Annotated in this window: 57 protein-coding genes; 19 read left to right on the forward strand and 38 right to left on the reverse strand. The window is 59.5% G+C overall.

Going from position 1 to position 56,599, the window contains the following annotated elements; translation table 11 throughout:
* From QRN31_RS31540 to QRN31_RS07205, 4 genes are all read right to left on the reverse strand, one after another.
* Nucleotides 1-118, reverse strand: a 118-nt coding sequence (locus QRN31_RS31540; RefSeq protein WP_502942459.1) for a hypothetical protein, incomplete at its 3' end; no start/stop codon positions are given.
* 10 nt (nt 119-128) lie between these two features.
* The gene (gene gcvH, locus QRN31_RS07195; RefSeq protein ID WP_285431060.1) at nt 129-506 is read right to left on the reverse strand and encodes a glycine cleavage system protein GcvH; all 378 of its coding nucleotides are present in this window, start codon (nt 504-506) and stop codon (nt 129-131) included.
* Nucleotides 507-927: 421 nt separating this feature from the next.
* On the reverse strand, nt 928-2,436 hold the full coding sequence (gene gcsR / locus QRN31_RS07200; RefSeq protein WP_285431061.1) for a transcriptional regulator GcsR: 1,509 nt from the start codon (nt 2,434-2,436) through the stop codon (nt 928-930).
* Nucleotides 2,437-2,492: 56 nt separating this feature from the next.
* The gene (locus QRN31_RS07205; protein ID WP_285431062.1) at nt 2,493-3,407 is read right to left on the reverse strand and encodes a LysR family transcriptional regulator; all 915 of its coding nucleotides are present in this window, start codon (nt 3,405-3,407) and stop codon (nt 2,493-2,495) included.
* Between the two features lie 151 nt (nt 3,408-3,558).
* Between QRN31_RS07205 and speB the strand changes: the two genes are divergently transcribed.
* The 4 genes from speB (at nt 3,559) to betA (ending at nt 9,464) form a co-directional block, all read left to right on the forward strand.
* On the forward strand, nt 3,559-4,563 hold the full coding sequence (speB, locus tag QRN31_RS07210) for an agmatinase (protein WP_285431322.1): 1,005 nt from the start codon (nt 3,559-3,561) through the stop codon (nt 4,561-4,563).
* A gap of 27 nt (nt 4,564-4,590) precedes the next feature.
* Nucleotides 4,591-6,099 (forward strand): aldehyde dehydrogenase family protein, encoded by a 1,509-nt coding sequence (locus QRN31_RS07215; protein ID WP_285431064.1) that lies wholly within the window; start codon nt 4,591-4,593, stop codon nt 6,097-6,099.
* Nucleotides 6,100-6,204: 105 nt separating this feature from the next.
* Nucleotides 6,205-7,773 (forward strand): purine-cytosine permease family protein, encoded by a 1,569-nt coding sequence (locus QRN31_RS07220; RefSeq protein ID WP_285431066.1) that lies wholly within the window; start codon nt 6,205-6,207, stop codon nt 7,771-7,773.
* Between the two features lie 2 nt (nt 7,774-7,775).
* Nucleotides 7,776-9,464 carry a choline dehydrogenase gene (gene betA / locus QRN31_RS07225; RefSeq protein ID WP_285431067.1) on the forward strand — a complete coding sequence of 563 codons (1,689 nt, stop codon included), beginning with the start codon at nt 7,776-7,778 and terminating at the stop codon, nt 9,462-9,464.
* Here the strand turns inward: betA and QRN31_RS07230 are convergent.
* From QRN31_RS07230 to QRN31_RS07310, 17 genes are all read right to left on the reverse strand, one after another.
* The gene (locus QRN31_RS07230; RefSeq protein ID WP_285431068.1) at nt 9,432-10,112 is read right to left on the reverse strand and encodes a helix-turn-helix transcriptional regulator; all 681 of its coding nucleotides are present in this window, start codon (nt 10,110-10,112) and stop codon (nt 9,432-9,434) included. The two genes, betA and QRN31_RS07230, sit on opposite strands and share 33 nt — an antisense overlap.
* A 19-nt stretch (nt 10,113-10,131) precedes the next feature.
* The gene (locus tag QRN31_RS07235) at nt 10,132-10,761 is read right to left on the reverse strand and encodes a hypothetical protein (protein ID WP_285431069.1); all 630 of its coding nucleotides are present in this window, start codon (nt 10,759-10,761) and stop codon (nt 10,132-10,134) included.
* A 104-nt stretch (nt 10,762-10,865) separates the two neighbouring features.
* A complete protein-coding gene (locus QRN31_RS07240; RefSeq protein ID WP_285431070.1) occupies nt 10,866-12,344 on the reverse strand; it encodes a family 16 glycosylhydrolase in 1,479 nt (492 codons plus the stop codon).
* Nucleotides 12,344-13,399, reverse strand: a complete 1,056-nt coding sequence (gene galE / locus QRN31_RS07245) for a UDP-glucose 4-epimerase GalE (RefSeq protein ID WP_285431071.1) — start codon at nt 13,397-13,399, stop codon at nt 12,344-12,346. Before galE ends, QRN31_RS07240 begins: the two co-directional genes overlap by 1 nt.
* 29 nt (nt 13,400-13,428) lie before the next feature.
* Nucleotides 13,429-14,847, reverse strand: a complete 1,419-nt coding sequence (locus QRN31_RS07250) for an oligosaccharide flippase family protein (protein ID WP_285431073.1) — start codon at nt 14,845-14,847, stop codon at nt 13,429-13,431.
* A 32-nt stretch (nt 14,848-14,879) separates the two neighbouring features.
* The gene (locus QRN31_RS07255; RefSeq protein ID WP_285431075.1) at nt 14,880-15,815 is read right to left on the reverse strand and encodes a glycosyltransferase family 2 protein; all 936 of its coding nucleotides are present in this window, start codon (nt 15,813-15,815) and stop codon (nt 14,880-14,882) included.
* The gene (locus tag QRN31_RS07260) at nt 15,809-17,140 is read right to left on the reverse strand and encodes an O-antigen ligase family protein (protein ID WP_285431076.1); all 1,332 of its coding nucleotides are present in this window, start codon (nt 17,138-17,140) and stop codon (nt 15,809-15,811) included. The genes QRN31_RS07255 and QRN31_RS07260 overlap by 7 nt, the downstream gene beginning before the upstream one ends.
* Complete coding sequence (locus QRN31_RS07265; RefSeq protein ID WP_285431077.1) at nt 17,137-18,249, reverse strand: glycosyltransferase; 1,113 nt, start codon at nt 18,247-18,249, stop codon at nt 17,137-17,139. The genes QRN31_RS07260 and QRN31_RS07265 overlap by 4 nt, the downstream gene beginning before the upstream one ends.
* A complete protein-coding gene (locus QRN31_RS07270; RefSeq protein WP_285431079.1) occupies nt 18,246-19,316 on the reverse strand; it encodes a glycosyltransferase in 1,071 nt (356 codons plus the stop codon). Before QRN31_RS07270 ends, QRN31_RS07265 begins: the two co-directional genes overlap by 4 nt.
* 2 nt (nt 19,317-19,318) lie before the next feature.
* A complete protein-coding gene (locus QRN31_RS07275) occupies nt 19,319-20,023 on the reverse strand; it encodes a WecB/TagA/CpsF family glycosyltransferase (RefSeq protein ID WP_285431080.1) in 705 nt (234 codons plus the stop codon).
* A gap of 58 nt (nt 20,024-20,081) precedes the next feature.
* Nucleotides 20,082-21,473 (reverse strand): undecaprenyl-phosphate glucose phosphotransferase, encoded by a 1,392-nt coding sequence (locus tag QRN31_RS07280; protein WP_285431081.1) that lies wholly within the window; start codon nt 21,471-21,473, stop codon nt 20,082-20,084.
* A 143-nt stretch (nt 21,474-21,616) separates the two neighbouring features.
* On the reverse strand, nt 21,617-23,932 hold the full coding sequence (locus tag QRN31_RS07285) for a GumC family protein (RefSeq protein WP_285431083.1): 2,316 nt from the start codon (nt 23,930-23,932) through the stop codon (nt 21,617-21,619).
* A gap of 2 nt (nt 23,933-23,934) precedes the next feature.
* On the reverse strand, nt 23,935-24,468 hold the full coding sequence (locus QRN31_RS07290; protein ID WP_285431084.1) for a polysaccharide biosynthesis/export family protein: 534 nt from the start codon (nt 24,466-24,468) through the stop codon (nt 23,935-23,937).
* Between the two features lie 12 nt (nt 24,469-24,480).
* Nucleotides 24,481-25,641, reverse strand: coding sequence for an outer membrane beta-barrel protein (locus QRN31_RS07295; protein ID WP_285431085.1), 1,161 nt, complete (start codon nt 25,639-25,641; stop codon nt 24,481-24,483).
* 27 nt (nt 25,642-25,668) lie between these two features.
* Complete coding sequence (rfaH, locus tag QRN31_RS07300) at nt 25,669-26,205, reverse strand: transcription/translation regulatory transformer protein RfaH (protein WP_285431087.1); 537 nt, start codon at nt 26,203-26,205, stop codon at nt 25,669-25,671.
* 680 nt (nt 26,206-26,885) lie between these two features.
* Nucleotides 26,886-27,785 carry a bestrophin family protein gene (locus tag QRN31_RS07305; RefSeq protein WP_285431089.1) on the reverse strand — a complete coding sequence of 300 codons (900 nt, stop codon included), beginning with the start codon at nt 27,783-27,785 and terminating at the stop codon, nt 26,886-26,888.
* A gap of 139 nt (nt 27,786-27,924) precedes the next feature.
* Complete coding sequence (locus tag QRN31_RS07310) at nt 27,925-28,713, reverse strand: alpha/beta hydrolase (protein ID WP_285431091.1); 789 nt, start codon at nt 28,711-28,713, stop codon at nt 27,925-27,927.
* A 74-nt stretch (nt 28,714-28,787) separates the two neighbouring features.
* On the opposite strand from QRN31_RS07310, the gene QRN31_RS07315 reads away from it, so the two are divergent.
* The gene (locus QRN31_RS07315) at nt 28,788-29,732 is read left to right on the forward strand and encodes an aldo/keto reductase (RefSeq protein WP_285431093.1); all 945 of its coding nucleotides are present in this window, start codon (nt 28,788-28,790) and stop codon (nt 29,730-29,732) included.
* A 5-nt stretch (nt 29,733-29,737) separates the two neighbouring features.
* Here QRN31_RS07315 and QRN31_RS07320 read toward each other — a convergent pair whose 3' ends face one another.
* A complete protein-coding gene (locus tag QRN31_RS07320) occupies nt 29,738-30,400 on the reverse strand; it encodes a glutathione S-transferase family protein (protein WP_285431095.1) in 663 nt (220 codons plus the stop codon).
* Nucleotides 30,401-30,511: 111 nt separating this feature from the next.
* On the opposite strand from QRN31_RS07320, the gene QRN31_RS07325 reads away from it, so the two are divergent.
* Entirely contained in the window at nt 30,512-30,883 is a 372-nt protein-coding gene (locus QRN31_RS07325; protein ID WP_285431097.1) for a nuclear transport factor 2 family protein, read from the forward strand.
* A gap of 47 nt (nt 30,884-30,930) precedes the next feature.
* On the opposite strand, the gene QRN31_RS07330 is transcribed toward QRN31_RS07325, so the two are convergent.
* On the reverse strand, nt 30,931-32,322 hold the full coding sequence (locus QRN31_RS07330) for an aldehyde dehydrogenase family protein (protein WP_285431099.1): 1,392 nt from the start codon (nt 32,320-32,322) through the stop codon (nt 30,931-30,933).
* A gap of 100 nt (nt 32,323-32,422) precedes the next feature.
* Between QRN31_RS07330 and ptrR the strand changes: the two genes are divergently transcribed.
* Nucleotides 32,423-33,313 carry a putrescine utilization regulator PtrR gene (ptrR, locus tag QRN31_RS07335; protein WP_285431101.1) on the forward strand — a complete coding sequence of 297 codons (891 nt, stop codon included), beginning with the start codon at nt 32,423-32,425 and terminating at the stop codon, nt 33,311-33,313.
* A gap of 119 nt (nt 33,314-33,432) precedes the next feature.
* Here ptrR and QRN31_RS07340 read toward each other — a convergent pair whose 3' ends face one another.
* Entirely contained in the window at nt 33,433-34,329 is an 897-nt protein-coding gene (locus QRN31_RS07340; RefSeq protein WP_285431102.1) for a LysR family transcriptional regulator, read from the reverse strand.
* A gap of 148 nt (nt 34,330-34,477) precedes the next feature.
* Between QRN31_RS07340 and QRN31_RS07345 the strand changes: the two genes are divergently transcribed.
* Nucleotides 34,478-35,779 carry an NAD(P)/FAD-dependent oxidoreductase gene (locus QRN31_RS07345; protein WP_285431103.1) on the forward strand — a complete coding sequence of 434 codons (1,302 nt, stop codon included), beginning with the start codon at nt 34,478-34,480 and terminating at the stop codon, nt 35,777-35,779.
* Between the two features lie 39 nt (nt 35,780-35,818).
* The gene (locus QRN31_RS07350) at nt 35,819-36,907 is read left to right on the forward strand and encodes a polyamine ABC transporter substrate-binding protein (protein ID WP_285431105.1); all 1,089 of its coding nucleotides are present in this window, start codon (nt 35,819-35,821) and stop codon (nt 36,905-36,907) included.
* 52 nt (nt 36,908-36,959) lie between these two features.
* Here QRN31_RS07350 and msrA read toward each other — a convergent pair whose 3' ends face one another.
* The 5 genes from msrA to QRN31_RS07375 form a co-directional block, all read right to left on the reverse strand.
* Entirely contained in the window at nt 36,960-37,466 is a 507-nt protein-coding gene (gene msrA / locus QRN31_RS07355) for a peptide-methionine (S)-S-oxide reductase MsrA (protein WP_285431107.1), read from the reverse strand.
* 3 nt (nt 37,467-37,469) lie between these two features.
* Nucleotides 37,470-37,931: a MarR family winged helix-turn-helix transcriptional regulator gene (locus QRN31_RS07360; RefSeq protein WP_222587218.1), complete on the reverse strand. Its 462-nt coding sequence runs from the start codon at nt 37,929-37,931 to the stop codon at nt 37,470-37,472.
* 144 nt (nt 37,932-38,075) lie between these two features.
* Nucleotides 38,076-38,528, reverse strand: coding sequence for an Ohr family peroxiredoxin (locus QRN31_RS07365; RefSeq protein WP_285431108.1), 453 nt, complete (start codon nt 38,526-38,528; stop codon nt 38,076-38,078).
* A 94-nt stretch (nt 38,529-38,622) separates the two neighbouring features.
* Nucleotides 38,623-39,075, reverse strand: a complete 453-nt coding sequence (locus QRN31_RS07370; RefSeq protein WP_285431109.1) for an Ohr family peroxiredoxin — start codon at nt 39,073-39,075, stop codon at nt 38,623-38,625.
* 568 nt (nt 39,076-39,643) lie between these two features.
* On the reverse strand, nt 39,644-40,426 hold the full coding sequence (locus QRN31_RS07375) for an SDR family NAD(P)-dependent oxidoreductase (protein ID WP_285431111.1): 783 nt from the start codon (nt 40,424-40,426) through the stop codon (nt 39,644-39,646).
* A gap of 212 nt (nt 40,427-40,638) precedes the next feature.
* On the opposite strand from QRN31_RS07375, the gene QRN31_RS07380 reads away from it, so the two are divergent.
* Nucleotides 40,639-41,088 carry a winged helix-turn-helix transcriptional regulator gene (locus tag QRN31_RS07380; protein ID WP_285431323.1) on the forward strand — a complete coding sequence of 150 codons (450 nt, stop codon included), beginning with the start codon at nt 40,639-40,641 and terminating at the stop codon, nt 41,086-41,088.
* A gap of 151 nt (nt 41,089-41,239) precedes the next feature.
* Nucleotides 41,240-41,704: a cupin domain-containing protein gene (locus QRN31_RS07385; protein ID WP_285431113.1), complete on the forward strand. Its 465-nt coding sequence runs from the start codon at nt 41,240-41,242 to the stop codon at nt 41,702-41,704.
* A 50-nt stretch (nt 41,705-41,754) separates the two neighbouring features.
* Here QRN31_RS07385 and QRN31_RS07390 read toward each other — a convergent pair whose 3' ends face one another.
* Nucleotides 41,755-42,885 (reverse strand): DmpA family aminopeptidase, encoded by a 1,131-nt coding sequence (locus QRN31_RS07390; RefSeq protein ID WP_285431114.1) that lies wholly within the window; start codon nt 42,883-42,885, stop codon nt 41,755-41,757.
* 56 nt (nt 42,886-42,941) lie between these two features.
* Nucleotides 42,942-44,045 carry an extracellular solute-binding protein gene (locus QRN31_RS07395; RefSeq protein WP_285431116.1) on the reverse strand — a complete coding sequence of 368 codons (1,104 nt, stop codon included), beginning with the start codon at nt 44,043-44,045 and terminating at the stop codon, nt 42,942-42,944.
* 111 nt (nt 44,046-44,156) lie between these two features.
* Here QRN31_RS07395 and QRN31_RS07400 point away from each other — a divergent pair, with 111 nt between their 5' ends.
* The gene (locus tag QRN31_RS07400) at nt 44,157-44,930 is read left to right on the forward strand and encodes a helix-turn-helix transcriptional regulator (protein WP_285431117.1); all 774 of its coding nucleotides are present in this window, start codon (nt 44,157-44,159) and stop codon (nt 44,928-44,930) included.
* 24 nt (nt 44,931-44,954) lie between these two features.
* Here QRN31_RS07400 and QRN31_RS07405 read toward each other — a convergent pair whose 3' ends face one another.
* On the reverse strand, nt 44,955-45,896 hold the full coding sequence (locus QRN31_RS07405) for a class I SAM-dependent methyltransferase (RefSeq protein WP_285431119.1): 942 nt from the start codon (nt 45,894-45,896) through the stop codon (nt 44,955-44,957).
* 172 nt (nt 45,897-46,068) lie between these two features.
* Here QRN31_RS07405 and QRN31_RS07410 point away from each other — a divergent pair, with 172 nt between their 5' ends.
* The 5 genes from QRN31_RS07410 (at nt 46,069) to QRN31_RS07430 (ending at nt 49,167) form a co-directional block, all read left to right on the forward strand.
* Nucleotides 46,069-46,689 carry a cytochrome b/b6 domain-containing protein gene (locus QRN31_RS07410; RefSeq protein ID WP_285431120.1) on the forward strand — a complete coding sequence of 207 codons (621 nt, stop codon included), beginning with the start codon at nt 46,069-46,071 and terminating at the stop codon, nt 46,687-46,689.
* Nucleotides 46,686-47,471, forward strand: coding sequence for a molybdopterin-dependent oxidoreductase (locus QRN31_RS07415; RefSeq protein ID WP_285431122.1), 786 nt, complete (start codon nt 46,686-46,688; stop codon nt 47,469-47,471). The genes QRN31_RS07410 and QRN31_RS07415 overlap by 4 nt, the downstream gene beginning before the upstream one ends.
* 68 nt (nt 47,472-47,539) lie before the next feature.
* Nucleotides 47,540-47,836: a pentapeptide MXKDX repeat protein gene (locus QRN31_RS07420; protein WP_285431123.1), complete on the forward strand. Its 297-nt coding sequence runs from the start codon at nt 47,540-47,542 to the stop codon at nt 47,834-47,836.
* 180 nt (nt 47,837-48,016) lie between these two features.
* Entirely contained in the window at nt 48,017-48,424 is a 408-nt protein-coding gene (locus QRN31_RS07425; protein ID WP_285431124.1) for a response regulator, read from the forward strand.
* A gap of 74 nt (nt 48,425-48,498) precedes the next feature.
* Complete coding sequence (locus QRN31_RS07430) at nt 48,499-49,167, forward strand: HAD-IA family hydrolase (RefSeq protein ID WP_285431126.1); 669 nt, start codon at nt 48,499-48,501, stop codon at nt 49,165-49,167.
* Nucleotides 49,168-49,181: 14 nt separating this feature from the next.
* Here the strand turns inward: QRN31_RS07430 and QRN31_RS07435 are convergent, their stop codons facing one another.
* Nucleotides 49,182-49,841, reverse strand: coding sequence for a methyltransferase family protein (locus tag QRN31_RS07435; protein ID WP_285431127.1), 660 nt, complete (start codon nt 49,839-49,841; stop codon nt 49,182-49,184).
* Nucleotides 49,842-49,921: 80 nt separating this feature from the next.
* Nucleotides 49,922-50,869: a GlxA family transcriptional regulator gene (locus QRN31_RS07440; protein ID WP_285431128.1), complete on the reverse strand. Its 948-nt coding sequence runs from the start codon at nt 50,867-50,869 to the stop codon at nt 49,922-49,924.
* Nucleotides 50,870-50,994: 125 nt separating this feature from the next.
* Here QRN31_RS07440 and QRN31_RS07445 point away from each other — a divergent pair, with 125 nt between their 5' ends.
* Nucleotides 50,995-51,786, forward strand: coding sequence for an SDR family NAD(P)-dependent oxidoreductase (locus QRN31_RS07445; RefSeq protein ID WP_285431130.1), 792 nt, complete (start codon nt 50,995-50,997; stop codon nt 51,784-51,786).
* A gap of 101 nt (nt 51,787-51,887) precedes the next feature.
* A complete protein-coding gene (locus QRN31_RS07450; protein ID WP_285431132.1) occupies nt 51,888-52,808 on the forward strand; it encodes a pyridoxal-phosphate dependent enzyme in 921 nt (306 codons plus the stop codon).
* A 59-nt stretch (nt 52,809-52,867) separates the two neighbouring features.
* Here QRN31_RS07450 and QRN31_RS07455 read toward each other — a convergent pair whose 3' ends face one another.
* The 4 genes from QRN31_RS07455 to QRN31_RS07470 all read right to left on the reverse strand — a co-directional run bounded on the left by QRN31_RS07455 (nt 52,868) and on the right by QRN31_RS07470 (nt 56,347).
* Nucleotides 52,868-53,182, reverse strand: coding sequence for a DUF2388 domain-containing protein (locus QRN31_RS07455; RefSeq protein ID WP_285431134.1), 315 nt, complete (start codon nt 53,180-53,182; stop codon nt 52,868-52,870).
* Between the two features lie 117 nt (nt 53,183-53,299).
* Nucleotides 53,300-53,650 (reverse strand): RidA family protein, encoded by a 351-nt coding sequence (locus tag QRN31_RS07460; RefSeq protein WP_285431136.1) that lies wholly within the window; start codon nt 53,648-53,650, stop codon nt 53,300-53,302.
* A gap of 28 nt (nt 53,651-53,678) precedes the next feature.
* Nucleotides 53,679-54,923 (reverse strand): NAD(P)/FAD-dependent oxidoreductase, encoded by a 1,245-nt coding sequence (locus tag QRN31_RS07465; protein WP_285431138.1) that lies wholly within the window; start codon nt 54,921-54,923, stop codon nt 53,679-53,681.
* 5 nt (nt 54,924-54,928) lie between these two features.
* A complete protein-coding gene (locus QRN31_RS07470; protein WP_285431140.1) occupies nt 54,929-56,347 on the reverse strand; it encodes an aminotransferase-like domain-containing protein in 1,419 nt (472 codons plus the stop codon).
* Between the last annotated feature and the right edge of the window lie 252 nt (nt 56,348-56,599).

A 56,599-nucleotide genomic window follows, 5' to 3' on the forward strand; every position in this document is an offset into this window, starting at 1 on the left:
CGCTCAGGGCTTCCAGGGAGTCGAAACCGAGGCTGTTGAGCATGGCTTGCTCGTCCCCGGCGCGTGGGCCGATGTGGCGGACGATGAATTCGTTACGGGTGTCGAGGAGGAGGGTCATACGGAAGTCCTCACGCGTCGTCGTGGGTCAGGCGCTCGTAAGCGGCCTGGTCGAGGAGGGTGTCCAAAGCCCCCACGTCGCTGGGGCGCATACGGAAAAACCAGCCTTCACCCAGGGCGTCTTCGTTGATCAATTCGGGGGAGCTTTCCAGCGTCGAATTGACCTCGACCACTTCACCGTCCAACGGCATGTACACGCTGCTCGCGGCTTTCACCGATTCCAGCACGGCCACTTCATCGCCGGCACCGAAGGTGCGCAATTCGGGCACCTGAACGAACACCACATCCCCCAGGGCCTGTTGGGCATAAGCGGTGATGCCCACGGTGATCAGGCCATCGTGCTCAAGGCGCAGCCATTCGTGATCGACGGTAAAACGCAATTCGCTCATATCAACTCCTCATTGTTCAGACTCATCCGCTACTGATGGCGGATAGCGATGGAAAGGCTCGTGCCGGGGCAGCGAGCGTGGCTTGAGGGTTGATAGCAAGGGTGGTGCCAATCTTGTTTTATCTATTTAAATCAATAGCTTGGTATGAAGCCGGGTGATTCGAGGCAATGGGTTTGTATTGAAATCAATACAGGCAGTCGTGGAGGAGGGGGTGAACCCCGGGCCAGACAGGTTGCAAGGGTTTTGTCTTGATTTCGATACACTGTATCGATTGATAGACACGCAGTCCCGGTGGGAGCGAGCCTGCTCGCGATGAGGGCGTGGCAGGCGAAATTTACGTTGAATGACACACCGCAATCGCGAGCAGGCTCACTCCCACAGGGGCAAGTGTCAGGCGAGGGATTGTGTTGTGGTTAAGCGATCAGGTCTTGCAGGGAATGCCGTACTTGCGCAGTCGAATGGCAATCGCGCTGTGTGAAGTCTGCAGGCGGGCAGCCAGCAAACGGCTGGAGGGATAACTTTGGTAAAGCTGCCCCAACAGGTTCTTTTCAAACCCTTCGATGGCCTGCTCCAGACTACCGACCTCGCCATCGTTCTGGCGCTCCATGGCGGTTCTGGCGATGTCCAGGTCGTCGATGTCCACCAGCGGATTTTCGCAAATCGCGGCAGCACGAAAGATCACGTTTTGCAGTTGCCGCACATTGCCCGGCCAGCGGTTGCCCAGCAGCGCCGCGAAGGCCCCGGGGGCCAGTCGACAGACCGGGCGCTGGATCTGCGCGCAGGCCTGCTGCATGAAGTGATTGGCCATCAACAGGATGTCGTGGCCGCGTTCACGCAGCGGCGGTACTTGCAGGTTCAGTACGTTGAGGCGGTAGAACAGGTCCTCACGAAAGCTGCCTTCGCTGACCATTTTTTCCAGGTCACGGTGGGTCGCGCTGAGCACCCGTACATTGACCCGAACCTCACGATCCCCACCGACTCGCCGGAAGCAGCCATCACTGAGGAAGCGCAGTAACTTGGCTTGCAAGTAGGGCGACATCTCGCCGACTTCATCGAGGAACACCGTGCCCTGGTCCGCCAGTTCCAGCAAGCCGAGTTTGCCGCCCCGTTGCGCGCCGGTGAAAGCGCCGGCGGCATAGCCGAACAGCTCGCTTTCGGCCAGGCTTTCCGGCAGTGCCGCGCAGTTCAGCGCCAGAAAGGGGGCGTCACGTCGCGTGCTGATGGCGTGGCAGGCGCGGGCCACCAGCTCTTTGCCGGTGCCGGTTTCGCCCTGAATCAACAAAGGCGCATCGAGCGTTGCCACGCGTTGGGCACGGGCCTTGAGGGTGCGGATCGCCGGCGATTCACCGAGCAGCGCATCAAAGCCTTCGGCATGGTCGTGGTGCAGTGCGGAGAGGCGTTCACCAATGCGGTTCGGTTGATACAAGGTCAGCAGGGCGCCTGCGTCGGTAATCGGCATGGCGTCCAACAGCAACGTTCGGCCACCCAGGCTGACCTCATGCATGGGCAGACGGAAACCGTGCTCGATCAGGGTGTTTTGCAAGGCAGGATCATCAAACAGCGCCGTCAGCGGTTCACCGGCCGGCTCCCGTCCGCACAGTGCAATCAGCGCCGGATTGGCCAGCAGCACATGGCCCCGTGTATCCACCGCCAGCACAGGATCGACGCTGGCCGCGAGCAAGGCATCCAGTTGCAGGCGTCGGCGTTGCCCCGGGAGGATGTCGACCATCGTCACCGCTTGCACGCCCTTCACATCAAGCAAGGCGCCGCGCAATTCTTCCAGGACATCGGCACCGAGCGTCGGGGCGTCGATGTAGACATTCGGTGGCACCATTTCGACGGCGTCCAGATTGAAACTGCGCCCACCGAGCAGGGCCAGCACTTCCTGGGTGATGCCGACGCGGTCGATGAAAGTGACATGGATGCGCATGGGTGACCTGCAAGTTGGCGGATGAAAATGAGTATGACCGGCCTGTGCCGAGTCTGTCAGGTGTTGCCGACGCTGCGCGAACACGCGGCCAAATCCTCAAGAAACGCCTGGAGGATCGGCGGCGGTGCAGTGCCTCGGCGAGTGATCACGTCGAACGGTGACATCAGTTGCAGGCTGGTGGGGGCCAGTTGGTGCATCTCGCCGGTCTTGATCCACTGGGCGGCGAAGTGCATCGGCAGAAATCCCAGGTAGGCGCCGGAAATCAACAGAATCGCCAGCGCTTCGATGTTGTCCACGGTGGCCGCGGCCTTGCTCACGCCCAGGTGTTCCAGGTCGTATTGCTGCATGTAGCCCCGGACGACGATCCGGCTTGCGGCAATTTCTTCGAGCAGTTCATCACCCTCGGCCTTGCTGCCATACAACGGGTGCCGTCGCCCGCAATACAACCCCAGGGCCTCTTGATACAGCGGCGAGTGCAACAGGCCCGGCACGTAGATCGGGAAGTGCCCGATGGCCAGGTGCAGTCGGCCGTCGAGTACGCGTTCTTCCAGTTCCGCCGGGGTGCCGACGTACACGTTCAGGTGCACGTCATGCCCCCTCGACACGAAGCGCTGGGTGGTGCGCGGCAGCGGTGAATCGGGATCGGTGATGGTGGTGTCGATGATCCCCAGATTCAGCTTGCCGCTGATGTGCTGTTTGAGCACGTCGGCATCCATGCAGAAGTTTTCTACCGCCGACAGCAGGCGTTGAGTCGCCTCATGAATCGCCACGCCTTGCTCGGTCAGGCGAAAGCCGCTGCGCCCGCGTTGGCAGAGTTTGACCCCAAGCCTTGTTTCCAGGTGGGTCATCTGTTCGCTGATGGTCGACTGGCCGGCATTCAACGCCGCCTGGGCTGCGGAAAACCCTCCGCACCTGACAATCGTGGCAAACACCCTGAGCAGTTTCAGATCGACATCGTGCAGCTGGATCACCTTGAACCTCCCGCGTGTGGATGCATCGGTAATGCCGATATGAGTATCTGATGTTTAGCATTTTTTCCACGAAAACCTGCGCCCATAGTCATTCCAACAGCAGTCGCCTTCCACGACTGCTTGCTGATAACAAGAATTGGAGATGCCTGAAATGTCGAAGAACGGTTATGAATCCGGTCGCCTGAACCTGCCTTTCGTGGGCCACTGCACCTTTGCCAAATCCCCGGTGTGCACCGATTGGGATGCGCTCGACGCCGACGTCGCGATCCTCGGCGCACCGAACGACATGGGCACCCAGTGGCGCTCCGGCGCACGTTTTGGACCACGCGGCATTCGCGAGGCATCGACCCTGTTTTCGTTCGGCCATGCCGGCGCTTATGACCACGAAGATGACGTCATGTACCTGACCGCCTCGGACGTGCGCATGGTCGACGTCGGTGATGCCGACATCGTGCACACCGACATGGTCACCAGTAACGAGAATACCGAGTACGCCGTGCGCAAGATTCTCGATGCCGGTGTCATGCCCGTGGTGCTGGGGGGCGACCACTCGATTCACGCCCCGGTGATCAAGGCCTTCGAGGGCCGCGGCCCGATTCACATCATCCACTTCGATGCGCATCTGGATTTCGTCGACGAACGCCACGGCGTCCGCTACGGCCATGGCAACCCACTGCGCCGCGCCTCCGAAATGAACCACATTGTCGGCATGACCCAGATGGGCATCCGCAACGTGTCTTCGTCCAATCGCGATGACTACGAAGCGGCTCACGCGGCCGGCTCGAAAATTCTCTCGGTGCGCGATGTGCGCCGTCTCGGCGTGGACGGTGTCTTGGCGTTGATCCCGCAGAACATCAACTACTACATCACCATCGACATCGACGGTTTCGACCCGTCCATCGCTCCCGGCACGGGCACGCCCAGCCATGGCGGCTTCCTCTACTACGAAGTGCTGGAAATCATTCAGGCCCTGGCCAAACGCAGCCAAGGAAACATCGTCGGGATGGATCTGGTGGAGGTCGCACCGGTTTATGACCCTACCGGCATGACCTCGATTCTGGCGGCGCAACTGCTGCTCAACAGCATTGGTTTCATCTTCCACGAACGGGCTCAGGCGCGACACGTCATGAGCGAAACCACCACGGCCTCGGCGTGACCAGACCGCCTGACAGAGAGAACAAAAATGGACGCGATCGTTAAACAGTATTTGCAGAAATTCGGTGTATCCGAAGCCACCCAGACGTTCCTGAGCAAAGTGCAGAAGATGTTCATCGGCGGTGCCTTCGTCGAAGCCAGTGACGGGCAGACGTCCGATGTCATCGAGCCGTCAACCGAGGGCCTGATCACTCGGATTCCGATGGGCACGACAGAGGATCTGGATCGCGCCGTGCAAGCCGCTCGCGCCCAGTTTGACGGCGGTGCCTGGCGTCAGGCCAAACCGGCGGAACGTGAGCGGATGATGCAGCGCCTGGCTGACCTGATTGAACAAAACGCCGCTGAACTGGCGGAAATCGAATCGATCGACATGGGCAAGTCCGCAGCGTTCGCCAAGGATGTTGACATCCAGGGCACAGTCGACACCCTGCGCTATTTCGCCGGCTGGGCGACCAAGCTTCACGGGCGCACCGTCGAGCCCTCGCTGCCGGGCAATTACCTGGCCTATACACGCAAGGAAGCGGTAGGGGTGGTCGGCGCCATCGTGCCGTGGAACTTCCCGCTGCAAACCATGGCCTGGAAGCTGGGTGCCGCGCTGGCCACCGGTTGCACCGTGGTGGTCAAACCGGCCGAACTGACTTCGCTGTCGGCCTTGCGCTTTGCCGAACTGGTGAAGGAAGCCGGCATCCCGGACGGGGTGATCAACATCGTCACCGGGTGCGGTGGCGTGGTCGGTGCCGCGATGGCCACACACCCTGGCATCGACAAACTGACCTTCACCGGCTCGACACCGGTCGGTCGCACCGTCGGGCGCGCCGCGCTGGACGAAATGAAGCGACTCACCCTCGAACTCGGAGGAAAATCACCGGTAATCGTATTGGCCGATGCCGATCTGAAAGCCGCCGCCCAAGCCATCGCCAACGGCGTGTTTTTCAACTCGGGCCAAGTGTGTGACGCCGGCACACGCGCCTATATTCATAGCAGCGTCTACGACGAGTTCCTGCGCGAGTTGATCGCCTACACACGGACGTTGAAGATTGCGCCGGGCCTGGATCCGGACTGCTTTATCAGCCCGTTGGTCTCGGCGTTGCAAAAGGCGCGAGTGACCGATTACATCGAAACCGGCAAGCAAGAGGGCGCCCAGTTGGTCTATGGCGGCCAGCCTGTCGAGGGCCCTGGCTTCTTCGTCGAACCGACGATTTTTGCCCATTGCCGCAACGACATGCGCATCGTCCAGGAAGAGATCTTCGGCCCGGTGCTGGTGACCGCACCGTTCGACGATGAAGAAGAGGCGCTGGCCCTGGCCAATGACTCACCCTACGGCCTGGCGGCTGCGCTGTATTCCAATGACCTTGGAAAGGTGCACCGCCTGATCCCGCAACTGAAAGCGGGTTCGGTCTACGTCAACGCCCATGGCACCCTCGACCCGTCGATGCCGTTCGGTGGCTACAAACAGTCCGGTTTCGGCAAGGACCTGGGTGCGGAGCAGCTCGATTACCTGCTCGAAACCAAAGCGGTCTGGATCACGCTCCCCTGAGTCATGGCTGACTCAACCCCTGTGGGAGCGCGCTCCCACAGGTGCGTCGTTTACTCAAAAGAATGCAGTTATCTCGTCATGATCTTCCAAAAATAAGAGTACATCATGAACATTGACGCCAAAGCCGCCCCAAACATGTCGCTCCTCGACGACAAACCTATCGTCGAAGCGCATTCGATCGACTTCATACCGGAGGACGAGCGCACCGACAAACTGTCGAGCCAGGGCCCGTTCTGGTTCCTCGGCAATTTCACGTTCTTCACCATGACCATCGGCTTCGTCGGTCCAAGCGTCGGCCTGACCGCGCTCTGGACCACGCTCGCCGGCACGCTGGGCATTATGTTCGGCACGCTGTTCATGGCTTTTCATGGCTCGCAAGGCCCGCACCTTGGCCTGCCGCAAATGATCCAGTCTCGTGCGCAGTTTGGTTACCGGGGTGTGATTCTGGTGTTGCTGGCGACATTGTTCGTGTTCGCCGGTTTCAACATCGTCAACCTGGTGTTGATGATGCAGGGCCTGCACACGCTTTTCGGCTTCAACCCCGTTGTGGTGGCGGTGGCCGTGACAGTGCCGGCGGCAATACTGGCAATCCTCGGTCATGACTGGATGCACCGCAGCTTCAAATGGGCGTTGTTTCTGTCGCTCCCTCTGTATGGCCTTGTGACGTTGGCGGTGTTGATGGGCTGGGTGCCTGACGCCTTGGCGCCGGTGCTCGCGACCGGTGAAGTGGCGCCCGCGCCGTTGGGCTTCAACTGGACCGGTTTCATCGCCCAGTTCGCGGCCGCAGCCAGTTACAACATCGCATACGCCCCGTACGTGTCCGACTATTCGCGTTACCTGCCCAAGAACACCTCCAGCGGAAAACTGATCGCCGTGGTGTTTCTCGGCGCCTCGTTGTCCGGTGCGTGGATGATTTCCGTGGGTGGCTGGCTGGCCGACCACCTGCACTCCACTGATGTGCTGGTAGCCCTTGGGCAAGTCGGCAACACGGTTTCGCCACTGATGGGCACCGCCGTGGTGGTCGTCACGATCCTGGCCTTCTTGCCGGTGATCGCGATGAACATCTACAGCGCGAAACTGACCACCCTGACCTGCGTCGATTCGATCAAGCACATCAAGCCGACCCGCAAGGCGCGGATCCTGGCCATCTGCTTCGTGATCCTGCTGCAACTGGGGGTCGCCCTGAGTATCCAGAGTTCGGGCAAAGGCTTGTCGGTGCTGGGCATCTACCTGGTCGTGATGCTGTACTTCCTGGTGCCTTGGACTTCGGTCAACCTGACCGACTACTTTTTCGTCCGCAAGGGCCGCTACGCCATCCCGCACTTCTTCATGCCCCACGGCAATATCTACGGCAGCTGGGGCCTGCGCGGCATCGCTGCGTATGCCATCGGCTTCATTTCGATGATCCCGTTCTTCTACATCTACGACGGCGTCGAGCAGCGTGAGGTGTATGTCGGCCCGCTCGCCAAGGCGCTCGGCAGCATCGACATCGCCTGGCTCGTCGGTCTGATCGTGTCGGGGCTGGTGTACTACTGGTTCAGCCGCTCGATTGACCTCAAGCGCGAAGAAGCGGTGATCCAGCACATCGAAATTACCTGCCCGCAATACACCACCGGTGACACTTTGACCAAACCGTCGTTGCCCGTTTTCAACGAATCGGCGGTCCGGAGATAATCATGGCTACGCAAAAGTACGACTACATCATCATCGGCGCAGGCTCCGCAGGTTGTGTGTTGGCCAACCGCCTGAGCGAAGACCCGGCCACCTCGGTCCTGGTCCTGGAATTCGGTGGCAGCGATCGCAGTGTGGTGATCCAGATGCCGAGTGCATTCTCGATTCCGATGAACACCAAAAAGTACAACTGGCGCTACGAAACCGAGCCCGAACCTTACCTCAACGGGCGTCGCATCCATTGTCCACGGGGCAAGGTGCTGGGTGGCTCATCGTCAATCAATGGCCTGGTCTACATCCGTGGCCACGCCTATGACTTTGATGAATGGGAGTCTCTTGGCGCACAGGGTTGGGGCTACCGCAATTGCCTGCCGTACTTCAAACGCGCTGAGCACTACGAGGAGGGCGGTGACGGGTATCGCGGCGGCACCGGCCCGTTGCACACCACCAACGGCAATCACATGAAAAATCCGTTGTACGGGGCCTGGGTCGAAGCCGGCGCCGAAGCGGGTTATATCAAGACCGAGGACTGCAACGGCTACATGCAGGAAGGTTTTGGTGCCATGCACATGACGGTGAAAAATGGTGTGCGTTGTTCAACGGCCAACGCGTACCTGCGGCCAGCCATGGGTCGACCTAACCTGACTGTGATCACCCACGCGATGACCCGCCAGATCATCCTCGAAGGCAAGCGCGCGGTGGGCATCAGTTATGACCACGATGGCCAGACCCATCAGGTCTACTGCAACCGGGAAGTCTTGATATCGTCCGGTCCCATCGGCTCGCCGCACTTGCTGCAACGCTCGGGTATCGGCCCGGCGGTCGTCTTGCGCAAAGCCGGGATCGAGGTGCGCCATGACCTGCCGGGCGTCGGCGAGAACCTGCAGGATCACGCCGAGGTGTACATCCAGTTTGGCTGCAAGGAACCGGTGACGCTCAACAGCAAAATGGACCCTCTGAGCAAGCTGATGATTGGTTTGCGTTGGCTGTTGTTCAAGGATGGACTCGGCGCGACCAACCATTTCGAGGCCGGTGGTTTCATCCGCTCGGACAAAGGCCTGCGCTGGCCGGACATTCAGTTCCACTTCCTGCCAGCGGCCATGCGCTATGACGGCAACAAGCCGATCAAAGGCCATGGTTTCATGGTGCTGACCGGGCCGAACAAACCGAAGAGTCGTGGTTACGTCCGGGCGCGCTCCGCTGATCCTTACGAACATCCGCAGATCCAATTCAACTACCTGCAACGCGAAGAGGATCGCGAGGGTTTCCGCCGCTGCATTCGCCTGACCCGGGAGATCATCGGCCAGCCGGCGATGGATCGCTTCCGCGATGGCGAGATCGCGCCTGGGCCATCGGTGAACACCGATGAAGAGATCGACGCCTTCGTCCGCGAGAACCTCGAAAGTACGTACCACCCTTGCGGTTCGTGCCGCATGGGCGAGGACGACATGGCGGTGGTGGATTCCGAATTGCGTGTGCATGGCATCGCGGGATTGCGGGTGATCGATTCGTCGGTGTTCCCGACCGAGCCGAACGGCAACCTCAATGCACCGACGATCATGCTCGCCGAGCGGGCCTCCGATCTGGTTCGCGGGCGCAACATGCTGCCTGCCTCGGACGCACCGGTCGGTCTTGTCCAGGATTGGGAAACCCGCCAGCGGTCATCGTTGCCCGGACGTAACGTCCGGGTCTGATGCAATCGGGTGTTCGCCCTCAGGTCGATCAGCATCGGCCTGGGGGCGAAGTTTGAAACGGCAGACGTTGCCGCCCCGGACCATGCATTCGGTGTGATCAACGTCTCCACCGCCCAACGCCCCGATCAAGGCCAGATCCAGCTCGCAAACCACCGGATGCGCCGCGGCCAGGCGGTGGAAGACGCAGTTGTGGGCGACGATTTCCGGGGCGTCCGAAGCGCGAAAGATCACCTCGGCTTCGTAGCCCGCCTGGTTCATGTGTTGCACGATCCGCGCTTCATCAACGACCTTGTGCTCACGGTCCAGGGCCAGTTTGCGGCCCATGTTGCGCATCAGCGTCTTCAGCGCGTCGGGGCCGATGATGTCGGCCACTTCGTCGATCAGCACGCTGGCGAGCATCTGGTATTGGCGCGGGAATTGCTCCTGCCCATGCTCGGTGAGCCGATACAACTGCTCGGGACGCCGACCCGTCGGCCGGGTTTCGCCGCGCAGCACCAGGCCGTCACGCTCCAGCGCCGCCAGATGTTGGCGAATCGCGGTGCGTGTGACCGCCAGTTGGTCAGCCAACTCATCAATGCTCATGCCTCCGGCATGGTGCAGCAACGCATTGAGCAAGTCCTGCTGTGTTCGGCCCAATCCTTCAAGCATGGTGTGCCCTCGCGCGAGATCAGAACTTGTCCGGGAACTGCTTGACCACGGCGGCCGTCAGCGCGTCCGCCAGAGCAAGCACGTGGCTGCGCATCATCTGCCAGGTGTTCGCTTCGCCGGCATAATCGTGTGCGGCGAGTTGATCGACTTGGGTCACATGATGGCCACCGTGAGCGGCCAGCATCGTCACTAGCGTCGCTTCAGGCAGGTTCGGATTGGCCTTGGCCAGGAATGCCGCGATGGCCTTGGCGTTGCTGGTCAGGTCAGTGACGGCGGCTTGTTTGCCTTTGGTGTCTTTGGCGACGGTGGCGTCGCTGTAGTGTTTCACCGCGCCCCAGTGACCGGCAAGCAGCTTGAGCAGCTGGTCTGCGGCAGGCTGCCCATAAAGCGGAGCGAGGCTGTTGGCGATTTTTGTGGCGTTGTCGACGACTTGGTCAGCCGCGACCTTGGCTTGCTGTTTGTCAGCGGCCTGGTTGGCGATCGCGTAATTCCTGATCCAGAAAACATGCTCGACCCAAAGGTCGCGCATCGACAGTCGTGTGGTGAGCGCAGCACTATCGGCTGCCGGAGGTGAGGCGGGGGGAGTCTGGCTCCAGGCAGGTTGTGCGCAGAAAGCCAACAGCAATAAAGCCAAGGTCTTGATAGTCATGACGGCACCCTCTGGTCGTGGGATTGTTCGACAATATCAATTAAAGCATATAAATATGTTTTTATTGGGCGTGCAGAAGAGACGCAGATAAACGGTGCTGCCGTTTATCGACTGCGTTGCCAGACCTTGACGTAATCGACGCTGAAAGTGGAGGGCAGGTCTGCATCGTCGACCACGCCGAACCAACTCCACATAGCCTCACTGTCGAAGACAATCTGCATCGGGAAGAAGAAGTGGGTGTTCTTCGACTCCCGCACCAGCACGCCATCGACGTACCAGCGCAAGGTGTCGGGCTGCCAGTCGAATCCGTAAACATGAAAGGCGCTCGCCAGACGCCAGGGCGCGACCCAAGTGCTGCCGTTGGCGATATGTTCGGTACTTTGCGGCGTAGCCCACAAGTGGGCGTTCATGTTGTACAGACGGTCGAAGGCGGCGTTTTTGGTCTTGCCGCCGATTTCGAAGATGTCGATTTCGGTGGCGTTGTCGGTCATGCCCGTCCACGCCAGCCAGAAGGCGCTGGAGCCTGCCGAGTTCATCGGTTTGGCGCGGGCTTCGTAGTAGCCATATAAACCGCGCTCATTGGTGCGGACCATTGCAGAGGTGTAGTCCTTGAAACCCAGCTGGACGTATTTCTGCGGCAAGGTTTCCTTGCGAAAGACGATGTTCAGGTGGCCGTTTTCGACGCTGGCATTGTCCGGCTTGAACAGCGCCGGTTTGCGTCCCAGCGATTCGTTGCCGATGGCATTGTTGACGTGCCAGCGCGCGGGATCGAGGGTTGTGCCGTTGAAGTTGTCAGACAGCTTGGTGTCGAGCGTCCACTGGCCGGTATTGCTCTGATCGGACAGTGGCAGGTTGGCGTCGGTCTGGCTCGGTAATGGGCCCAGTGGTCCGACCCGGGTCCAGGTGTCGGCTTGTTGCGGGACAGCAACGGACCACTTGTTTGCCAGGTATTGAAAGGCTTGCTGGCGCTGCGCAAGAGAGGCAAACGGCCGGTCGTAGACGAGCACTTCGGCAATGTCGCCGCGAAAGTTGTCGGCGGTGCCGATGGCGTTGCGCCCGACGGCATACGGGCCAATCGGCACATCGTAAAGCTCCAGGACGGAAATGGTCGGCGCATACGCGGTGTCCTGTTCCAGGCTGATGGCGAAATTCGGCAACACGTTATCGTTGCTGTCGGTGTGTGGCCGAGAGCTGAACAGCCGTTGCCAGGGACCGACGTTGGCCTGTTCGGGCGGCCGAAGCGACACGATCAACACCGTGACCGGCCCTTTTTCACGGCGGATGGTTTTGCCAAGAAACGCCGAAGCGCCACTGAACCGCACCACCGGCTGGCCGTTCAGGGCGTTCGCCACCCGCTGCGGTCTCTTGGCGGAATCGTCTGCCGTGGCGTCATTGGCCAGGCCGGACTTGTCGCGCCAGAGCTGCACACGGTTCTGCCCGTCGACTGTCATGCTTGATGCGTCGGCCGCGTCGAGCCACAGCACCAGCCCGGTCGCCGGTGGTCGGGAGGGCAGTGGCGCGGCAGTGCAGGCCAGCGCACACCACAACAGCACCACCAGCAGACCGGCCCTGACCCCCTGCATTATTTCACCGTCATCAAGGACGGTATGACACAAGGCGACCGATACCCCTGCGGATTGCGTGACTGCCAGCGCCAGGTATCGACAATCATCTGTTCCAGGTCGCGTTGTGCCGTCCAGCCCAGTTCACGTCCTGCCTTGCGGGGATCGGCCCAGCATTTGGCGATATCACCGACGCGACGCGGGGCGAAACGGTAGGGGATGCTGATGCCGGTAATGTCTTCGAAACTGTGGATGATCTGCAACACGCTATAGCCAACGCCGGTCCCGAGATTCCAGGCGTTGACGCCGCCTTTTTCGTGCAACACCTGCAGCGCCTTGAGGTGGCCGTGGGCAAGGTCGACCACATGAATGTAATCGCGCACACAGGTCCCATCCACCGTGGGATAGTCGCAGCCGTACACCGTGAGCTCGGGAATCCGTCCAATCGCCACCTGCGTCAGGCACGGCAACAAGTTGTTCGGGCGGCCGCTGGGGTCTTCGCCGATCATCCCGCTTTCATGGGCACCAATCGGATTGAAGTAGCGCAGCAGGCCAATGCTCCAGCGCGGATCGGCGTAGCACAGGTCGGTGAGCAATTCCTCGATCATGAGCTTGGTGCGGCCATAGGGATTGACCGGTTTTCCAGTGCCGATGTCTTCCGGGATCGGGGTTTTTACGGGGTCGCCATACACCGTCGCCGAGGAGCTGAACACCAGGTTGAATACCTCATGCCTGGCCATCGCCCGGCACAGATTCAACGTGCCGGCGACATTGTTGGCGTAGTAGTCCAGCGGCTTGCGAATGCTTTCCTCGACGGATTTGAGGCTCGCAAAATGCACCACGGCATCAATGTCGTAGCGACTGAAAATCTTGTCGAGCAAGATCGAGTCGCCAATATCGCCATTGATGAAATCGACGCGGGTATGGGTCAACAGTTCAAGGCGGGCAATGCATTCTCGACAGCTGTTGCACAGGTTGTCGAGCACCAGCACGCGGTGCCCGGCGTTGATGAGTGCGACGGCTGTATGGGAGCCGATATAGCCGGCCCCGCCAGTGATCAGCGTAGTTTTGCGCATGGTGAGGTGTTCCTGTCTCGGGACTGAATTCAGTGTGCGGTGAAGACCGTTTTGAATTCTTGCGGCCAGCGCGGGTGCAACACGCTATAGGCCACGGCATAGGTCAGGGCGCCAATGCCGATGTTGCAGATCAGGTGCAGATAGCCTTGGAAACTCCATTGCCCGGAGACCCAGACCACGGTCGCGGCCATGACCAGCGAGGCAATCACGCTGCGGTAGTTGGAGTCGAAGAAGCGCCGCCAGCCGTAACCGATGGCCGCGTTCAACCCTCGAATTTGCAGCGGTGTGATGAGCAGCATTCGCGCCAGCAGTGCCAGCGCGGCGGCCATGCCGCCATAGAGGGTGCCGAAGCTGTAGACCAGCGCCAGCGCCAGAACCGTGGTGGCGACTTCGGCCTTGATCGTGAGGTGGCTGCGATTGACCGCTACCAGCGCAGTGGTGGCGAACATCGCGGTATTGCCGATGGCCGCGGTGCAGGCCAGCACTTGCAGCATTGGAATGGCCTCGGTCCACTTGGTGCCGAAGATCAACAGGATGAGGTCGCTGGCCGTGAGCGCGATACCGATGAACAGCGGGGTCAACAGAAAGCCACTGACCGCCGTCGAGTCGCCGATGATCCCCAACAGCCGCGACGGCTCGCTGCTGCGCCGGGCGAACACCGGCAGCGCATAGCTCATCAAGCCGTTATAGATCGCGCTACGCGGCAGATCGATGATCCGCATCGCCATGTTGAACATGCCCACGGCATGGGCACCAGCGGTCATGCCAAGCACCACATTGACCCCGCGCTGCAACGCTTGCGAACTCAGCGCGTTGATCGCCACCGGGAAGCCGGATTTGAGCAGGTCGCGCAGCACCGCACCGTCAATGTGAAAAGCGATTCGGCGCCGGTCGCCGAGCATCAACACAATGATGGAAACCAGTTCCATGAGCAGTGCCTGGGCAATCACGGCCCACGCTCCCAGGCCCCAAAGCGCGACCGCAATACCGCCGGCACCGCCCAACACCTTGCCCAACAACGTGCGCGACGCCAGCATTTTGAAGTTGCTGCTGCGGCGCATCTGCGCCACGTAGACCCTCGCCATCATGGTGAACAGGATTTTCACCGAGGCCACCGCCACCATCCAGCGCAGTACCGGGGAGGGTGAATACACGATCGCCGCGAGCGAGATCACGACGATCGACACCAGGCTCGCTAGCACCGCTGCCCAGAACGCCGTGGAAATGTGTTTGTCTTCCAGGCGTTCAAGCCGTACCAGCGGGTCTTCCAGCACCGAGGAGTAGATCATGCCGATCAACTCGACACTCGCGATGATCACGGTGCCCACCCCCAGCTCTTCCGGTGACAGTAGCCGGGCGTAGACAACGAAGGTGATCATGGACAGGACAATCAGGCCGAATTTCTCGGTGAAGATCCAGATCAATGTCACCAGACGATGATTGGCCATGGTTGAACCGCGGAAGATAGAGGGATGCCGACTCAGGAAGTCCTGCCAAACGTTTTTGCCAGGGCGTAGAGGTAACGCAGGGTCGGTTTGCCGTTGAAGAAAAACATCGCCTTCCAGGAATGCTCCAGCATCCGCTGGAACACCTGGATGACCTGCACGTGTTCGCCGCGTCGGGAGAATGCGTTGAGGAAATCGGCGTGATTGGCCAGCACGAAATGGATGCGTTGTTGCTCGCTCAGCCGGTCGCCGTAACGGTCAAGGTACAGCTCGATGAATTTGACTTTGTGCGGATAGTACTTTTGAGGTTGTGCGGTAATGTTGCCGCTGTTGACGCCACGCCGATGCAGGATCTGCGGCACCGTGTGGATCTCCCAATGTTCAGCGATCCGGGTCCACAGCAAGCGATCTTCGGCATAGCGCAGGGACTGGTCGAAGCCGCCGAGCGCCGTCACCACGTCGCGTACCACCAGCACGCCGGATGTGCCGTTGATCACGTTTTCGTGGATGAAATCGGCAAAATGATGACCCGCTTTGCAGCGGTCTTCCAACTGACGGGTGCCGTCACTGAATTCGCTCATCTGGTAACAATCGATGAGCCCGACCTTGTGCCCGTCGCGCGTCAGCTGTGCGTAAAGCGCCAGTTGCTTTTGCAGTTTTTGTGGATGCCATTGGTCATCGGCATCGAGAAAGGCAATAAAGGTTTCCCGGGCACTGAACACGCCTTTATTGCGCGCACTGGCGGGCCCCTCGTTGGCCTGGCGCAGCAGGGTCAAGGGAAAGGGCGCGATGTAGCGCTCGACGATCTGCGGCCCTTCATCACTGGAGCCATCGTCGATGACGATGACATGATCGGGCATGCGTGTTTGCTCTTTCAGCGAGTCGAGCGTCTGTCTGATGCTACCGGCGGCGTTATACATCGGGATGACTACGCACACCGAGCCTGGGGCGCAGGCGGCTTCGTTCAGCATGGGTGTTTCTCCTTGCGAAAGCTCTGGGCTGCTGCGCCGGGAGACACGCGTTCAGCGCGAGGGGCGGACGTGACCGCCGCAACAGGGCGCTGCACTGCGTGATGTTTGAAGGACAGCGCCAGCGTGCAAAACACCAGAAACTCGGCGGAGCGATAGTTGGGGATGACGTAGGCCACGTAATTGGTGACGACGAACAAGCCGATGATCACCAGCGCGCTGGCGCGATACTGAGCGGACTGGTTGGCGGTCACGGCCCGGTACTGCTTGAACAGCGCCTCGGCCAGCAACAGTGTCAACGCGGTCAATTGAATGATGCCGCCATTGAGCAGGGTTTCTACATAACCGCTGTGAGCGTTGCCGATGTAGCCCCAGCGGGTAATGAATTCATCGGCATCGATACTGGACCAGAACGCGCCGAAGCCGTAGCCCTTGAGGAAATGATTGTCGACAAAGGGGCCGAGCAGTTCCCAGATCATGGTGCGATCGGTGAGTGATGGGTCGCGTCCGGCCAGTTCCAGCAACACCGCGGAGTAGTCGTAGAGAAACAGGCACACCGACAGGTAGAGCAGGGTGCAACCGAGGAACGCCAGCCTGGAGCGATGGACGCGCAAACGGATCAACGCCAGGAAGTAGCCATAGCTGACCGTCCCGGCAATGATCAGCACCACCCCGGTGGCCGATTGGGCCAGCACAATGGCGATGAACGAAAAGAACGAGCAGAACAGGGCCCAGCGATTGCGCTGGCGAATCATCGGCAGCAACAGCAGGATGGCGACCGCGTTGAGCCGCGCGCCGGCGTTTTTTTCCGTGAATATCCCCTTGAACGCGCCGTCGCGGATGCCACCGGAAATAAACGCCGCACTGGGCATGACCAATGCCAGTATCAAACCGATCAAGGCTGCTACGCCGATGGCGCAGCCCAGCATGAAGGTGATTTTTTCGAGGCTGTAGTTGTAGGCGATGAACCCGGCAAAAAACACCACGCTGAGCATCGCGATGAATCGCTTGAGACTCAGCATCGGGTCCTGGGACCAGCCGATCGATGCGATGACGCAAAGCAAGAACATCAGCAGAAAGAAGTTGCTGCGGTAAAAGGTCTTGCTGAGGAACACCTTGTTGCGGATGAAAAAGAACAACGGCACTAATAGCGTGATGAGGCCGCACACCTGGTTGACGACGTTGCCTTCGAGGTCTTTGTCGAAGTCGTCGAGGCTGGAGCCCCTGCCCAGACTGAGAACAAAGGTGATCATCTGGATGTAGAACAGCACGCCGAACAAGGTGAAGGCGTCGCGCAATGTGGAATATCTGATCTCAAGTGTGTTCATGGCGATGGCCTGCGCAGCAACGCGGCGAGGTAGGTTTCTACCGCGCTGGCATTCATGAAGCGCGCAGCGGCATCGATGCGCGATTGACGTTGCAGATCCCGTGGTATCGACAGTTGCAGGTCAATGGCCCGCGCCAGCGCGATCGGGTCGTCGACGGGCACGAGCGGGGCGACCAGGCCTCCAATAAGAATGTCTTGCGGACCATGGGGGCAGCGGGTCGACACCACCGGCGTGCCGGTGGACAACGCTTCGACCAGCACGTTGGGACTGCCCTCGAAACGCGACGACAGCACAAAGCAACTGGCCGCGGCCACTTCTGCCATGGGATCGGGGGTATAACCCGGCAGGTCGACACGATCAGCCACGTCCAGCCTGCGCGCCTGTTCAAGCAACCAGTCCCTGAGCACGCCCTCGCCAAAAATGATCAGGCGCACATTGGGATCCGGCAATGCCGCCAAGGCAGCGATCAAGGTATCGAAGCCTTTTTGCGGGGCCAGTCGTCCCACGGCGACCAGCACCGGGCCGGATTTTTCCAGTAGCCAGGGGTGACTGGGCGGCCCCGGCAGCTTGTCGCGAAAGTCATCGTCCAGGACCGGATTGTCGGCAATGGTCACGTCCTGGCGTCTTGCGATGGTGGTGTTGACCAGATCCTGGGCGACGCCTCGCGAGACGCAGATCACCGGGTTGGGAATCAGCCGGTAGAGCAGCGGCGCTACCCGGTACGCCAGCCGCACCATGAAGTCGGGGTTGACGTGCTTGTCATGGGAAAAGGCGTTGCGCTCGCTGACGTGCAGCCGTGCCAGCGTCCCGGACAGCCAGGCCGCGACGATGGCCACCACGTTGACGTGGGTGAGGGCCGCCAGTTGTGCGTCGAAGCGATTGGCGAGCAGAAATCGCGTGAGGGCCGGCACTGCGCGCGCGGTGCGCGGGCTGCGCAATTCAACTTTTTTTACCCGGGGATCAAGGTGCGTCGCATGCAGGCCTCCCCCGGTGAGCATCAGCAATGTCACGTCATTGCCCGCGTCCACCAGGGCACTGGCGAGGCGCGCCATCATTTTTTCGGCCCCGCCCGCACTCAAGTCATGCAGGATAATCAGCAACTTTTTCATTGATTCCATACCTGGTAATAAGCCTGCGCGGCGTGCCGGCTGGTGTAAGGATGGAGGGCGTCATCGAGCATTTTTGCGCTTGGCACAACGCAACCTCGTGACGTCAGGCTTTGCAGCATTCCATTCGCCAGCGCCGGTACGTCGTTGACGCTGACCAGTTGCCCGAGTCGGCCGTTGTCCAGCAACTCCCGGGGCCCGGTCTCGCAGTCGCAGGCCAGTACGGGCGTGCCCAGTGCCAGGGCCTCGATCAGTGCGGTCGGCATGCCTTCCTGCACGGAACTGAGGATGAACAATCGCGCGTGCCGCAGCAGCGGATAGGGGTTTGCCAGGAAACCGGTGAAATGCACGCGATGGGCAATCCCCAGTTGGCGGGCCTGGGTGGTCAGCGCGTCGAGCAACGGACCATCGCCGGCAATCACCAGATCCGGCAGTGCGTCACTGCGCAACGCCAGGGCGTAGGCATCGAGCAACAGGTCAAACCCTTTGGGTTCCACCAGACGGCCCAGGCTCAACCAGTAATCGTTGGGCAGGCCGGCCAGCGGCGGCGCATGCGAGGCCTGGAGCAGTTGATCGGTGACCACGGCATTGGGGCAATAACGGATTCGCTGCTGACCCCAGGGGAGCAAATCGACCATCGACTGGCGCAGGGCGCTGGAGACCGTTACCACCTTGCCGCCGCCGCACAGGTACAACGCATAGAGCAGACGCAGGCTTGAGGGGCCGGTTTTCTGTTCAGTGCAATCGAGTGCCGCGTGGCGGCTATAGATCACTTTGCAGGGACTGCCCAATGTGGCGAACCAGGTGCAGAGATTGGCTTGCTCCTTGGCGGAAATCACATGCGTGACCCCCGCACGACGAATCAGCCGGCGCACCCGGATGATCGACCTGAGCAGACCGCCGCCGCCACTGTTGTGACGGTGAACACCCTCGGTGTCCGGCGTGTCGCCGTTCATGACGAAAAAGCTCACGCGCTGGCCGTCTTTGAGAAACTGCTCGGACAGCCGCTGCTGAACGCGTTCGACGCCGCCACCCGCCTTGAAATCCTTGAGAATGAACAGGATGTGCATGGTCATTCCCCAACGCTGATAGCGACTTTGCGCTGAAGGATCATCGCCAGCAGCTGCAGAAAATTGCCGGGATAGTCGATGAGGTAGCGTTTGATCGTATGGGGCTCGCGATACATGCGATAAAACGCGCGCAGGTGCAGGCGATTGATCACGGCTGGGTAATAGTTACGCGTGGCCAACGCTTCCTGGCGAATGAAGCCGCCGCAGGTGAAGGCGACCCCCCTGAAACCGGCACGCAACGCCTCCTGCTCGAACTGCTCTTGCAGCCCGGCTCCCAGGCCAACGATCAGGATGTTCGCCTGGCTACGGCAGATGTCGGCCCGAATGCCTTCGGCCTGATCCGGGTTGAAGTAGCCATGGTGATAACCGGCGATGGCCAGTCCGGGGTAGAGCAGCTTGATCTTGCCGATGAACAGTTCCAGTTCAGCTTGCCGGGCACCGACGAAGTACACGCGCTTGCCCTGTTGCTCGGCGCTGCCCAGGACGCGGTCGGCAATCGACGTGAAGTCGAAGCTGACCCGGCCCACTGTCCTGCCCGTCACGCGGGACATGAACGTCGACATCAGCATGCCGTCGCAAAAAAACGCGACGGTGCTGGGGGGCTGTTCGAACAAACTGCCGATGGAGGCAAAGTTAATGAAGGAATAGGCCTGGTTGGCGTCCAGTAACTTCGGTGAGTAATGCCTGACTATTTGCAGCCTGATCATGGAGCGACTCCATTCAGATCAACGGGGAGGTGACACGGATCTACGATGGGGCGGGGCGTCAGTAGATGTTTTTGGAAAACAACGTGAAGGGGGTCTTGATGAGGATCTTGATGTCCAGCCACAGCGACCACTGGTTGATGTAGTTGAGGTCCTGGGCGACGCGCAGCTGCATCTTTTCCACCGTTTCGGTTTCGCCTCGATGCCCGGTGATCTGGGCCAGCCCGGTAATGCCTGGCTTGAGGCGATGACGGGCCATGTAGGCGCGCACTTTGCCGGTGTAGTAAATGTTGTGGGTGACGGCATGCGGGCGTGGGCCGACCAGGGCCATCTGGCCGAACAGCACATTGAACAACTGCGGCAGTTCGTCGATGGAACTGCGGCGCAGAAAGCGCCCTAGCGGGGTGACGCGATCATCGTCACGAGTGGCCTGGCGTACCTCGTTATCATCGTGCTGGCGCATCGAACGAAACTTCCAGACCTTGATTACTTCACCGTTGCAGCCGTGGCGACTCTGCTTGAACAGCACGGGGCCCGGGGAGGTCAGCTTGACGGCAATCGCCACCGCCAACAGCAACGGGCTGAGCACGATAATGGCCGTGGCGGCCAGGCTGCGCTCGAACAGGTCCTTGCAAAACAGGCTGGCGGGATGCGAGCTGATCAGGCTCTCGTTGAGGTAAATGGCCGGCATCCGCTCGATTTCCGAGATCGAGTGATTGAGCAGCACCATGCTGCTGAAATCCGGGATCCACACCACGTCGACGTTCATGTCCAGCAGGTCGATGTAGAGCGCTTCGATGGTGGCGGCATGCGCCATATTGAGCACGATGTAGACGCGGCGTACCTCCAGGCGCGTGATGATCTCGCGGATTGCATCGACGCGACCCAGCAGCGGCAGAATGCTGGGTGCCGGGCCGCTGTCATCGGCGGCGGCGATAAATCCCAGCACCAGCGCGCGGTTCGGCCTGCTGAGTTTTTTCGCCAGCTCATGGGCGGTCGGGCAGGTGCCGATGATCACTGAGCGACGCTCGTTGCACATCATCCGCGAATGCAATCGGGCAAGGCAGTGCAGGGGCAGAAAACTCGCGGCCTGCACCACAAAGCCCAGCACCATCCAGACGATGATGACCTGACGCGAGAAAATCGCGCTGGTCTGGGTAATGAACGCAATGGCCGCCAGAATCGCCAGCAGAATCAACCAGGCAGCGAGTAATCGGCCAAGTCCGACCAGCAGGCCATGACGCTTGTGGTAAACCTGCATCATGCTGTAGACCGGCACTGAACCGAGCACGGTCATGATCATCAGAATGCGGTAGTCGCTGGTCAGGGTGCCGACGCGCCAATACACGAGCAGCGTCAGCAGCGAGATGGTCAGCGTCATCGCACTCAACCATTGCAGCCAGAACGTCAGGCCTCGGCGGTGTGCGATGTGTTGGGTGTATTGCGGTGTCATTTGCTTGACCTCGAGACAGGATGTTCCATAGGCACTGATCGGGAGACATGGCGTGGCTCCCGCCGGGTAGTCCTAAGCTCGGCTCAGGTGATGCAAGTGATGTTGAGGGTGCAAGGAGGTGCAGCGGCAAGCGTGGTCTCGGGTTATCTGGGCACGAAGTCGTAGTTGTAGAACGGGCGTGAATGGTTGTAGCCGTACTTGCGTGCCTTGCGCAGATCGACCTGATTGAGCACGGCTCCGAATACCGGAACGTGGCTTTGCTGCAATACCGCAATGCTTCTCTGCACCTGATTGATCGGCGTGCTGTCGGCCTTGACCACATAGATCACGGCATCCGAATGCCTGGCCAGTAACAACGCATCGCTGATCATTTCTGCTGGGGGTGAATCGATAATGATGTGCCGGTAACGCGTCTTGAGCACTTCAAGCATGCGCGCCATCCGCGGTGAGCTGAGCAGGTCCTGTGGCGGCGGCTGATTCGCCGAATCGTTGGTGTCCGCAGGGGAAGGCAAGCGCGGCGCGCCGAACAGATCCAGGGCGGGAGGCGCCATACTTCCAGCTGGCAACATGTCCAGATTGCCCACCGAGACGATGCAGTCTTCCAGTCGGGCAGTGCCGGCAATCACATTGGCCAGCCCCGGACTTTCCGGTGGGAAATCGAAATTCAGCGAGAGCGTCGGCTGGCGCATGTCGGCGTCGATCAGCAGCACCCGCTCCAGCGGGGTGAGCGAGCTGGCCAGGTTGTTGGCGATGGTACTTTTGCCTTCGCTGGCAACGGTCGAGGTGACCAGCACTACTTGCGAGGGCATATCACTGCTTTGCAACATCAGCCAGGTGCGCAGGTTGCGAATGGTTTCGGAGAAACGCGGGTTGTCATTGTCTTCGAACAACCGCGCCAGTTGCCGGCGACTTTTCTTCATGACCAAAGGCACCACGCTGAGCAGCGGAATGTTAAGCGTGCTTTCGATCGACTCGTCGGTCTTGAAGGTATTGCTCAGTTTGTCCTGAAGCAACGCCAGCGCCACACCGATCATCGCCGCGAGCAAGCCGACGATCCCGACAATCAGGGTTTTGCGCGGTTTGCTCGCTTCCACCGGCACAATAGCCGGGTCGACGATGCGTACTTTGGTGGAGTCCATGTCGGCGGTGGCGGCGGTTTCCTTCAAGCGAGTGACGAAGGTTTCATACAGCGCGCGGGTGCTGTCGACTTCGCGCTGGAACTCACGCAACTGGAATTCCTTGCGGGCAATGTCCTGGATCTGCGATTTGTTACTGTTGAAAGATTGGCGCAGGGAGGCCTCACTGGCCGTGGCGAGCTGGTATTGCCGCTCGATCCCGGCGACCACCTGTTGCACCTGCAATTGCAGGCTGGTGGTGGCGGCGCGCAAATCGGACTGTGCGGCAATCAGGCTCGGGTGTTTTGGACCGTAACGTGCCGACAGCTCATCGACCTTGGCTTGCGCCTTGGCTCGGTCCGCCTGGAATTGCTGGACCAACGGGTTACTCAAGACTGCCGGCACACTGGACAGTCGGCTCAGGTCGCCATTGCTCAGGGCCTTCGCCTGGCGATATTCGCTCTCTGCTTCAGCACGGTTGCGACGGGCGTCGACCATGCGATTTCCGGTCATTTCCAGTTCGTTGGCGCTGATGGTGGCGACACCGCCAACGTCAACCAGACCTTGCTCTTCCCGATAGCCCTGTAGTTTTTTCTCAGCCGCACGCAAGTTATCGCGCAGGTTGATCAGTCGTGTGTTCATCCAGGCCGTGAGGGTCTGCGATGACTTCTCGCTGGTGTCGAGCTGACTGTCGGTAAAGCTCTGGGCCAGCGAGTTGGCGACAGCGGCCGCGAGATCCGGGTCAGGCAGTTCGACGTCGATTTGAAGCAACTGGCTTTTGCCGACGAATTTGACGTTGGTTTTTTGCATGAGGTTTTGTGTGACCTCGTTGAAAATGTCCTCCTCGGTGGGCGGATTTTTTTCCGGTATCAACTTGCTCAACCCTGGCAGCCATTGGTCAAGGTCGAGGTCCGCCAGCCACTGGCGTGGGGTGAACCAGGATTTCGGCTGCTGGCGTGGGTCTGTGATCGGGTTGGTCGTCAGGTTGAGTTTTCTCACCGCGCGTTCGGCAAGGTCCCGCGATTGCAGGAGCGCCTGTTGGGTTTGCAAGTATTCGGTGGCGGTACCGCCTGAATCCTTGACCTGCTCGAAGGACACCACCGGCGGCGTTTTATCGTTGAACAGCAAGGTGGTGCTGCCGATGTACTGCGGCGTAATAAGGGTACAGACCACAATCGTCGCCAACGCACAGCACAGCAGGATCAGCCAGCCGATGCTCCATTTGGCGCGCCAGATCACCCGCCAGACGTTAAGCAGATCAATGGTGTCCTGGTCTTCGCTGTTCTGCTGATGCAGATGCGTTTGAAGAGGACGTTCGACGTAGGTGCTGGGGCTGTTGTCCATGATCAGAAGAACCCTTGAGCAATGGAAATGGTGTCGCCGGGGGCGATCGTGGTGCTACGCGTGACTTCGTCGGTAAGCGTGGCACCGCCATCACCGCGCACGATGGTCACGCGTTTGATCGAGGCACGCTCCGTCAAGCCGCCGCCCAGGGCGATGGCTTTCTCCAGTGTCAGGCCGGGGACGAATGGGTAACTGCCAGGTTTCTGTACTTCGCCATTGATGTAGAACGAACGGTATTCAATCTGGCTCAAGCTGACTTTCGGGTCGATCAGATAACCTTGTTTAAGTCCGTCGGCGATGATCTTTTCAACTTGGCCGGGGGTCAGGCCCTTTGCGGATATCTCACCCAGGAACGGGTAGGAAAACGTGCCGGCGTCGCTGAGGCGGATTCTTTTCAGGCTCAACTCCGGTTCGCCAAACACGGTGATGCGCAAGACATCGCCGGCGGCCAGTTTGTATTGGGTCCCGGGGTCTGCTGCATACGTATTGGGTAGAACCGCCAGCGCGAACAACAAACCAAGCGTCTGTGAGTTCATGTCTAAACCCTCTTAGAGGCTTACGTTGAAGCTGATGTGCACCACATTGCGGGTGAAACTTTGATTGTCGGCATCGGAGCTGTTATCGCGGAATCGATAACCGAGTTCGATATCCAGCCAGCGGCGCATCGCGTACATCACGGCCAGGTTGTAGTCCTGCAGGTTGTCCGTGCGAGTTTGGCCTTCGTAGACATATCGACCGATCCCGGCTTCGGCCACCGTGGTGATCCGCTCGGTCCAGCCGTGGCGCCAACCGACCTGGGTAAAGGTCGACTTGACGGCCTCGGCGCCATCATCGCCCTCGGCGAGGGCCTGGCGGGCAACGAAGGTGAATGTCGAATAAGTGCGTGGCTTCCATTGCAGGTCTATTTGCCAGGTGGGGTTGTTGAGGTCGTTGGATTGGCTGCTATCGAAGTTCTTTTTTTCATAACCGACGCGGACTTTACCGGTGGTGCGAGCGGTGATGTCCCAAACGGCGCCGGCGAGGACGGCATCGGAATTGCTGCTGCGCGGACTGTTGGATTGCAGGTAATCAAAACGGGTGTGATCGTATTCCAGCAGGCTGCGGGTGTTGCTGCCGATGCGGTGATACCAGGTGGTGGTCAGGCCGGTGGTATTGCGCTCTTTGTCGTCATTGACGCCGTCGGCATTGTCGTAGCGAAGTTCATCGTAATTGGCGCCGAAATCGATCTGATTGTCAGCGCTCTTGGCTCCGTAGGTGTAGAGGCCGCCCACGAGTTTGTTGTTGAGCTTGTCGTTGACGCCTTCGACTGCCGTTGATTCCGTGGTCTGGTATTTATGGTAGTCGGCTTCAAGTTTCAGTCGGTGCCTGTCAGTGAACTCCATAATGCTTTCCCCCCGCACCCGTTGAGCCGTGTACGAAGCATCCGGTTCGTCGTGGTAAATATGCCGGGAGGGTTGCCAGATTAATCGCGTGGCGCTGTTGCGATCTTCGGCCTTGAGCTCGAAGGAGGGCAGCAACTGGGTGATCATGGAAGACTGCTTGTTGCTTTCCAGCTCCCGGAAATTATCGTCATAACTTTCTGAAAGCAGGAAGGTCGGTGTGAAGTCCAACCCGTACAGATCGATCGGCGCCGGGCGAATGCTCCAGGCCATTGAGGGATACAGCGAGGCCGTGATCAGTGCAATAAGGCAGCGTGATTTCAAGGCCATGTGATGGCTCCTGGAATAATCAATCAGTCAAATATTGAGCTGCAACGGGGTGTGCTGGCGTTCGAGGTCACTTAAGGGCACACAGATAGGCTGCTCGCGATTCAGAAATTGCAGCAGGATCATCACGCGCTCGGCCCCATGCGACGCGATGAAAACGCCCTCAAGTGTCGACAGCGGTCCGCGGATTATTTGCAGGTGGTCTCCGGGCGTCAGCGGCGGGTCATCATGGGGGATCGATGATTCGAAACAGCGCGCACGCAGGTGCTCGATGACGTTCTCGGACACCGTTGCGGGACCATGATTGAATTCGACGATACGACTGACGCCGCGAGTAGAGCGTATGGGCGCCCAATTGTCGTTGCCGCCAAGATGGATGAACAGATAACCGGGGAAAAGTGATTCGCGCACCCGCTGTTGTTTTCCGCGAATGATGCGATCACTTATAAACTGAGGATGGAACACGACAAAGTTCTGTTGAATCAGGTTGATACGGGCTCGTTCATCCTGGTGAGGTTTGCATTGCAACAGGTACCAGGCGGAACGTTCGCAACTGATCGCAGACATGCTGGTAAACTCCGTAATTATCGAAAGTTTAGGCAGGCAGTGGCTCTATTGGCGTCCCGGAAAGTGTTGAGTTGGACAGTATTATAATTTTTATGTGGTTTGCTTGGGCGTGTATCAATAGTGAGTCAGGCACTGTTGTGTCCATGCAACAATGAGGTAAATAATCGGGATATATCTGAGGTGGCATATTGGGTATGTGAGGCTGGCAATTGCCGTTGGCAAAGCTACCGCACGGTCCATACAAGGGCCTGAAGACAAGTCATTTTCAAGTTGTCCGGGGAACAGAGAGAAATGAGTAATATGCGCTCGCGCCCTGTTCTAATGGACCGGTGTAGTTATCGACCAGTCTTGGCGCCCTGTCAAACGTTCCTCGCCAAAAAACATGCCTTTTATCCAATAGTGAATTCGCCAGGGCTTAACTGATTGTTTTTAGGTATGAATTTTTTTCCGTCGGATGGTTTAAACTTTTTAAACTATTAATAGTCAGGCGTGGCTGAATGTTGCGTTGCAATCCCCCGATAATGGAGGCTTGGGGTAAAGAGCAAGTCGCTGCTATCACAGCGCTATAACTAATGAGCGGGAGTTAATAAGGAACAGGTCTATAAGCGTTACTGTAATTGAGAATCAAACTTGCCATATTGTAATATGTGGTGTGGTAGTAGCGCTGGCGTCAGGTGTTATCACCCCAATACAAAATCCACCGGCTTGAGCACGGGAGGCAGCGGGGTTTCTCCCAGTGCCGCAAGAATCTCCCGCTCGATAGTGCGCACAATGGCATCGATTGGCAGGTCATTTTCATCGCGCCCAAACGGGTCCTCCAGTTCGTCGCCAATCGCATCCAGGCCGAAAAAGGTGTAGCTGACAATCGCGGTGAAAATCGGTGTCAGCCAGCCCAGGGGCTCGGCCATCGCGAAGGGCAGCAAGAAGCAGAACAGGTAGCTGGTTCGGTGCAGCAACAAGGTGTAGGCGAAGGGCAGCGGAGTGTGTTTGATGCGTTCGCAGGTCGCCTGAGCCTGGGTCAGGTGAGTCAGATGATTGCTCATGATCGTGTAGCGCCATTCGTTGATCACGCCGGATTCGCTGAGTGTCGAACACTGCTGCCCGACCTGCTGCAATATCTGTCCACTGAAGTCTGGCGTACTGTCTTCCGGCAACGGGTCGAGCCAGCGGCCACTGGCCGCGAGCTCATTTTCCAGGCGCAGCTTCGCGTTGAGCGCGTGGGCAAACCCGCACAGATGACGAAGGAGTGTGCGACGCTCGTTTGCGTCCTGGATGATTCGGGTTTCGCGGATCATCGAGCGGATGGCGACCATCACGTCGCCCCAGGCTTTGCGGCCTTCGTACCAGCGGTCATAACAGGCGTTGTTGCGAAAACTCATGAAGATCGAGAGCGACAGACCCAGCAACGTGAACGGTGTCGCGCTGACCTTGGAGAAGTAGCTGGGGTGCAAGGTCTCGACGAGCACGATCACTGACGCGAGCAGCGTCACCATCAGGCAGCGCAGGGCAATCCGTTTGGCGATCGAACCCTTGATCGCACTCATGATGTTGAGGAAGTTCGGTTTGGGTCTGACGATCATGGTGTCCTGCCTACGGAAAATACGTGTGATCCAGATGTTTGATAGCCGGTCGGGCGCAGGCTAAGAGCAAGGGGGCGGGCCGTCCAATCACTGTTTGTGACCGAATGATCGACGGGCTCTATCACCACATCGTTTGCCATCACAGCCCTGTGCCCAGCAACGGCAGGTATTCGGGACTTTCGGAGATTGAGTTGTGGCCTACGCCATCGATGACCCGCAGCGTGGCCACGCCTTTGGCGAAGTGGGCGTAGAGCTGCTCGGTGCTGGCGCGCGGTATGACTTCGTCGTGTTCGGCCACGATCAATAGCGTCGGTATCGTGATGTGCGCCGCGTACCGCCATGATTCAAATCGTTCCTGTAGCAGCCACCTCACCGGAACCCACGGGAACTGGCGCGCGGCGAGGTCTTCCAGGCTGTTGTAGGGCGTAATCAGAATCAGGCTTGAAGCCGGGCGTTGACTGGCGAGGCGCACGGCAACGCCTGATCCGAGGCTGCGACCCACCAGGGCGATTTGCGGGTGGCTGCCGTAGACCTTGTCAAACAGGGTCATGGCATCACGCTGGATCGCCTCTTCCGACGGCGAGCCGGAGCTTGCACCGTAGCCTCGATAGTGCAGCAAGTAGATGGCATGGTCCGGGAACGCCTGCGCGAACTCGGGCAGGTTACGCGACACATCCTCGGCATTGCCGCCGAAATAGATCAACGCCTTGGGTCCGTCGTGCGACCTGACGGACACCTGCACTTGCGCATCGTCGACGGCCAGCATCAGCACCGATTCCGGCGTCTGGATGGCGCTGGGCCTTGGGTAGTAGATCAGCGCGCGCTGAAACAGGAACAGCGCCGCACACAGCGTCAAGTACAACGCTGCCAGGATGACGACGATGAGCATCAGGATTCGCGACATTCGACTAGCTTTAGTGGGCAACATTGACGGCTCTGGGCTGAGGGATGCAATCCACTGGATCGAAGCCAGAGTCTAGTTCATCGGTCGAGGGCCATTCCATGAGCCACACTGATGGGTACACGCGTCGACAACTGCTCGCGCTGGTTGCCGGTGCTTCGGCGGTTTTCACCTTCGATCCGGCCTTTGCAGCATCTGCGCCGGCGACGGAAACAGGAGGCAAGAACATGCTGACCCGGCCCATACCTTCCAGCAACGAGCCATTGCCCATCGTCGGGTTGGGGACGTATCGCGGGTTCGATGTCGAGCCTGCGAGTGCGGCCTACAAACAGCTGCCGGCCGTGCTGCGCGCGTTGTTCGAGAAGGGTGGGACGGTCATCGACAGCTCGCCCATGTACGGTCGCGCCGAGCAGACGACCGGTGAATTGCTGTCGATCCATGAACCGCGCTCGCCGGCGTTTCTGGCCACCAAGGTCTGGACCCGTGGCCGCGAAGAAGGCCTGGCGCAGATGGAGCAGTCCTTCAAGCTGCTGCAAACCGACCGCATCGACCTGATGCAGATCCACAATCTGCTGGACTGGCAAACCCATCTGCCGACCTTGCGTGAATGGAAGAAAGCAGGGCGCATCCGCTACATCGGCATCACCCATTACACCGCGTCGGCGTATGACGAGGTGGAAGCGGTGCTCAAGGCCGAGCCCCTGGATTTTTTGCAGATCAACTATGCCCTGGATGATCGCGGCGTCGAAAAGCGCATCCTGCCCCTGTGCCGCGAGCGTGGCGTGGCGGTGATCTGTAATCGGCCGTTCGGCGGCGGTGGCCTGCTCGCCCGTTTGCAGGACAAACCGTTACCGCGCTGGGCGGCGGATGTCAGGGTCAACAGTTGGCCGCAAATGGCACTCAAGTTCCTCCTGGCCCACCCGGCAGTGACCTGTGTGATTCCCGGCACCGGTAATCCGCGCTACATGGCGGACAATGCCGGTGCCGGTTTCGGGCCGATGCTGACGGGAGCGCAACGCGAGCAATTGATCGATATCGTCAAATGAGTGCGCTAGCGAAACCGCTCCGGGATGGCCTCGGCGAACGGAAACATCGAGAAGTAGGGCTTGGCTTCGTCAAGGACTCGCCGCACTGACGGCCGCGCCATCAACCGCTCGAAATAAGCGTGCAAGTGGTGGTGATCGTCGTGGAACGGCTGGAGTGTGCTGGCATAAAACAAGGCCGGCGCCGCCGCGCAATCGGCCAGGCTGAAATCCGCGCTGGCCGCCCATATCCGGGAGGCCATCTGATGTTCGAGAATACCGTATGCCGTGTCCAGCGCCGCGCGTTCCCTGGTCAGATCGCCGTGGGCCGAGCGCAGGCGATCAAGGACAATCTGATGCATCGGCCCCTGAACATGGTTATCGAAAAACCGGTCCCACAATCGAACCTCCAATGCGCTGTCCCAATCGCCGGGAATCAGCGCGTTGGCGCCCGGGAAAAGCCGGTCCAGGTATTCGATGATGATGGTGGATTCCGGCACCGTTCGCTGGCGAGCGGCGTCATGGATGACCGGAAACTTGACCAGTGGCCACAGTGCTTGAAGCTCTGCTCGCTGCGCTACGTCCCCCAGATCGATGATTCGCCTGTCGAAGTCGGTAGCGTTTTCATACAGCGCGATCAGCACCTTGTGGCAGTACGACGACAACGGATGGTAGTAAAGCGTCAATGACATCTTCAAATCCTCCCGCAGAGTTTGCCCTCAACAGCATAGTCGCCGCCGGGGTGGTTGACCGAAACGCGGTGCTAGACTTTTCAGGTGGCATGAGTCAGTTGGAGGTATGACATGACGGCTCAAACGCTGGACAAAGAGCTCATCAGCATTGTGGTGCGCAATTACGTGGAAGGGATGGTTTTCGCCGACGAAGTGCTGCTGCGGCAGGCGTTTCATCCCGACTGTCGCATCATCGGTCACTATCACAATGAACTGGAATGGTTGCCGTTGAATGACTTTATCAGCGCGATCAAGGCCGAGGGACCGGCGGCCAAGGACGTCAATCCGTTCTGGCAAACCGTTAGCGTTGATGTGACGGGCGATGCCGCTGCCGTGAAAGTCATTGATGACTATCTCGGCATGCGGTTCACGGATTATCTGTCGTTACTGAAAATCAAGCAGCGCTGGATGATCGTCAACAAGGTGTATTACCTCAACGAATAAAGCGCAGTTGCCTGGGTGTTGAACGACACCCAGGCAACCGGAGGCGATTAGCGGCGATCCAGCCACACGGTCTGCGCGTTGCAGAACTCGCGAACGCCGAAGTGCGACAACTCACGACCAAAACCGCTTTTCTTCACGCCGCCGAAGGTCACGCGTGGATCGCTGGCGCAGTAGCCATTGATGAACACGCCGCCTGTTTCCAGTTCGTTGGTCATTTGCTCGGCCAGTTCGACATTGCGCGTGTAGATCGTCGCGGCGAGACCGAACTCACTGTCGTTCGCCAGCTCCAGCGCATGGGCCGCATCGCGAGCGGTGATGATCGACGCCACCGGGCCAAACAGTTCCTGCTTGAACGAGGTCATCTGGTCGGTGACATTTGCGAGGACCGTCGGCTCGTAGAAGTTGCCCGGGCCTTCAGCCTTCTTGCCGCCCATCAACAACGTCGCGCCTTCCTCCAGGGTGTCGCGTACCTGTTGATCCAGTTCATCACGCAGATCAAAGCGTGCCATCGGACCGATGTAAGTCTCGGTCGCCAGCGGATCACCGACCACCAGTTTGCCGGTCGCTTCGACGAATTTGCGTGTGAATTCCTCGACGATGCCTTGCTCGACGATCAGGCGCTTGGCCGCCGCACAGACTTGCCCGGTGTTTTGATAGCGACCAATCACGGCGGCTTTGACCGCTTCGTCGAGGTCGGCATCGTTGAGCACGATGAACGGGTCGGAGCCACCCAGTTCCAGGACGCATTTTTTCAATGCCGCACCGGCCTGAGCGCCGATGGCCATGCCGGCGCGCACGCTGCCGGTGAGGGTGACCGCTGCGATGCGCGAGTCTTTGATCGCTGTGGAAACACCTTCTGGCGTGACGTTGATGACTTCGAAGACACCTTCAGGGAAGTCGGCTTGCTTGAAGGCGTCGAGCAGCAAATAGGCGCTGCCCATCACGTTCGGTGCATGCTTGAGCACGTAGGTGTTGCCGGCGATCAAGGCTGGAACGGCGCCGCGCAGGACCTGCCAGATCGGGAAGTTCCACGGCATCACCGCGAGAATCGGGCCGAGCGGGCGGTATTCAATGCGCGCTTTGCCACCTTCAACCAGTGTCGATTCAGCGTTGAGCATCGCCGGGCCATGTTCGGCGTACCACTCGCACAGTTGCGCGCATTTCTCGATTTCGCCACGGGCCTGGGTGATCGGCTTGCCCATTTCCAGGGTGATCATGTTGGCCATGGCTGCCGAGTTGTCGCGCAAGGCCTTGGCCAGAACGATCAACAGCTGCGCGCGTTGCGCCACCGGCTTGCTGCGCCAGGCACGGAACCCGGTCGCGGCACGCGCCAGTGCGGCTTGCAGCGCCGACTCGGATTCAAACGCGTAGTGACCAATCTGCTCGCCATTGGCGGGGTTGATCGAAATGGCATGGGTAAGGCTGGAAACGTTGGTCATGGCACCGTCCTGCGAGGTGGGGATGTGCTCAGATTACGGCGGTGTTAATTTTCTGGAAACTGAATAATACTGAGCATATCGTTCACGTTTGGAGAATGACTTGGATCTGGTTCAGCTCGAGATCTTCAAAGCTGTCGCCGAGCACGGCAGCATCAGCGTGGCCGCCCAACATATCCATCGGGTGCCATCGAACCTGACGACGCGCATTAAACAGCTTGAGCTGGATTTGGGCGTGGACTTGTTTATCCGCGAGAAAAGCCGCCTGCGCCTTTCACCGGCCGGCTGGAGTTTTCTCGACTATGCCCGGCGCATTCTTGACCTGGTGCAGGAAGCCCGGGCGACGGTCGCCGGTGAAGAACCGCAAGGGTCATTTCCGCTAGGGTCGCTGGAAAGCACGGCGGCGGTGCGCATTCCGGAACTGTTGGCCGCCTATAACCAGAAGCACGCCAAGGTCGAACTGGACCTGTCTACCGGGCCTTCCGGGACCATGATCGATGGCGTGTTATCGGGGCGATTGGCTGCTGCGTTTGTCGACGGCCCGGTATTGCACCCGGCGCTGGAGGGCGTGCCGGCTTTCGAGGAAGAGATGGTGCTGATCGCGCCGCTGCACCATTCCCCCATCCAGCGTGCGCAGGATGTGAACGGCGAAAACATCTACGCCTTCCGTTCCAATTGCTCCTACCGCCACCACTTCGAAAGCTGGTTCGCCAACGACGCGGCGGTGCCCGGCAAGATATTCGAGATGGAGTCCTATCACGGCATGCTGGCCTGCGTCAGCGCCGGTGCCGGCCTGGCGCTGATGCCGCGCAGCATGCTCGAAAGCATGCCGGGCTGCAGCACCGTGAGCATCTGGCCGTTGTCGCAATCGTTCCGTTATTTGCGCACCTGGCTGGTGTGGCGCAGAGGCACGGTGTCGCAGAGCCTGACGATGTTTGTGCGTTTGCTGGAAGAGCGCGGTGTGGTTCAGCAAGCAGCCGCAATTCCTGAATAAACGCAAAACCCCTGTGGGAGTGAGCCTGCTCGCGATAGCGGTTTATCAGTCAAAAAGTTGATAACTGTCACACCGCCATCGCGAGCAGGCTCGCTCCCACAGGGGTAGTCATTCCTCTTTTAATCGATGGGCTGTTCAGCCTGGCCGGCGAACCATTGCATCACCTGCGCGCACCCTGGATGCGACGCCGCCGAAGGTTGCAGGCACAGCGAATAAACCCCTCTAGTCTTCAGCGGCAACCCGAACGGGACAACGAGCACCCCACGATCAATCGATTCTTCCGCCAGGGTCAGGTCCGTCACGGCCACCCCCAGTCCGCGCGCGGCGGCATCCAGCGCCAGTTCATCGAGATTGAAGGGGATGTGTCGATAGGCTTCCAGCGGTTTGCCGTCATTGGCTGCCAACCATTCGATCCAGGCTTGCTGGTCTGCCGAACGGTGGAGCAGCGGGAAGTCGACAAGGTCCTCCATCGACGCCAAAGGTCGAATGGCGCTGCCAAGGCCAGGCGCGCAAACCGGAACCAGCGCTTCCTCGAAAAGGGTCAGGCAAGCCGGATCGCTGGACGGTTCGGGTAAATAGCGGATGTAGGCATCGCTGTCGCTGGCCGGTTCGACGATCTCCGTCGCGACGGTTTCGATCGACAGGGAAATGTCCGGGTAACACCGATAGAAGTCGCTCAACTTAGGCAACAACCAGCGCACCGCCAATGACACATGCATGCGAATGCGGAACGGGCGTTTTTGCGGCGAGAGCCGATCCTCAAGGTTTTTCAGTTGCTCAAGGATCGTGCGCGCGCTGGCCAGAACCTGTTCGCCTTCCGAGGTCAGCCGAATGCTGCGGCTGCTTCTGATAAACATCGGCACACCAAAGTGACTTTCCAATTGTTGTATCTGCCGGCTGACCGCACTTTGGGTCAGGCAGAGTTTGTGCGCGGCCTGAGTGAAGCTGCCCGACTCAGCGACTTCCACCAGTGCCTGCATGGCTTGGAGGGATGGGACGTGGCGAATCTTATCCATGCGTTTTATGAATAGCTCAATGAGTTTATAACGTTGGTTGTATCACCGAAGACCTAATAGATTCTAGCGCTAGCAGCCGCCGTCACACATCGTCCATGCGACGATTGCATGAGCCGGCTCGCAGAACGACAATCTGGGCAGGTGACGCATGAAGAATGAATGTGGCTGGATCGCGCAAGCAGGGAGTGCTGCGGCGCGTGATCGTCTCAAAGGGCCGCAAGACGCCGATTGGCTGGTCATCGGTGCCGGCATCACCGGTTTGAGCGCCGCCCATGCACTGGCGCAATTGCACCCCGGGGCACGCATCGTGGTGGTCGACCGGCAACGGGCGGCGCAGGGCGCTTCGGCGCGCAATTCCGGTTTTGTGGTGGCCCACGAACACCCGACCCGTGACGAATTGATGGGCAATCCCGGGTTCGCCGGCTTCGAAGTCGATACTTCAATTTCACGTGCGGCCAGCACGGAAGTCCGCACGATGATTGCCCGGCACGGCATCGAGTGTGATTTCAGGGACGCCGGCTATTTCTTCGCGGTCAGCGATCCCGCCAAGCTGACTCACATCGACGCCAAACTCCAGACACTGCGCACGCTGGGCGCCTCCGCCGAGTTTCTGGAAGGTGATCAACTGAATCAAAAGCTCGGCACCCGGCATTACCGCGCGGCGATCTGGTGTGGCAAAGGCAATGCGCTGCTGCAGCCGGCGAAGTACGTGAAAGGCTTGCTGGAGGCGCTGCCAGACACCGTGACCGTCTACGAAAACACCGACATTACCGGGCTTGAACGGCTGGGGAAAGGACGCCTGCGTGCCAACGGTATCGAGGGCAGCATCGAGGCAAAACAGGTGCTGGTCTGCCTGAATGCCTTTGTGCCACGCGCAGGCCTTCATGACAGCGGCACGTTCCCGATGGAGCTCAGTGCCAGCCTCACGCGGCCGTTGAGTGATGAGGAATTTCGCCACATCGGTAGCGTGGAGCCTTGGGGCGTGCTGTCCACCCGTCCACTGGGTGCGACGGTCCGGCTGACACCCGACCGTCGAGTGATGATCCGCAACACGGCGGAATACCGCTCGCGGGATTTGTCCGGCAATGAACTGCGGGTTCGTCGACAGCACCATGCGGTGGGTTTGCAACGGCGTTTTCCGTGGCTGACCGAGCAGGACATCCAGCACACCTGGACCGGACACCTGAGCGCCTCGCGCTCCGGGCAGCCGTTTTTTTCCAGAGTGGAAGAGGGCGTGTTTGCCGTGGCCGGGTGCAACGGTTCAGGCGTGGCGCGCGGCACCCTTTGGGGACGACTGCTCGCCGAACTAGCCTCGGATATTGGCTCGCCGATGCTCGATGCGGTGATGCGCAGGGCCCAACCCGGCTGGCTACCGCCGCGCCCCTTGCTCGACATCGGCGCGCTGCTGCGGATGCGCGTCGAAGCCGTTCGGGCCCGCACAGAAATCTAGATTTCCGGTTATCACAAAAGAACAAAAAGGTGATTCAACATGCAGCTCAACACTGTTTCCCTGACGCTCGCGCTCGCGGCATTTTCGGCAACCACCTACGCGGCTGAAGCGGTCAACATTTCCAACTGGAACGGCTACATCGCCGACGACACCCTGACCCGTTTCACCCAGGAAACCGGAATCAAGGCGACGTACGACATTCACGACAGCAACGAAGTCCTGGAATCAAAACTGATGACCGGCAATACCGGTTATGACGTGGTCAGCCCTTCGAACCATTTTCTGTCGCGCTTGATCAAGGCTGGCGCCATCCAGAAGCTGGATAAAAGCCAGCTGCCCAACTGGAAAAACCTCGATCCGGCGCTAATGAAAAAACTTGAGGTCAACGACCCGGGCAACCAGTACGGCTATCCGTACATGTGGGGCACCGCCGGTATTGGCTACAACGTCGAGAAGATCAAGGCGATCTTCGGCACCACCGATGTCACCCATTCCTGGAAGCTGATTTTTGATGAGAGCAACATCAAGAAGTTGAGTGAGTGCGGCGTGGCGATTATCGATAATCCGACGCAGATTCTGCCGATCACCCTCAATTACCTGGGACTGCCGCCCCATAGCCACGAGCCGGCGGATTACCAGAAAGCCGAGCAGGCATTACTCAAGATCCGGCCTTACATCCAGTATTTCCATGCGTCCAAATACGTCAGCGACCTGGCCAACGGCAATGTTTGCGTGGTGATCGGTTTCAACGGTGATGTGGTGCAAGCGGCGGACAGCGCCAAGGAAGCGGGGAACGGCATCGACATTGCCTATTCGATTCCGGACGAAGGTTCGACCCTGTGGCTCGACATGGTAGTCATGCCTAAAAGCGCACCGCACGAGAAGAATGGCTACGCGTACATGAATTACCTGTTGAAGCCTGACGTCATTGCCAACATCAGCAACAGCATCCATTACGCCAACCCGAACCTGGCGGCGGATGCCTTGGTCAATCCGGCGGTGAAGCAGGACCTGGCGATCTACCCGCCCAAATCGGTGATGGACAAACTGTTCACCGTTGAGGATCTGCCCGCCGCGATTGCACGGCTGAGCACACGTCTGTGGACCAAGTTGAAGACCAATACCTGATGGCATTTGAATAGTCCCCGGGGGCCAACGCCGGCCCCGGGGATTTTTTGCGTCAAGCGCGTTTCGGCAGTTTCCAGTTTGGCCGGATGAAGTGGCAGGTGTAGCCGCTGGGCAATCTTTCCAGGTAGTCCTGATGCTCCGGTTCTGCTTCCCAGAACGGGCCGGCGGGCACGATTTCAGTCACGACCTTGCCGGGCCACAGACCGGAGGCATCGACATCGGCCGCCGTGTCTTCGGCTATCGCTCGCTGGTCTTCATTCAAATAGAAAATCGCCGAGCGGTAGCTGAGGCCGATGTCGTTACCCTGACGATTGGCGGTCGACGGATCATGAATCTGGAAGAAAAACTCGAGGATCTGCCGATAGCTGGTGATGTTCGGGTCGAACACAATCTCGATCGCTTCGGCGTGAGTGCCATGGTTGCGGTAAGTGGCGTTGGGCACATCGCCGCCGGAGTAACCCACTCGCGTCGACAGCACGCCGGGTTGTTTCCTCAGCAAATCCTGCATGCCCCAGAAGCAGCCACCGGCCAGAAGTGCAGTTTCAGTGTGCGTGGTCATTGCTTACTCCTCAGTGTTCATTGATTTGATCAGGTTGTTGCGCAGCGTCACGATCGACTTCTGCAATTGCGTGAACTCCTCTTGCGTCAGGCCCGTCGCACCGGACAGCCCGGTCTCCGGCTGGTCTTCGCGCAACGCCTTGCCTTGTTTGGTCAGGTTGATTCGCACCTGACGCTCGTCTTCAGGATCGCGCTGGCGTTGCAGGAAACCCATTGCTTCGAGTTTTTTCAGGATCGGCGTGAGCGTGTTCGATTCAAGAAACAGCTTTTCGCCGAGGCTGCCGACGGTCTGGTTGTCCTGCTCCCAAAGCGCCACGATGGTGATGTATTGCGTGTAAGTCAGGCCCAGCCGTTCGAGGATCGGCTTGTACGCCTTGCCGAACGCGAGGTTGGTTGAATAGACCGCAAAACACAGAAAATCGGAGAGTTTCAAGTCGGCGGGTACGGCGTCTTGTGTGGACTTCATGGGGGCCTCGTTCGTCGAAGACGGCTGTCACGCAATCCTGAAATATACCTCGTGTGCGATGGTGTCGTAAGTGCTCTAAGTCGCTGTTTGATCAACGGCCAGTGACGGGTTCGACACAAAATGTCGAACCCGCCGTGCGCTGCATCAAGTCGTGAGTACCTTCAAGTCCACGTCGATGTTGCCTCGCGTTGCTTTCGAGTACGGGCAGATCTGGTCGGCAGTGTGCGCCAGCGTCTTTGCGATATCGTCCGACAGGCCGGGTACGCGCAGGGTCAAGCGAGCTTGAAGGAAGTAGTCCTGACCCGTTTGGCCCACGTCGACTTCGATGTCGACGGACATATCGGACGGCAGCACCACATTCAGATCATTGGCCACCAACCCGACGGCGGCGGTGTAGCAGGCTGACCAGGCGCCAGCGAACAGTTGCTCGGCAGCCGGGTGAGGCTGGGTGGCGGCGAACACGTGCACAGGCGTTGTGTTGCCGGGTGACGAGAGCGCGATGTCGAGGCTGCCATTGTGGCCGCGCGAGGTGTTGCCGGTGCTGCTGGCGGTGGTGTGGGTTTTGCCGGTGGCCAGGACTTTTTCGATCTTGCTCATGAGGATTACCTGAATGCGTTAATAAGGTTTACGTATCGCATGCGCGTGCATCGCATGCGATATATGTGTCGCTTCTAGAAATTCAAAGGCTGCTTCAAGCCGTGAGGACGTTCAGCGCCACATTGATGTTTCCGCGGGTCGCCTTGGAGTACGGGCAAATCTGGTCGGCCGCATGGGCGATTTCTGTTGCTACAGCGTGATCCAGTCCAGGAGCGCGCAGTGTCAGGCGTGCTTGCAGGAAGTAAGCGTCACCGGTCTGGCCCAGGTCGACTTCGATGTCGACGGACAGGTCGGAGGGAAGCTCGACGTTGCGCTGCTTGGCGGCGAGGCCGACGGCGGCGATGTAGCAGGCCGACCAGGCGCCGGCAAACAGTTGCTCTGCTTTCGGGTGCGGCTGGGTGCCTTTGAATTCATGGACTGGCTTATCGCTGCCCGGCGATGACAGCACGATGTCGAGGCTGCCGTTATGGCCACGCGACGTGACGCCGGCGCTGCTCAGGGTGGTGTGGGTTTTGCCGGAGGCCAGGACTTTTTCGATCTTGCTCATGGGGTGAATCCTCAACGTTAATGTTCAATCAAATTTGTATGTCGTATGCGTTTAGATCGCATCCGATTGAAATAATATTCACGCAGGCGCCAAGTGAAGTCAAGAGGGCATGGGTGTACTTGGCGACGAGTGGTCGAATGGCTTTGAAGAGGGCCGGATACCGATTTTTGCGTCGGCGCAAAACGAAAAGCCCGCACGAGGCGGGCTTTGGAATCGAGTAGGTGGCCAGCGCTGGTCTCTGGCTTACGAGGTTTCTCAGGCTTCTGACAGAACAGTCTTGTGCTGTCTTGCTTCACACGGCGTAAGGGCTGGATCTCACCTTGGAGATCTTTCTAACCGTGTACCCTTAGGAGCGCGCCCCACGCTTCCTCGCTATCCTCTTGCGCATCAGTCTGCGTCTTCACCTACAAAATTCAGATTAGCAAAGCGTGCGAAACGCGCCTCTGGATTTTTAGACCGATTTCATCCTTGAGGTACGCCCGCAGGATGGAAAAATGCTATCGATAACAACGGCGTGCAACCTGCGAGCTACACAGGCTGCATGCGACGTCCTCACTTTTCACCTTCGTTACGCCTGCCAGTTTTTCCGGTGAGCAGGTGCGCCCATGGGTGAACTGGTTGCAGCGCCATCGACGACAATTTCTGCGCCGACTACGTTTGAAGAATCGCTGGAGGCGAGGAACAGCGCGACCGAGGCGACTTCATCGGCTTCACCGATGCGACCCAGCGGAATGGTGGTGATCAGCTTTTCCTCCAGCGCATCCATGCCAACCTTGACGGCGTGAGGGTTCCATACCGGTGTGCGCGTTGCGCCGGGCGTAATCTGATTGACGCGAATACCCCGTGGAGCAAATTCGGCGGCCATCACGCGTGTCATGGCGCGAACCGCAGCTTTGCTGGCCGCGTAGGCGCTGTAGCCCGGCCATCCGAGGATGGCATGCACCGACCCGTTCAAGATGATCGATGCACCCGGATTGAGATGCGGCTCGGTCGCTTGCACGGTGAAAAACGTGCCGGTGAGGTTGGTCTGGATAATGTTCTGAAAGGTCTCCAGCGAGGTTCCGCCGACCGGGGTTTGCCCAGCAATGCCGGCATTGGCGAAAACAATATCCAGCTTGCCGAAGGTGGCAACAGCTTCGGTGACGGCGCGCTCGATCTCGCTCACATCCGTCAGGTCGGCCTTGATTGCCAGCAGGTTTGGTCCAAGTGCTTCCCTGGCTTCATCCAGGGTTTTTTGACTGCGACCGGTAATCGCCACTTTTGCGCCTTCGGCGATGAACAGTTTGGCGGTGGCCAGGCCCAGGCCGCTGTTGCCGCCGGTGATGAATGCAGTTTTTCCAGCCAGTTTCATGGGGACTCTCCTACGGTTTTATCATGCAACCATTGATGACGAAGTGACTGTGCGTCTGGCACAGCTGCGAGCTACCTGAGAACAGGTTAATGGTTTCATGATGAAACCAAGTGGTGTTATTTCTACCAGCGCTGGTTGTATTATGCAACCACCTGCCGGACCGACGGATGCGCGTAAGTGCCGGCAACCTTTTCGGGTGGAGGTTTATTGACGTGAAACGCAAAAGTTTGCAGGGCAGTCCCTGTCCCGTCGCTCGGTCCCTGGATCTCATTGGCGATTGGTGGTCGTTGCTGATCATCCGTGATGCGCTCTCGGGGACGAAGCGCTTCAGTGATTTTCAGAAAAACCTGGATGTCGCGAAAAACATTTTGAGCACCCGCCTCAAAAGCCTGGTGGCAGAGGGCGTGATGCGCATGGAACCGGCGGCTGACGGCAGTATTTACAAGGAGTATGTGCTGACCGAAAAGGGCAGGGCGTTGCAGACTGTGCTGATTGCGCTGTCGCAATGGGGCAACGAATTTTTGTACGAACCCGGCGAACCGGGGTCGGTCATGGTCGATGCAAAAGACCGCAAGCCCATCCAGAAACTGCAGTTGGTTTCGACGGACGGGCGTCAGCTCCAGTCAGAAGACATCGTGACCAAATTGGGCGTACCGCACTGACATGCGCACCCAGGTTTGTATCTGAACGTATCCCCGGCGCCGGCAGCCAACCTGGCATACAAATTCAGGCTTGTTTGACACTTGCGCGATACACCGCGACCTCGTAATGCAGCTCTCGCCGGCCTTGCCGTGCACCCATTGGAGAGTCGAGATGTCCCGTATCAATCTTCGTAACATCCCTGGCAAGCTCGGCATCGCCCTGGCTGCCGTCGTATCGCTCAGCGCAATCGCGAGTTTCTCTCAAGCCGAAGAGGTGAAGGTCCCCGCACAAGCCGCGCCGGCAAAAAACTGGCAGGCGGGGCTGCATCGCACGGATCTGTTGCGTCAGGACCTCGACGTCTCAGGGCGTGAAGTGATTCAGGTTCTGGTTGATTTCGATGCAGGCGTGGCTTCCCCCAAGCATTCTCATCCTGGGGTTGAAGTGGCCCACGTCATCTCGGGGACGTTCGAGTATCAGCTTGAAGGGCAGGCACCGGTCACGCTCAAGGCGGGCGATTCCTTGTACATCCCCGCCGGCACCGCGCACGTCGCCAAGAACGTTGGTGACAGCAAAGCCTCGGAACTGGCGACTTACATCGTGAACAAAGACGCGCCGCTGGTGGTGCTGGAGCAATAAGCGATGGACGCCCGATGCGTTGCACCGGGCGTCATGCTCAAACCGCGGGTTTAGAGATTGGTGGTTGAATCTCCGGGCCATCCAGCCTGACGCAAGGCCTTGAGCAGTGTTTTCTCATCCAGACCCGGTACGGCGTGACCGTTGCCTTCCGTCGTTTCAGAGGCCAGCAGGGCGTTGATGATGGCTTCTTCGACCGCTTCGGTTGCGGCCAGGAACAACTCGCTGATGTGGTCGTTGTTGACCATACGCAGGTCGTCGCAGGTTGGCGCCCCTTTGCCTTCATAGGCCGCTGGCGGCACGTGCTGGTTACCGGTGGCGAAGGCGATGAAAATGTCGCCGCTGTGGTCTTCGTTGCCGCCGCCGGTGCGAGCAAGTCCCAGGCTGGCGCGCTGTGCCAGCCGTGTGCATTGGTGCGGCAGCAATGGCGCATCGGTGGCCAGGCAAACGACGATCGAACCCATCCCCGGATGAGGCAACGACGCCCTGAGAAACGGCGAGTCGGCTTTTTCCATGTACCGCCCGACCGGGTAACCATCGACGCGCAATTCGTTGCGAATACCATGGTTGGCCTGGACGATGGCGCCGACGGTCCAGCCGCCCTGTGCCTTGCTCAATTGCCGCGAGGAGGTGCCGATGCCGCCCTTGAACTCGTGGCAGATCATCCCGCTGCCGCCGCCCACGGCACCTTCCGTTACCGCGCCGCCCACTGCGTTGCGTTGCGCTTGGGCCACGTGCTCGGGCTTCACATGAAAACCGTTGATATCGCTGAGCAGGCCGTCGTAGGTCTCCAGCACCACGGGCATGTTCCAGTAGAGTCGGCCATCGTCGGGTTGGGCTTCGCGATCCAGCGCAATCAGCGCATCACGCACCACGCCCAGGCTGTGGGTGTTGGTGAAGGCAATCGGGCTGGTCAGCAGACCGGCTTCGCGAATCCACTCAAGACCGGTGGCGTCGCCATTGCCGTTGAGCACATGGACGCCGGCAAAACACGGTTGCTGATTGGTCGACCCGGCACGCGGTTCGATCAGGGTGACACCGGTGAAGATGTCACGGCCGCTGGCGGTTCGTCCACGCACATCGCTGTGGCCGACGCGTACGCCAGGCACATCGGTGATGGCATTGAGGGGGCCAGGTTGCAGTTGGCCGAACTGGATGTTCAAGTCGCGGGCACGTGGTTTCATCGTTTCTCTCATGTTCATCGAATGGTTAATTCACAAGGGACAGGATCGGTTGCGTTTTACTGGCCGTTCTTCACTTTGCTCCAGACTCGCGTGCGCACTCGTTCGGTGGCTGGCGGCAGAGGCTGGAGGGTGAACAACGTGGCCAGGGCTTCGGCGGACGGGTAGACGGCCGGGTTGTTGCGGGTCGCTTCGGCCACCAGCGGCGTCGCGTTGCGGTTACCGTTGGGGTAGGACAGGTGATCGCTGACCGGGGCGATGACTTCGGGGCGCATCAGGTAGTCGATGAAAGCCAGGCCTTGCTCCGGATGCGGTGCGTCCTTGAGCAACACCAGCGTATCGAACCAGACCGGCGCACCTTCCTTGGGCAGGCTGTAGGCGATTTTCACGCCGTTGTTGGCCTGCTCGGCGTTTTTCTTGGCTTCCAGCATGGCGCCCGACCAACCCACGGCCACGCAAATGTCGCCGTTAGCCAGGTCGCTGATGAACTTGGACGAATTGAAGTAAGTGATGTGCGGGCGCAGCTTGAGCAGCAGCGCTTCGGCTTTTTTGTAGTCTTCGGGGTTAGTGCTGTTGGGCGGCAAGCCCAGGTAGTGCAGGGCGACCGGCAGCATCTCGGAGGGCGAGTCAAGCATCGCTACGCCGCACTGGCCGAGCTTGGCCAGGTTCTCTTCGTTGAACACCAGGTCCCAGGAATCCACCGGGGCCTTGTCGCCCAGTGCGGCGCGGACCTTATCGATGTTGTAGCCGATGCCGTTGGTGCCCCACAGATACGGCACGGCGTACTGGTTGCCCGGATCGTTGTTGGCCAGTTTCGCCAACAGGTCGGTGTCCATGTTCTTGAAATCCGGCATCTGCGCGCGGGGCAGAGGCGCCAGGGCACCGGCCTTGATCAGGGTCGGCAGGCTGAAGTTGCTCGCCACCACTACGTCGTATCCGCTGCGGCTGGTCAGCAGTTTGCCTTCCAGCACTTCGGCGCTGTCGAAGGTGTCGTAAACCGGCTCGATACCGGTATCACGCTTGAAGTCGTGCAGGGTGTTGGGACCGATGTAGTCATACCAGTTGTAGACATGAACGGTCGGGCCATCCACTGCGAAGGCCGACAGCGAAACGCACAAAAGAGCGCTCAGTCCGAGATTGATCTGTTGACGGGGACGACTCATGATGCGGCACTCCTGGCCTACTGCAGGCCGGTAATGATCAGGTGCTTGCAGCGTATCGGCAGGCGTAATACACACCCATTCCCATCATGGGTTACTCGAAAGGGGTAGTGCGTGGACGCGTTGTTGAAAGAGTTACCGGTGCATCAGGGGCTGGCGCGGGTATTTGGTGCGTTGGGGCAGGACGGTTTCTGGCGCGCGCTGGTCGACACGCTGCGGCTGTTGGTGCCGATGGACAACGCCCTGGTGGCGCTGCTGCACTCGGGGCGAGTGCCACGGTTGTTGATCGACTTCGACTCAAAAGGCAGCGCCACCGAGCAGGAAGAACTGGCGGACTACAGCGCCGGCATGTACTTACTCGATCCTTTTTACCAAGCGGTGTGTGCCGGCATTGTCGATGGTTTGCACAGCCTGGATTCGGTGGCCGCCGACCAGTTCCTGCAGAGCGAGTACTACTTGAGCTATTTCCGCTCGGTGGTGGGCAGTGACGAATTGCAATTCATGGTCAACGTCGACGGCGCCGTGCTCGGTCTGTCGATGGGCCGCTCAACGCGATTCACCCTCCAGGAGCAGGGCCGCTTGCTGTGCGTGCGTGACTGGGTGCTGGCGGCGATGCGCCGTCATCTGCAATTGATGCCGCCGCAAGGCGTGGCCGCCGAGCCTGTGGCCGGCGATCTGGCAACCTTGCTGGATCGCTTCGATGCGCGCTTGTCGGTACGGGAAATCGAAACCGCGCGACTGATTCTCCAGGGCTTTTCCAGCAAAGCCATGGCCCAGCAAATGGGCATTTCACCGGAGACGGTGAAAGTGCACCGGCGTAATCTCTATCACAAGCTCAATGTGAATGGTCACGGCGAGTTGTTTGCGCTGGTACTTCAGCCGCATTGATCAGCTGATTCTCTGTGGGCGCACTCAGGCCCCCAGCTTGAACACCAGCGCCTTCAACCCGCATTCAATATCAGCGTCCGGAAACTCCGGCGGGTTCTCCAGCCGTTGCTCGAAACGCAGGCTCGGCGCTTCTCGCTCGACACCCTCAATCAGGAAGTCGGCACCGAACGCCGGGTCATTCATGCACGCCAGTACTGTGCCCTCGGGGCTGAGCAATTCCGGCAGGCGGCGCAGCACGCGCTGGTAATCCTTGGTCAGCAGGAAACTGCCTTTCTGGAAGGACGGAGGGTCGATGATCACCAGATCGTAAGGGCCTTTGCCAATCACCTTGCCCCAGGATTTGAACAGATCGTGGCCGAGAAACGTCACCTTGCTCATGTCGTGGCCATTGAGCCGGTGGTTGTCGCGGCCACGGTTCAGGGCCGGGCTGGACATGTCCAGATTGACCACGTGTTCGGCGCCGCCCTCGATGGCCGCCACCGAAAAACCGCAGGTATAGGCGAACAGATTCAACACCCGTTTGCCCTCGGCATTGGCCCTGACCCAATCACGGCCATAGCGCATGTCGAGGAACAGCCCGGTGTTCTGCTTGCGGCCCAGGTCGACGCGATAGCGCAGGCCACCTTCGGTGATGGTCATTTCCTCGATGGCGTCCCCCAGCAACCATTCGGTGGTGCTTTGCAGCAGGTAACGGTGTTGCAGCAGCAGGGTTTGCGCGCCGGATTGTTTCCATTCCGACGATTGGGTGATGTCCATCAGCACGCCTTTCAGCGCTTCCAGCTGCGATGCCTCAGGTTCCTTGAACAGCGACACCAGCACCACGCCCTGCAACCAATCGACGGTCAATTGCTCCAGCCCCGGCCAGCATCGGCCACGGCCGTGGAACAGCCGGCGGGTTTCCGCAGGGGCCGCTGCCAGCGCTGTCAGCAAATGGTTGTGCAGGGTGGAGAGGGCGTCTGAGTTCATCGGGCAGCGTCGGCAATTTTGGGGGGCGGCATTTTAACCACAATTGCGGGGCGAGCACCGCAGTCAGGCATCGAGAGTTATCACGTTTTATTTAACTTTGCGTGAGGATTTGGCGAACAGTCGGCTCGCATAATCGGCTCCAACCAATAACAACAGCCACCGGGAGCCCGACATGTCGAAGTTAACCGCTTCACCCACGGTCAGCACGCATCCTCGCTGGCTGCGACTAACCCACTGGCTGAACGCCCTGGCGGTGCTGGTCATGGTCACCAGCGGTTGGCGCATCTACAACGCTTCCCCGCTTTACGATTTCAGTTTTCCCAAGGCCATCACGCTGGGCGGCTGGCTGGGGGGCGCCTTGCAGTGGCATTTCGCAGCCATGTGGTTGCTGGCCATCAACGGCCTTGTCTATCTCGTCATCAACATCACCAGCGGCCGTCTGTCGCGGCGCTTTTTCCCGGTTTCACCCAACGGCGTCCTGCATGACCTGTGGGCAGCCTTGCGCGGCCGGCTGGGTCATGCCGACCTGAGTCATTACAACCAGGTGCAACGTGTGGCTTACCTGTTCGTGATGGTCGACATCACGCTGCTGGTGCTGTCCGGGCTGGTGTTGTGGAAGTCCGTCCAGTTTCCGTTGTTGCGTGAACTGCTGGGTGGGTACGACACGGCGCGGCATGTGCACTTCATCGCGATGTCGCTGCTGGTGGCCTTCGTCGCGGTTCATCTGGTGATGGTCGCGGTGGTGCCAAAAACGTTGTGGGCCATGATTTTCGGGCACAAGGAGCCTGTATGAAAAAGCGCATCGTAGGCTCAGGGCTGGACGAGTCCTCCATCCTGTCCGACGCCCGTAAAATCATTGCCCCGCAGATCGAAGACCGTTCGCGTCGCTCGTTCCTGCTACGCGGCTTGACCCTCGGTGGCGTCGCCCTGTTGTCCGGCTGCGACCTTACCGACAACGAAAGCGTCGATACCGCACTGTCTTCCATGTCCCGGTTCAATGACCGGGTGCAGGGCTGGTTGTTCAACCCCAACGCACTGGCGCCGACCTATCCCGAGTCGATGATCACTCGACCGTTTCCCTTCAATGCCTTTTACGGTATCGATGAGGCGCCGACGGTGGAGGAGGAGAGCTATCGACTGGAGGTCACCGGCATGGTCGCGGACAAACGCAGTTGGCGCCTCGAAGAACTGCGCGCCATGCCTCAAACCGACCAGATCACCCGGCACATCTGCGTCGAAGGCTGGAGCGCGATCGGGCGCTGGGGCGGCGTGCGCTTCAGTGATTTTCTGAAACGGGTCGGCGCCGATACGGACGCCAAATATGTCGGCTTCAAGTGCGCTGACGATTACTACACCAGCATCGACATGGCCACCGCGCTGCATTCGCAAACCCTGCTGACACTGACCTATGACGGCGCGGTGCTGCCGCGCCAGTACGGCTTCCCGATGAAGCTGCGCATGCCCACCAAGCTGGGCTACAAAAATCCCAAACACATTCAGGCGATTTTCGTCACCAACACCTATCCGGGTGGCTACTGGGAAGACCAGGGCTACAACTGGTTCGGTGGTAGTTGACGGCCCTGGTTATTCATCGCGCAGCCTGTGCTGCGCTCAATCGCAACCTGTGCTTCTGGAGTCTCATCATGAAAAAGCTGACCACCGTTGTCCTGTCCATGTGCCTCGCCGTGGGCGCTGCCAGCGTTTTTGCCGCCGAGGCCACAACCAATAACGGCATGAGCAACGACAGCATGAGCAAGGACGCCATGTCCAAAGATGCCATGCAGAAAAACACGATGAAAAAGGATGCCATGTCCAAGGACACGATGAAAAAGGATGCCATGAGCAAAGACACGATGAAAAAAGACGCCATGAGCAAGGACACGATGAAAAAGGACGAGATGTCCAAGGACGCCATGAAAAAAGACGCCACCTCGTACTGACCCGAACACCGTCCCTGCGGGTCGGAACATGGCTGACAGGCGCCGAAGCAGACTGCTAGGCGCCTGTTTTTGTCGTCTGCCTGTATCAAAAGTGAATTTCCGTCGAGTCCGCTGCTCATACCTGTAGGCGGCGGATTTGAGTCCGCGAAATCATTTGTGCAATCAGGGAGTGACGAAGTCATGTGTCCAGTATCGATGGCGGGCGAGCACCTTCCAGAAAGGTTGATTCTGGTGGTCGAGGATGACCCGTTGATCCTGGAGTTTCTCTGCGAAATTCTTCAGGAGGAAGGTTTCAAGGTTGTACCGCATACCAGCGCAGACGCTGCTTCACTGTATCTGGATCAGCATGCCGACGGTGTCTCGCTGCTACTGACCGACATCACCATGCCAGGGAAAATCAACGGTGCGGCATTGGCCAATCTGTGCGGTGATCGCTGGCCGCAGACGCCAATCATGATCATGTCCGGTTTCGAAACCCCCGAAACCTCCGGAGTGAAGCACCCGGTCACGTTCATCAAGAAGCCCTGGGCAATCGGGCAATTGCTGGATTGCGTAGACGTAGCCTTGAAGTCCAAAACGCTCGGCTGATACGTCGTTGTCTCTTTGCAAGTGCTACATTGCTCGGCGAACCCGTCCTGGCTCTTGCGAGAGGAAGCTCATCCTTGTCTGCCCACGATTGCATTTTGAATACGCCGTATCGTGCCTTTCTGTTTGATATGGATGGCACCGTCCTCAACTCCATCGCCGCCGCCGAGCGGATCTGGACAACCTGGGCCTTGCGCCACGGGGTGGATGTCGAATCTTTCCTGCCGACCATTCATGGCGCCCGGGCCATCGACACCATCAATCGTCTGGCCTTGCCGGCAGTTGATGCCGAGGCAGAAGCCAACTGGATAACCGAAGCGGAAATCGAGGACGTCGAGGGGATTGTCGAGGTGTCCGGCGCGGCGAACTTCCTGAACGGCTTGCCGGCGAATCAATGGGCGATCGTCACCTCGGCGCCGAGAGCGCTGGCCTTGCGCCGAATGGCCGCTGCGGGGATTCCCGAGCCTGCCGTGATGGTCACCGCCGAAGACGTCAGCGCCGGCAAACCGGATCCTTCGGGCTATCGACTGGCCGCTGGACGGCTAGGTTTTCAGGTCAACGATTGTCTGATATTCGAAGACGCCGCCGTGGGCATTCTGGCGGCGGAAGCTGCCGGGGCAGACCTTGTGATCATCACCGCGACACATGACCATCCGATCCAGACGCGACATGCCACCTTTGCCGGTTATGACCGGGTGACCGCGCAACTAGATCCCGATGGAAAACTCTGCCTGATGCAATTCTAAGTATGGGGCGGGCTTCAATAAATTCCGGGAATCAACCGCCAGCTTCTCGCGCAATAAGCCTCGTATTCACTCCCGAATTGCGCCCTTAACAGCGCCTCTTCCGAGTGAATGCGGGCAATCAGCGGAATCACCGTCAGCGCCGCCAGCATCAGTCCGACACTCGAGCGAAAACCCAGGGCCCAGCCCACGCCGATCACCATCATTCCCAGGTAACTGGGGTTACGCAAACGCCGGTAAATGCCGTCGGTGACCAGACGGTGTCCCGGTTGAATCGCCACCAGCCCGCTAAAACGCTTGCCCAGCACAAACACCGGCCACATCCGCAGCGCGCCGCCGACGATAAACAGCAATGCCCCCAGCCAGCGCACACCTTCGCCACCGAAGGTCCAGAAGTCGATCCGGTCGGTATAGGCCGGCAGGTAGCCACTCAACAAACCGATCACCCCGAACGCCGGCAGCACCCAGCGATTAGCCCGGTCTTCGCGTTCGCCGGAACTCAAATTGACCTCGGTGAACAGCGAGGCAATGACCATCGCCAAGGTGGCGAAGGCAATGACCACCAGCGGCGCATGAGAAAAAAACGCCGCCAAACCGCCCAGCCCCCAGATCGCGAGACCGAGGTAGGCGAGGGTGGAGACGATGGCGAAAAACGCCAGTTTGGGCGAGATTTTCATGGGCATCCTTCCGGAGTTGCACCGACTTCTTCAGTGTAGAGGGTCAGGCTGATTCGTCGGCGCAGCCTGCTCACTCGGCATCACGCGGTCATCCGCGACCTGGCGTTGCGCCGAATCACCTGTGGCGGCTGACCAAACGCGCGCAGGAAGGCTTCGCGCATGCGGCGACGGTCAGTGAATCCGGACTCGGTGGCGATTTGATCAAGGGTCAGGCGCCCGTGTTCGAGCAGTTGTCGCGCCGATTCCAGCCGCAGGTTTTCGATGGCCTTGGCCGGGGACTGGCCGGTTTCGGCGCGAAAGGTCCGGCTGAATTGGCGAGGACTCAGGCGCGCGACTTCCGCCAGTTGCTCCACCGATAACGGTGACGCCAAGTGTTCCCGGGCGTAGCCGAGGACGGTCTGTATACGGTCGGATTTGGGCGCCAGTTCCAGCAACGCCGAATGCTGTGACTGGCCACCCCCGCGGCGCTGATACATCACCAGCTTCTGCGCGACGGCGCGGGCCAGTTCGGCACCGTGGTCCTTTTCGACCATCGCCAGCGCGAGGTCGATGCCGGCGGTCATGCCCGCCGAGGTCCAGAAGGCACCGTCGACTACGTAAATGCGGTCTTCTTCAACCTTGATCGAGGGAAACCGCGCTTGCAGTTCTCGCGCGTAAGCCCAGTGCGTGGTGGCGCGCCGCCCATCGAGCAACCCGGCCTGGGCCAGCACGAATGCCCCCGAACAAATCGAGGCGGTGCGCCGTGCGGTTTTGACGCTGGCGCGCAAGTAGGACAACACGCCTTCGGGTGCCTGTTGGAGGACACAATCGCCACCGACCACGATTACCGTGTCGAACACCCGCTCATCGAACGCCTGGGTCCCGACGCTCAATCCGCCGGAAGCGCGCAACGTGCGGCCGTCCTCAGAGATCACGCTCACGTCATACAGCGCTTCGCCGGCGCTGAAGTTGGCGTACTCGAACACTGGCATGGCGGCCAGCGCCATGGACTGAAAACCCTCGAAAACCACGAACGCCACGGATGTCATCGATGATGCCCTCAAACGGTCATGTCCGAAAAACGTACTTTAAACGTCATTTGAGACGAGCGTAAGTCAATTTATAACAGTTCACACCCGGCGACCTTATCGCCTCACTGTGAAGGAAATTGAACATGGCCCTCTCATCCAAAGGCACCGCACTGATTACTGGCGCTTCTTCGGGCATCGGCGCGGTTTATGCCGACCGTCTCGCGCGCCAGGGTTACGACCTGATTCTGGTGGCTCGCAGCCAGGCAAAGCTCAACGCGCTGGCCAACCACCTGAGCAACGAAACCGGCCGCGTCATCGAAGTGGTCGCCGCTGATCTCAAGCAAAAGGCTGACCTGTTCAGGGTCGAAAGCATTCTGCGCAACGACGCGAGCATCACATTGTTGGTCAACAATGCCGGCGTTGGCGGTGTCATGCCGTTACTCGGCAGCCCGGTGGACGACATGGAAGACATGGTCGCGCTCAATGTCACCGCGTTGATGCGTTTGTCCTATGCCGTGGTGCCTGGGTTTGTGGCACGCGGCACCGGCACTGTGATCAACATCGCCTCAATCGTCGCAATCGCCCCGGAAATTCTCAATGGCGTCTACGGTGGGACCAAGGCGTTTGTCTTGGGATTGAGCCAGTCAATGCAGCATGAACTGGCCGACAAGGGCGTTCATGTTCAAGCCGTGCTGCCCGGGGCTACTGCCACCGACTTCTGGAGCGAGGCCGGCAACCCGGTGGAAAACCTGCCGCAAGAGATCGTCATGTCCGCCGAGGATATGGTCGATGCCGCGTTGTTGGGACTGGCGAGAGGGGAAGTGGTGACGATCCCGAGTTTGCACGAGGGCGACAAGTGGGATACCTACGAAAGTCAGCGCCAAGTGCTGTCCGGGTCGTTTGGCCACTCGTCGGTGGCGCCGCGCTATCGGTAGAAGGTAACCTTGGGGGCAAGGTGAACTAAGCTTGAATAAGGACCATTCACACCGACGTGTCGAAAATCCCGACAGGTCGGTGTTGCCCTAGGGAGCGCAAAATGCTGCACATCAGAACGCCGTTGATTCTGCACCCGGGCTTGTCGACGCCGGCCCGACGTATCTGGCTCAAACTGGAAAACCTGCAGCCCAGCGGTTCATTCAAATTACGCGGCATGGGCCTGTTGTGCAGTCAGGCCAAGGCACAGGGTAAACGCAAAGTCGTTTGTCCATCCGGTGGTAACGCCGGTTTTGCCACGGCCATGGCGGCCGCGGCCCTCGGGTTGCAAGCCTGCATCGTGGTCCCGCACACCACGCCAGAAACCACTCGTGCGCGGATCAGCAAAACCGGGGCCGAGGTGATCGTTCATGGCAAGGTCTGGGACGAGGCCAATCAACGGGCGAAAGAACTCTCGCAAGAATCGGATACTCAATACGTACCGGCGTTTGACCATCCCGTGTTGTGGGAAGGGCACAGCACGCTGATCGATGAAGTCCTGGAGGACTGTCCTCAAGTCGATGCGATCGTGACGTCGGTGGGGGGCGGCGGTTTGCTGTCGGGCATCCTGACCGGGTTGATTCGGCACAACCGCAGAGATTGCCGGATCATCGCCTGCGAAACCCTGGGGGCAGCATCTTTTGCGGCCGCCATGGAGGCTGGCCATCCAGTCAGATTGCCGCGAATCGATACCGTCGCCACTTCGCTTGGCGCGGCACAAGTGGCCGACTGGCCCGTGCAGCACATTCGCGAGTTTCCCTACGAATGCGTGGTGCTCGGCGATGATGAGGCGATCATGGGCGTGGTGCGTTACGCCAGCGACCTGCGTCAACTGGTCGAGCCGGCATGCGGTGTTTCATTGGCTGTCGCCTACCTTGACCATCCGGCGATTGCCCAGGCCCATGACGTGGTTATTGTGGTGTGTGGCGGGGTCAGCATCAGCGCACAGCTGGTCGCTGGCTGGGCGCGTTCATTGCCGCGGTGAAACGAGGCAGGGCTGCAAACGATCCAGGTGTCGCTAGCCCTACCGCTACATTTCAATCCTTACTGACCCGCTGTGCTTTCCTGAATAAGGATGGCTCTGGCCAACTCTTCGTCGCTGGCTTTGAGGCTTGGATTGTCCTGGCGGATTTTATTCAACACCGATTCGAGATAAACCCCACGAATCGTACCGCCACTGGCCACGAAGCTGGAGGCATCATCACGAGCGGGAATCGCCAGTTTGTGATCCTTGAACGTCGAGTAAAGCGACGCAGAAACCCCTGCTGAGGTGGCGACATCGCCCGCATCCACTTTGGCGAAGGCCGACCCGAAGGGTAAACACAACATGAATGATGAAACGATAATCAGACGGCGCATGGCAAAGTCCTCTGAAGCGTGAAGCAAAAAAGAAGTACCTCATAATTTAGGATGCATGGGGGTTGTCAGGAGTTCCCTGGCGATGCGTTATCCATTCAAAAGCGTCTGCTGGAAGACTCAGCCTCTCGCCGCGCATACGATGATTTCCACCAACAACCGTGGGTCCGCCAGTTTCGCCTCACCACAGGCACGGGCCGGCGCGTGCCCTGTCGGGACCCAGGCATCCCACACGGCGTTCATCGCTTCGAAATCCGCCATGTCAGCCAGCCAGATAGTGGTCTGCAGCATCTGCTCTCTGGACGAACCGGCTTCTTCGAGCAAGACATCGATGCGCGCAAGCGCGTCACGCGTCTGGTCGGCGACGTCATGATGAGGTTCGCCGACTTGCCCGGCCAGGTACACGGTTTTGCCGTGGATAACGATCTGGCTCATGCGCTGGTTAGTGTGTTTACGCTCGATGATGTGCATCAATTGTTCTCCTTTGAAATGGAATCGCTCAGAAGCGTTGCACTGAAAAACTGTCCAGCCAGGAGGGGGCTTTACCGGCAATGCAGTCAGCGACCAACTGCCCGGTGGCCCCCGCCAGTGTCAGGCCCAGGTGCTGGTGACCGAAGGCGTAGATCATTCGCGGCTCGTTAGGCGATGGACCGATGACCGGCAGCGAATCGGGCAACGAAGGGCGGAACCCGAGCCAGCGGCGCGCGACCGGTTCAGTCAGGCCCATGACGCGGCGTACATGTCGCTCCAGATAGTCGAAGCGCTTTGGATTGGCCGGGTCGTTGATCGAACCGAGTTCCACCGTGCCCGCCACACGCAGGCGTCCGGCCATGGGCGTCATGTAGAACGCGCTTTCCACCGGGCAGCAGGGGCGATTGAGCAGCGTGTCTTGCAGATCAAATTCGATGTGATAGCCGCGTTCGGTATCCAGTGGGATGTGATCCCCGACCTGACGCGCCAACGCGGCGGACCACGCTCCGCCGCACAACACAACCCGGTCTGCGCGCCAGGTCTTGCCTTCGGCGCTGCTAAGGTGCAGGCCATCGGCCTGGCGTTGTACACCGGTGATTGTTGCCTGATGCAGCACACCTTCGGCAACCAGTGGTGCGGCCAACGCTTCGATGAAGGCGCGCGGATCGTCCATGTGCGACGACTCCGGGAACAGGATGCCGGCCACTGATTTGCCTGCGAGGGCCGGCTCCAGCTGATCGACATCGGCAGCGCTCAGCACCTGTTGCGCAATCCCCAGCGAACGGCGCAGCTGGATCGCGGCCTGGGCGCCGGCGAAACCTTGCTCCGTGCCATAGGCATAGAGGCAACCGTTGTGGCGCAAATGTTGATCGGCCTGTGGGCAGTCGGCCAGCAACGGTGCATAGCCGTCGTAGGTGCGCTGGAGGATTTTTGTCAGCGCCAGGGTGTTCGCTTCACAGCGCGAAGCACGGCACTCATTGAGAAAACGCAACAGCCAGGGCATCAGTCGGGGCAGACGTGCCCAGTTGATGACGAAGGGCGATTCCTGCGAGAACAGCAGCGACGGAATCGCCTTGAGCAGCGACGGCTGCGCAATCGGCATCACACCGTAAGGTGCCAGGGTGCCGGCATTGCCGTAGGACGCTCCGCTAGCTATCGCATCGCGCTCCAGCAACACCACCTGATAACCCTGGCGGCGCAGCCAGAGTGCGGTGGCAACCCCGACAACGCCTGCGCCGATGACGGCGATTTCGCAATGAACTGGCTGTGTCATGTTCCTCAGATCCGGTTGTGCATGTAGAGATGACCCTGGCGCGCCAATTGACTGATGACGTTCAAGGCTTTGATCAGCGAGTCCCGTGACAGGGCCGCCGAGATGTTGATTCGCACTGCTTGCGGCGAGAGTTCCGGACGCAGGGTGAAGGCGCCACCGGCCAGCAGCACGACGCCGCGGTCGTGGCACAGGCGGGCAAAGCGCGAGCCGGTCCAGGGTTCCGGCAAAACCAGCCAGGCGTGCGTGCCGGTGGCGCTGTGCTGAAATTCGAGGCCTTCAAGGTGAGTGGCCAGCAACGCTTGGCGGATGCGCAGTTCTTCGCGCTGTTCCGAGACCAACTGATCGGCATGACCGTCCTCGATCAACCGGGTGGCAATCAGGGCGGTCAGCGGCGAAGTGCTCCAGCAGTCGATGCGTTGCATGGCGGCGATGTCTTGCACCAGCGGTTGCGGCGCCATGACAAAGCCCATGCGCAACCCCGGCGCGATGCATTTGGACAGGGCGGAAATGTAGATCGTGCGCTCCGGCATCAGCGCCGCAAAGGCGGGCGGCGATTGGTCCAGCAGCGGCCGATAGACGTCGTCTTCAATGACCAGCAGGTTGGTTTCACGGATCACCGCGGCCAGTTCTTCACGGCGCTCGGTGTCCAGGGTGATGGCAGTAGGGTTGTGAATCGACGGCACCAGAAACAGCAGCCGTGGCTGATGTTCGGCACACGCCAGGCGCAACGCTTCGGGCGACATGCCGCGAGCGTCGGCGTCGACCCCGACCAGGATCAGGCCCAGCGAACGGCACAAGGCGTTGATGCCTTGATAGGTCACGCTGTCGGCCAACACGGTATCGCCGCTGTTAGTCAGGCTGCGCAGTGTATTGGCAATGCCATGCTGGGCGCCTTCGACGATCAGCATTTGCGAGGCCTGGGCCTCGACGCCTGTGTGTCGTAACCACTGGGCGGCGGCTTCACGGGCCCAAAGCGGACCTTCGGAAGGGTGATAGTCCTTCATGTCGCCGAAACGCGGATCGCTCGACAGTCGCGGCAGCAGTTGCGCCAGGACCCGATTGAACCCGTCGGTGGCGGGGCGGTTGACGCTCAGGTCGACGGTGCCGGGGTCATTGCTCGGCGCCGACTGGAACTGCGCGGCGGGATGGCGTGGCTGCGCGACTTGTGTGCCACGACCGGGACGGCTTTCTACCAGGCCTTTCTGTTGCAACACCGCCATGGCTTTGGTCACCGTGGTGATGTTCACCCCCAGTGCACTGGCGAACTCGCGATGGGGCGGTAGACGCTCGCCCGGTTTGAGCTTGCCGTTGCCGATCGCTTCAGCCAATGAATCGGCCAATTGGGCGTAAAGGGTCTCGGCCTTGTCGCGCTGCAACGCGGCACTGGCTTTCAGTTCATCCAGCAATTGTTCGAATTGACTCATGGTGCTGTTCCCTGCTTGTCATGCTTGTAGCAAGACAATAAGCAAATTTGTATTGCTTTTTATCCGATACAAAGCCCATTGACAAGCTAAAAATCCGTGATTAGTGTGTGAGTTGTAATGCTTGTCATGCAACACAATAAGAAAATGGCTGCCATGCTCAGCCCAACGGGTACGCACATGACTATCGAAACGTTCCAGCCGGGTTCGTCCCGGCACCACCGACTCTTCAGGCTGTCAGCGGGCGGCACAGAG

This window comes from Pseudomonas sp. fls2-241-R2A-110, from assembly GCF_030209165.1.
Classification (GTDB): Bacteria; Pseudomonadota; Gammaproteobacteria; order Pseudomonadales; family Pseudomonadaceae; genus Aquipseudomonas.

Coding starts and splice junctions, on each gene's coding strand:
- gcvH (WP_285431060.1), bottom strand. CDS start 506: ATGAGCGAATTGCGTTTTACCGTCGATCACGAATGGCTGCGCCTTGAG.
- gcsR (WP_285431061.1), bottom strand. CDS start 2,436: ATGCGCATCCATGTCACTTTCATCGACCGCGTCGGCATCACCCAGGAA.
- speB (WP_285431322.1), top strand. CDS start 3,559: ATGTCGAAGAACGGTTATGAATCCGGTCGCCTGAACCTGCCTTTCGTG.
- QRN31_RS07215 (WP_285431064.1), top strand. CDS start 4,591: ATGGACGCGATCGTTAAACAGTATTTGCAGAAATTCGGTGTATCCGAA.
- QRN31_RS07220 (WP_285431066.1), top strand. CDS start 6,205: ATGAACATTGACGCCAAAGCCGCCCCAAACATGTCGCTCCTCGACGAC.
- betA (WP_285431067.1), top strand. CDS start 7,776: ATGGCTACGCAAAAGTACGACTACATCATCATCGGCGCAGGCTCCGCA.
- QRN31_RS07230 (WP_285431068.1), bottom strand. CDS start 10,112: ATGCTTGAAGGATTGGGCCGAACACAGCAGGACTTGCTCAATGCGTTG.
- QRN31_RS07235 (WP_285431069.1), bottom strand. CDS start 10,761: ATGACTATCAAGACCTTGGCTTTATTGCTGTTGGCTTTCTGCGCACAA.
- QRN31_RS07240 (WP_285431070.1), bottom strand. CDS start 12,344: ATGCAGGGGGTCAGGGCCGGTCTGCTGGTGGTGCTGTTGTGGTGTGCG.
- galE (WP_285431071.1), bottom strand. CDS start 13,399: ATGCGCAAAACTACGCTGATCACTGGCGGGGCCGGCTATATCGGCTCC.
- QRN31_RS07250 (WP_285431073.1), bottom strand. CDS start 14,847: ATGGCCAATCATCGTCTGGTGACATTGATCTGGATCTTCACCGAGAAA.
- QRN31_RS07255 (WP_285431075.1), bottom strand. CDS start 15,815: ATGCTGAACGAAGCCGCCTGCGCCCCAGGCTCGGTGTGCGTAGTCATC.
- QRN31_RS07260 (WP_285431076.1), bottom strand. CDS start 17,140: ATGAACACACTTGAGATCAGATATTCCACATTGCGCGACGCCTTCACC.
- QRN31_RS07265 (WP_285431077.1), bottom strand. CDS start 18,249: ATGAAAAAGTTGCTGATTATCCTGCATGACTTGAGTGCGGGCGGGGCC.
- QRN31_RS07270 (WP_285431079.1), bottom strand. CDS start 19,316: ATGCACATCCTGTTCATTCTCAAGGATTTCAAGGCGGGTGGCGGCGTC.
- QRN31_RS07275 (WP_285431080.1), bottom strand. CDS start 20,023: ATGATCAGGCTGCAAATAGTCAGGCATTACTCACCGAAGTTACTGGAC.
- QRN31_RS07280 (WP_285431081.1), bottom strand. CDS start 21,473: ATGACACCGCAATACACCCAACACATCGCACACCGCCGAGGCCTGACG.
- QRN31_RS07285 (WP_285431083.1), bottom strand. CDS start 23,932: ATGGACAACAGCCCCAGCACCTACGTCGAACGTCCTCTTCAAACGCAT.
- QRN31_RS07290 (WP_285431084.1), bottom strand. CDS start 24,468: ATGAACTCACAGACGCTTGGTTTGTTGTTCGCGCTGGCGGTTCTACCC.
- QRN31_RS07295 (WP_285431085.1), bottom strand. CDS start 25,641: ATGGCCTTGAAATCACGCTGCCTTATTGCACTGATCACGGCCTCGCTG.
- rfaH (WP_285431087.1), bottom strand. CDS start 26,205: ATGTCTGCGATCAGTTGCGAACGTTCCGCCTGGTACCTGTTGCAATGC.
- QRN31_RS07305 (WP_285431089.1), bottom strand. CDS start 27,785: ATGATCGTCAGACCCAAACCGAACTTCCTCAACATCATGAGTGCGATC.
- QRN31_RS07310 (WP_285431091.1), bottom strand. CDS start 28,713: ATGTTGCCCACTAAAGCTAGTCGAATGTCGCGAATCCTGATGCTCATC.
- QRN31_RS07315 (WP_285431093.1), top strand. CDS start 28,788: ATGAGCCACACTGATGGGTACACGCGTCGACAACTGCTCGCGCTGGTT.
- QRN31_RS07320 (WP_285431095.1), bottom strand. CDS start 30,400: ATGTCATTGACGCTTTACTACCATCCGTTGTCGTCGTACTGCCACAAG.
- QRN31_RS07325 (WP_285431097.1), top strand. CDS start 30,512: ATGACGGCTCAAACGCTGGACAAAGAGCTCATCAGCATTGTGGTGCGC.
- QRN31_RS07330 (WP_285431099.1), bottom strand. CDS start 32,322: ATGACCAACGTTTCCAGCCTTACCCATGCCATTTCGATCAACCCCGCC.
- QRN31_RS07340 (WP_285431102.1), bottom strand. CDS start 34,329: ATGGATAAGATTCGCCACGTCCCATCCCTCCAAGCCATGCAGGCACTG.
- QRN31_RS07345 (WP_285431103.1), top strand. CDS start 34,478: ATGAAGAATGAATGTGGCTGGATCGCGCAAGCAGGGAGTGCTGCGGCG.
- QRN31_RS07350 (WP_285431105.1), top strand. CDS start 35,819: ATGCAGCTCAACACTGTTTCCCTGACGCTCGCGCTCGCGGCATTTTCG.
- msrA (WP_285431107.1), bottom strand. CDS start 37,466: ATGACCACGCACACTGAAACTGCACTTCTGGCCGGTGGCTGCTTCTGG.
- QRN31_RS07360 (WP_222587218.1), bottom strand. CDS start 37,931: ATGAAGTCCACACAAGACGCCGTACCCGCCGACTTGAAACTCTCCGAT.
- QRN31_RS07365 (WP_285431108.1), bottom strand. CDS start 38,528: ATGAGCAAGATCGAAAAAGTCCTGGCCACCGGCAAAACCCACACCACC.
- QRN31_RS07370 (WP_285431109.1), bottom strand. CDS start 39,075: ATGAGCAAGATCGAAAAAGTCCTGGCCTCCGGCAAAACCCACACCACC.
- QRN31_RS07375 (WP_285431111.1), bottom strand. CDS start 40,426: ATGAAACTGGCTGGAAAAACTGCATTCATCACCGGCGGCAACAGCGGC.
- QRN31_RS07385 (WP_285431113.1), top strand. CDS start 41,240: ATGTCCCGTATCAATCTTCGTAACATCCCTGGCAAGCTCGGCATCGCC.
- QRN31_RS07390 (WP_285431114.1), bottom strand. CDS start 42,885: ATGAAACCACGTGCCCGCGACTTGAACATCCAGTTCGGCCAACTGCAA.
- QRN31_RS07395 (WP_285431116.1), bottom strand. CDS start 44,045: ATGAGTCGTCCCCGTCAACAGATCAATCTCGGACTGAGCGCTCTTTTG.
- QRN31_RS07405 (WP_285431119.1), bottom strand. CDS start 45,896: ATGAACTCAGACGCCCTCTCCACCCTGCACAACCATTTGCTGACAGCG.
- QRN31_RS07410 (WP_285431120.1), top strand. CDS start 46,069: ATGTCGAAGTTAACCGCTTCACCCACGGTCAGCACGCATCCTCGCTGG.
- QRN31_RS07415 (WP_285431122.1), top strand. CDS start 46,686: ATGAAAAAGCGCATCGTAGGCTCAGGGCTGGACGAGTCCTCCATCCTG.
- QRN31_RS07420 (WP_285431123.1), top strand. CDS start 47,540: ATGAAAAAGCTGACCACCGTTGTCCTGTCCATGTGCCTCGCCGTGGGC.
- QRN31_RS07425 (WP_285431124.1), top strand. CDS start 48,017: ATGTGTCCAGTATCGATGGCGGGCGAGCACCTTCCAGAAAGGTTGATT.
- QRN31_RS07435 (WP_285431127.1), bottom strand. CDS start 49,841: ATGAAAATCTCGCCCAAACTGGCGTTTTTCGCCATCGTCTCCACCCTC.
- QRN31_RS07440 (WP_285431128.1), bottom strand. CDS start 50,869: ATGACATCCGTGGCGTTCGTGGTTTTCGAGGGTTTTCAGTCCATGGCG.
- QRN31_RS07445 (WP_285431130.1), top strand. CDS start 50,995: ATGGCCCTCTCATCCAAAGGCACCGCACTGATTACTGGCGCTTCTTCG.
- QRN31_RS07450 (WP_285431132.1), top strand. CDS start 51,888: ATGCTGCACATCAGAACGCCGTTGATTCTGCACCCGGGCTTGTCGACG.
- QRN31_RS07455 (WP_285431134.1), bottom strand. CDS start 53,182: ATGCGCCGTCTGATTATCGTTTCATCATTCATGTTGTGTTTACCCTTC.
- QRN31_RS07460 (WP_285431136.1), bottom strand. CDS start 53,650: ATGCACATCATCGAGCGTAAACACACTAACCAGCGCATGAGCCAGATC.
- QRN31_RS07465 (WP_285431138.1), bottom strand. CDS start 54,923: ATGACACAGCCAGTTCATTGCGAAATCGCCGTCATCGGCGCAGGCGTT.
- QRN31_RS07470 (WP_285431140.1), bottom strand. CDS start 56,347: ATGAGTCAATTCGAACAATTGCTGGATGAACTGAAAGCCAGTGCCGCG.